Genomic DNA, 56,680 nt, shown 5'->3' on the forward strand with positions numbered 1-56,680 from the left:
CGGCCGGCGCGGCGCTGGAGAAGGGCGAGGCGAGCATCACGCTGGCCACCACCGAGACGGCGGTGAACCAGGCGGCCGTGCGCTACGACAAGGACGGGGACCAGCACTACGACGTCGCCAGCGCGTTGATCAAGTCGATCCGGGGCAGCGACGTGGACGCCACGCTGCACTACCTGGCCCGGATGATCGAGGCGGGGGAGGACCCGCGGTTCATCGCGCGCCGGCTGATGATCTCGGCCAGTGAGGACGTGGGCCTGGCCGATCCGACCGCGCTGCCCACGGCGGTGGCGGCGGCCCAGGCGGTGGCGCTGATCGGCTTCCCGGAGGCGCGGATCATCCTCTCCCAGGCCGCCATCGCGCTGGCCCTCGCGCCCAAGTCCAACGCCGCCTACCTGGCGATCGACGCGGCGCTGGCGGACGTCCGGCAGGGCCTGGCGGGCGCGGTCCCGCCGCACCTGCGGGACGCCCACTACGGCGGCGCGGGCAAGCTGGGGCACGGGCAGGGCTACCAGTACCCGCACGACCTGCCGGAGGGCATCGCGGCGCAGCAGTACGCGCCGGACGCGGTGCACGGCAAGGAGTACTACCGGCCGACCCGGCACGGCGGGGAGGCCCGCTACGCGGACATCGTCGAGTGGACGAGGGGCCGGCTGAAGGGGGAGTGACCGCCCGCGCCGGTGCGGGCGGGCGGGCGGGAACGGACCGTGCCCCGGGCGTCGGTGCCGGGCGGGAGCGCCCGGCGGCGAGCGGGCGACCGGGAGCGGGTACACTGGCCGGAAGTGCCGTGTCCCGGGACGGCGGCAGGGGTGACCCTGACCGACCGGCCGCACCAGCGGGGCACCGGCGTCGGCCCCCTCGGGGGCCCAGGAGCGTCGCGCACCGTTTCGGTGTCGCGTGCAGCCCACCAGCCCAGGCTCGGTGGGCCACTCGTGTGCAAGCACTCATGTGCCCGGCTCCGGAGAGCGGCTGACCGCATCGCGCAGGCGACGTGGTTTTCTCCGGGTCGCGACGAGCGACCTCCGTCAACACCTGGTGAAGCCGTATTCGTAAGCAAGGAAGGTTTGGTTCATGGCGAACCAGAAGCGTCCCAAGGTCAAGATCGCGCGTGCGCTCGGCGTGCCGCTGACCCCGAAGTCCGTCAAGTACTTCGAGGCCCGCCCGTACCCGCCCGGCCAGCACGGCCGTGGCCGCAAGCAGAACTCGGACTACAAGGTCCGTCTGCTCGAGAAGCAGCGTCTTCGCGCCCAGTACGACCTGAGCGAGAAGCAGCTGTCGCGTGCGTTCGACCGCGCGAAGAAGGCCGAGGGCAAGACCGGTGAGGCGCTCGTCGCCGAGCTGGAGACCCGTCTGGACTCGCTGGTGCTGCGTTCGGGCATCGCCCGCACCATCTACCAGGCCCGCCAGATGGTCGTCCACGGCCACATCGAGGTCAACGGCGGCAAGGTCAACAAGCCGTCGTTCCAGATGAAGCCGGGCTACGTCGTGACCGTTCGCGACCGTAGCAAGGAGAAGGTCCCGTTCCAGGTCGCCCGTGAGGGTGGCTACGCGGGCGAGGGCCAGACCCCGAAGTACCTCGAGGTCAACCTGAAGGCCCTGGCCTTCCGCCTGGACCGTGCGCCGCAGCGCAAGGAGATCCCGGTGATCTGCGACGAGCAGCTCGTCGTCGAGTACTACTCGCGCTGACCCGCGAGCGGTACGCCTGCCGTACCCGGTGAGCCCCGTCGCCTTCCCGGCGACGGGGCTCACCCCTTTCCGGCCGCGGGCGCAGCTCCGGCCCGCTCGCGGTCAGAGCTCCCCGCCGGTCATCGCGGCGGCGAGCCGCAGGTGCGGGCGGGCCTCCTCGGCGCGGCCCTGGCGCTCCAGCGTCCGCCCCAGCATCAGGCGGGCGTAGTCCTCCGCCGGGTCGGCGTCCAGGATCCGGCGCAGCTCGGCCTCGGCGCGGGAGAGCTGGGCGGAGTGGTAGTAGCTGCGCGCCAGGAGCATCCGGACCGAGAGGTTGGCCGGCTCCTCGGCGAGGACGCCCTCCAGCATGCGGGCCGCGTCGGCGAAGGCCTTGGACTCGAAGTGGAACTTCGCGAGGCGGTACTCGTCGGCGGCGGTGTGGATGGCCACGGCTGCTCCTTCCGGATCGGCCCGGCACCGGGGGTGGAACGGTGGCGCCGGGTGGTGCTGCCCGCTCCAGCAATGGACAAGATTCAACTATTCCCCACCGGGGTCGGCTGCGGCGCCGGCGGGGCGGCCCGGGGCCCGGGCCGCGGCCCCGGCCCGTCGGGACGGCCGTCGCCGCCCAGCGCACGGTGCACGGCCGCGTCCAGGTCGAGCCGGGCGCCGAGGGCGAAGCAGTCGGAGAACTCCTGCTCGGTCAGCCCGGTCCGGGCCCGCTCCTCGCAGTCCCGGTGCGGCCCGTTGAAGGTTCGCGAGCCGAAGAACGGCTTGCCCACGGCCTGCCAGATCCGGTGCGCCGCGCCCTGCAGCACCCGGGCCTCGCGCAGGTCGCCCGGTGTGCCCGGCCCGGTCGGCTCGGTCTCCAGCAGCGCGAGCAGGTCGATCGCCAGCACGATGCCGAGCAGGTCGTGGAAGAGGTGGTTCAGCCGCACGCTCTCCCGGGCCTGCGCCCGTGCCAGCCGGACCTCGCCGTTCATCCAGTGCGAGTACGCCAGCGCGTAGAGCCCGTACGCGTACGCCCACTGCTCGCCGTGCTCCTCGCAGAGCTCGCGGACCTGGGCCAGCCACAGCTCGCCGCTCTCCTGGTCGCCCTGGAACAGGTAGGCGATGCCCAGCTCGAACATGGCCATCAGGACGTTGCTGTTGAGCTCGCCGATGGTCCGGTAGTGCCAGAGCGCCTCCTCGAACAGCTCGGCGGCCCGGACCGGTTCGTCACCGATCAGCGCCGCGCAGCCCTGCCGGTGGACGGCGTAGGCGAGGGCCCGGTCGTCCCCGGTGGCCAGCGCCTGGCGGCGACACTCCTCCAGCGCCGGGCGGGCCGCCACCAGGTCGCCCTGGAGGGTGGCCGTGTACCCGGTGACCCAGAGCGCCTTGGCCCGTGCCTCGGTCGGCTCGGGGGCGAGCGCCAGCGCGCGGTCCAGCCAGTGCCGGCCCTCCCCGAGGTGGCCGCAGCCGACCCAGTAGAACCAGAGCGTGCCGGCCAGCAGCAGGGCCAGCTGCTCCTCGCCCGGTTCGGCGAGGGAGAACTCCAGCGCCGCCCGGAGGTTGGCGTGCGCCAGGCCGGTGCGCTCGGCGGTCTCCGCCTGCCGGGGCCCGAACCACTCGACCTCGCCCCAGGTGGCCACCCCGAGGTACCAGTCCCGGTGGCGGCGCAGCAGCCGCCGCTCCTCGCCGGCGGCGCGCAGCCAGTGCAGGCCGTACTCGCGCAGCGTGTCGAGCAGCCGGAAGCGGACGCCGAAGGCGCTCTCCTCGCGCAGCACCACGGACTTGCCGACGAGTTCGGACACCAGGTCGAGCAGGTCGTCCGGCTCCAGGCCCTCGCCGGCGCAGACGTACTCGGCGGCCTCCAGGTCGAAGGCGCCCGCGAAGACGGAGAGGCGCGCCCAGAGTAAACGTTCCTGCACCGTGCAGAGCTCGTGACTCCAACCGATCGTCGTTCGAAGCGTCTGGTGGCGCGGCGGGGCCGTTCTGCAGCCGCCGGTGAGCAGCCGGAAGCGGTCGTCCAGACGGGCGGTGATCTGCTCCACCGAGAGCGCGCGCAGCCGCCCGGCCGCCAGCTCCACCGCCAGCGGGATGCCGTCGAGCCGGCGGCAGAGCTGGGCGACCCCCTCGGCGTTCGCCGGGGTGACCTCGAAGCCCGGCACCGCCGCCCGCGCCCGGTCGGCGAACAGCCGCACCGCGTCCGGGAGCTGGCCCGGCCGCACCGGGCCCACCGGCAGCGGCGCCAGCGTGTACAGGTGCTCGCCCGCCGCCCGCAGCTCCGCCCGGCTGGTGGCCAGCACCCGCAGGCCCGGCAGCGCCCGCAGCAGCGCCTCGGCCAGCTCCGCGCAGGCCGGCACCAGGTGCTCGCAGCCGTCCAGCACGATCAGCAGCCGCTGCCCGGCCAACTGCTCGGTGAGCACGTCCAGCGGCGCCCGGGCGGTGCCGTCGGTCAGCCGGAGCGCCTCCAGCACGGCGTGGCCGAGCAGCAGCGGGTCCTGCACCGGGGAGACCTCGACCAGCCGGGTGCCGTCCGGGAAGGCGCCGGCCGCGCGGGCCGCGGCGCGCAGCGCCAGCCGACTCTTGCCGACCCCTCCCGGGCCGGTCACCGTCACCAGCCGGGCGGCGGCGAGCAGCCGGGCCAGCTCGGTCAGCTCCCGGTGCCGCCCGACGAAGCTGGTCACCTCCGCCGGGAGGCCGCCGGGCGCAGGCCCCCGCGCCGACGCCCCTCCCGGATCCGCTGTCGAGTCACCGGCCAAGCGCTGCTCCTCGGGTCAGGGCCCGGACCCCGCTGGTCCGGGCCTGCGGCGGACCGCATCGGCGGCGGTCCGCCCGGTGGAACGAGGTGACCGAGCGGTGGGTTACGCGCGCCGATCGCACATCCGACCGGATCGGCCGGGCGGGGCGGGGAAGGACCGGGCCGGTCCCGGGCGGCGCGGGCGGCATAACCCGGTCCGGAAACCGGTCATGGTCGCGATAGGGTTCCTTCCGGAGAACAGCAAGGCGAGGGAGCGCACAAGGTGTCCGTGGGAGAGCTGGCCGGCTTGCTCGTAGCCGTCTTCTGGGCGGTCCTGGTCACCCTGCTCGCCGTGGTGCTGGTCCGGCTCTCGCGGGTGCTCAAGGAGGCCACCGTCCTGGTTTCGGCCGTGACCGAACAGGCCGTGCCGCTGCTGACCGAGGCGGGCGCCGCGGTGCGCAGCGCGAACCAGCAGCTGGAGCGGGTGGACGAGATCACCGCCAACGTCCAGGACGCGGCCGCCAACGCCAACGCGCTCTCCTCCACCGTCGCGGCCACCCTGGGCGGGCCGCTGGTCAAGGTCGCGGCCTTCAGCTACGGCGTCCGCAAGGCGGTCGCCAAGCAGAACGGCACCCCGACGCTTCCCTCCCAGCCGGGCGAGCGCGAGGAGCTGGCCCGGCTGATCCGGGCCGAGGTGCGCGCGGCGACCGCGCCCAGGAGCGGTCTGCTCGCCCGGGTCCGGCGCGCGGTGAGGGGCTGACGGCATGGTTCGACGCATCTTCTGGATGGCGGTCGGCGCCGGCGCCACCGTCTGGGCCATGAACAAGGCCAACGAGGCCGTCCACCGGCTCACCCCGGACAGCCTCTCCGGCACCGCCGCGCGCGGTGCGCTGCACCTGGGCGACCTCGCCAAGCAGTTCGCCCAGGACGTGAAGGCCGGCATGGCCGAGCGCGAGGACCAGCTGCGCGAGGACCTCGGACTGGACGGCACCGCCGTCGTCGAGCCCCGCCGCCGCCGGGTGCTGCGCGGCGAGCCGCAGTACCGAGCTATCTCGGCGGCGCCCGGTAGCCCGGCCGCCGCCCTGCCTCCGTCCAGCAGTGCCCGCGCATCGTCGAACGGTGCCCGCCCCACCCCAGCCATCGAAAAGACGCCCCGCCGCGCGCTGCCGCAGCAGGGCGGTACACCGAACCGGAAGGACCACTAATGGAGTCGGCAGAGATCCGCCGCCGCTGGCTGCGCTTCTTCGAGGAGCGCGGCCACACCGTCGTTCCGTCGGCGTCCCTGGTCGCCGACGACCCCACCCTGCTGCTCGTCAACGCCGGCATGGTGCCCTTCAAGCCGTACTTCCTGGGCGAGGTCAAGCCGCAGTTCTCGCGCGCCACCAGCGTCCAGAAGTGCGTGCGCACGCTGGACATCGAGGAGGTCGGGAAGACCACCCGGCACGGCTCCTTCTTCCAGATGTGCGGCAACTTCTCCTTCGGCGACTACTTCAAGGAAGGCGCCATCAAGTTCGCCTGGGAGCTGCTCACCACTCCCGTCGCGGACGGCGGCTACGGCCTGGAGCCGGAGAAGCTCTGGATCACCGTCTACAAGGACGACGACGAGGCCGAGCAGATCTGGCGGGACGTCATCGGTGTGCCCGCCGAGCGCATCCAGCGCCTCGGCATGAAGGACAACTTCTGGTCGATGGGCGTCCCCGGCCCGTGCGGCCCGTGCTCGGAGATCAACTACGACCGCGGCCCCGCGTACGGCGAGGAGGGCGGCCCGGCGGTCAACGGCGAGCGCTACCTGGAGATCTGGAACCTGGTCTTCATGCAGTACGAGCGCGGCCACGGCGACGGCAAGGACGGGTTCGAGATCCTCGGCGACCTGCCGAGCAAGAACATCGACACCGGCCTCGGCCTGGAGCGCCTCGCCGCCATCCTGCAGGGCGTCGACAACCTCTTCGAGATCGACACCAGCCGGATGATCCTCGACCGCGCCGCGGAGCTGACCGGTCACGCCTACGGCGCCGACCACAAGTCGGACGTCTCGCTGCGCGTGGTCACCGACCACATCCGCACCGCCCTGATGCTGGTCGGCGACGGCGTCACCCCCGGCAACGAGGGCCGCGGCTACGTGCTGCGCCGCATCCTGCGTCGTGCCATCCGCAACATGCGCCTGCTGGGCGCCACCGGGCCGGTGGCCAAGGAGCTCATCGACATCGCCATCAAGGCGATGGCTCCGCAGTACCCCGAGCTGGAGACCGACCGCAAGCGCATCGAGACGGTCGTCGTCGGCGAGGAGAACACCTTCCTGCAGACGCTGAAGGCCGGCACCAACCTGCTGGACACCGCGGTCACCGAGACCAAGCAGGCCGGCGGCGCGGTGCTCTCGGGCGAGCAGGCGTTCAAGCTGCACGACACCTACGGCTTCCCGATCGACCTCACCCTGGAGATGGCCGAGGAGCAGGGCCTCCAGGTGGACGAGGCCGGCTTCCGCCGCCTGATGCAGGAGCAGCGCGACCGCGCCAAGGCGGACGCCAAGGCCAAGAAGATGGGCCACGCCGACGTCGCCGCGTACCGCGAGGTCGCCGACAAGTCCGGCGCGAGCGTCTTCACCGGCTACTCCCTCACCGAGGGCGAGGCCACCGTGGTCGGCCTGCTGGTGGACGGCGTCCCGGCGCCGGCCGCCTCCGAGGGCGACGAGGTCGAGATCATCCTCGACCGCACCCCGTTCTACGCCGAGGGCGGCGGCCAGCTCGCCGACCACGGCCGGATCCGGCTGGAGTCCGGCGCGGTCGTCGAGATCCGCGACGTGCAGCAGCCCGTTCCGGGCGTCATCGTGCACTCCGGCGGCGTGCTCTTCGGCGAGGTCGTGCTCGGCGCCTCGGCGTACGCCACGATCGACACCGACCGCCGCCGGGCGATCGCTCGCGCCCACTCGGCCACCCACCTGACCCACCAGGCGCTGCGCGACGCGCTCGGCCCGACGGCCGCCCAGGCCGGCTCCGAGAACGCCCCCGGCCGCTTCCGCTTCGACTTCGGCTCGCCCGCCGCGGTGCCGGGCACCGTGCTGGTCGACGTCGAGCAGAAGATCAACGACGTGCTGGGCCGCGAACTCGACGTCACCGCCGAGGTCATGACGATGGACCAGGCCCGCAAGGCCGGCGCCATCGCGATGTTCGGCGAGAAGTACGGCGACGAGGTGCGGGTCGTCACCATCGGCGACTTCTCCAAGGAGCTCTGCGGTGGCACCCACGTCGGCAACACCGCCCAGCTGGGTCTGGTGAAGCTGCTCGGCGAGTCCTCGATCGGCTCCGGCGTTCGCCGGGTCGAGGCGCTGGTCGGCGTCGACGCGTACAAGTTCCTGGCCCGCGAGCACACCGTGGTCTCCCAGCTCACCGAGCTGGTCAAGGGCCGCCCGGAGGAGCTGCCGGAGAAGATCTCGGGCATGCTCGCCAAGCTCAAGGACGCCGAGAAGGAGATCGAGCGCTTCCGCGCCGAGAAGGTGCTGGCCGCTGCGGCCGGCCTGGCCGACTCGGCCGAGGACGTCCACGGCATCGCCGTGGTCGCCGCCCAGGTCGCCGACGGCACCGGCGCGGACGAGCTGCGCAAGCTGGTCCTGGACGTGCGCGGCCGCCTGGGCTCGCGCCCGGCCGTGGTCGCCGCCTTCACCGTGGCCAACGACCGCCCGCTGACCGTGATCGCCACCAATGAGGACGCCCGAGGCCGCGGCATCAAGGCCGGCGAGCTGGTCCGGGTCGCCGCCAAGACCCTCGGCGGCGGCGGTGGCGGCAAGGACGACGTCGCCCAGGGCGGCGGCTCCAACCCCGCCGCGGTCGGCGAGGCCATCGCCGCGGTGCGCGGCCTGGTCGCGGAGCGCGCCTCCTGATGGACGAGCCGCAGGTCGAGGAGCGGCCCTTCCGGCGCGGGCGCCGGATCGCCGTCGACGTCGGTGACGCCCGGATCGGGGTCGCGTCCTGCGACCCCGACGGGGTGCTCGCCACGCCGGTGGAGACCGTCCCCGCCGGGGTGAAGTCCCAGGCCAGGATCGGCGCGATCGTCGACGAGTACGGCGCGATCGAGGTGATCGTCGGTCTGCCGCGCTCGCTCAGCGGCAAGGAGGGCCCGGCGGCGGAGAAGGTCCGCGCCTACGCGGCCCGGCTCGCCAACCGGGTCTACCCGGTGCCGGTGCGGCTGGTGGACGAGCGGATGTCCACCGTCACCGCGACCCACGGCCTGCGGGCCTCCGGGGTCAAGGCGAAGAAGGGCCGCTCCGTGGTCGACCAGGCCGCCGCGGTGGTGATCCTGCAGTCGGCGCTTGAAGCCGAACGGGTGAGCGGACGGCCCCCCGGTGAGAGCGTCGAGGCGACCGGCTGACCGGCCTGTTCTAACGTCCCGGTGAGGGGCCCGTGCGGACGCGTCCGCACGGGCCCCTCGCTTTCCGCTTCCGGGACCGCCGAGGGGGCGCAGTGACCGACCAGGACTTCACACCCGGGCTGACCCCCGGCCACCTCGGTGCGCCGGTGCTGGAACCGGAGGGAAGGCCACCGGGTGCGCCCCGGCCGCGCCACGACCCGCCGGACCCGCACCGGCGGCGCAACGGCCTGGCCTGCGGGCTGACCGCGCTGGCCCTGATCGCCGTCTTCGGCGGGCTCGGTCTGGCCGGGTACAGCTGGCTGGACGACCAGCGCAAACCGCCGGCGGCCGCCGACTACGCGGGGCCCGGCAGCGGGGAGGTGCAGGTCTCGGTGCCCGAGGGCGCCGGTCTCACCCAGATCGCCTCGGCGCTGGTGCGCAACGGCGTGGTGGCCAGCTCGCTGGCGTTCACCCGGGCGGCCAAGGGCAGCGCGGCCGCCGCCGGGCGGATCCAGCCCGGCACCTACACGCTCAAGCAGCGGATGTCGGCCGCCGCGGCGCTGGCGATCCTGGTCGACCCGGCCAACGCCAACGGCCTGACCATCCCCGAGGGGTGGCGCGGCAGCCAGATCTTCGCCGCGATCGACAAGAAGCTGAACCTGCCCGAGGGCACCGCGCAGCGCACCGCGCAGGAGCAGGCCGCCGAGCTGGGTCTGCCGGAGTTCGCCAAGGGCAGCCCGGAGGGATACCTCTTCCCCGCGACGTACAGCGTCACCGACGGCACCACGGCGGTGGACCTGCTGAAGCAGATGGTGGAACGGGCGGGCAAGGAGTTCGCCCGGGACGACGCGGACGTGGTCGCGCAGAACCTCGGCCAGAACCTCTACGGGCTGGTGACCATCGCGAGCATGGTCCAGGGCGAGGCCGACAACACCGAGGACATGGCCAAGGTGGCCCGGGTCATCTACAACCGGCTGGCGAAGAACATGCCACTGCAGCTGGACTCCACCATCAACTACGCGCTCGGGCGCTCGACCCTGAACACCACGGTGACCGACACCAGGCTGGACTCCCCGTACAACACCTACCTGCACGCGGGGCTGCCGCCCACGCCGATCTCCAACCCGGGGCGCCAGGCGATCATGGCGGCGGTGGACCCGGCGCAGGGGGACTGGCTCTACTTCGTCACCGTGAAGCCGGGGGACACCCGCTTCACCGACAGCTTCGAGGTGCAGCAGCGCAACGTGGCGGAGTTCAACGCCAACCGGTCGGCGTCGGCGCAGCCGAGCGCTTCGTCCGGGGCGTCGTCCGGGACGCCGTCGGGGTCGGGCGGGCACTGACGGCCGTCGGCTCGGCCCGGCGGCCGGTCTGCGGTACGGTAACGTCTCCCTCCAGGCGTGGCAGTAGCACGCCGGTTCGAGAAACAACCGGGACGCCGTCCCGGGACGGCCGGTCCGATCCTCCGGCCGTCTCCGTCGGTGTAAGGGGATCAATGACCGATCTGGGTCGGGGCTACGGCCCCCAGGGCTCCGAGCCGTGGCACCCCGGTGATCCCGGGTACGGCGGCCAGCAGCCGGTCCCCGGACAGCAGGACGGCCAGTGGCAGCAGCAGTCCCAGCAGCCGCAGCAGCAGTACGGCGGCGGTCAGCAGGGGTACGCGCAGCAGGGCTACCAGCAGCAGCCGCAGGGTTATCCGCAGCAGGGCTACCAGCAGCAGGGGTACCCGGGCGGTCAGCCCCAGCAGCAACAGCAGTACGGCGAGCAGCAGTTCCCGCAGGGCCAGCCGCAGTACGGCGCCGGCCAGCAGGGCTACCCGCAGCAGAACCAGGGCTTCCCCGGCCAGCAGGGGTACCAGGGCCAGCAGCAGGGCTACGGCCAGCAGGGGTACGCACAGCAGGGCTACCAGCAGCCGGGCCAGCAGGGCTTCCAGCAGCCGGGCCAGGTCCAGCAGGGGCAGCCTCCGGCCCAGCAGGGCTTCCAGCAGCAGGCGCCGCAGGAGGTGCCGCCGGCCGGCGCCCCGCAGCCGGGCGCGCCGCGCCGGGGGCGGGCCGCGGCCGAGCCGGCCACCGGGCCCGGCCCGGACGGGATCGACTGGGAGGCCGAGGCCGCCGCGCTGGAGGCCGGGGCGGACCCGGCCGAGGCGACCCCCGCGGCCGAGGACGACTGGGACGGCCACGAGGACGACTACGCCGAGAACGGCGAGGACGAGCGGGGCGGCTTCCTCGGCGAGGAGGACGAGTCCCGTGAGGGCAAGAAGAAGCGCAAGGAGAAGGGCAAGAAGGCCGGCCGCCGCAACGGCGGTGCCTGCCTGCTGGTCGCGCTGGTCCTGATGGGCGGTGTGGCCGGTGCCGGCTGGTGGGGCTACGGCTTCTACCAGGACCACTTCGGCCCGCCGCCGGACTTCGTGGGCCAGGGCAGCGGCACGGTCAAGGTCGAGATCAAGCAGGGCGCCGCGGGCAGCCAGATGGGCGTGACGCTCAAGCAGGCCGGCGTGGTCAAGAGCGTCGAGGCCTTCAGCAAGGCCTGCGACAAGAACCCGAAGTGCATCTCCATCCAGCCCGGCTTCTACACCATGCCCCGGGAGATGTCGGCCGAGTCCGCCGTGCAGAACCTGGTGGAGGCCAACGGCGGCGACAAGCTCATCCTCCAGGAGGGTCTGACCGCCGCCGCGACCTACGCCAAGATCGACGAAAAGCTGCACCTGGCGAAGGGCACCACCGCGGGCGTCGCCAAGGCCCAGGTCGGCAGCCTCGGCCTGCCGGCGTACGCGGGCGGCAACCTGGAGGGCTTCCTCTGGCCGACCCGCTACTCCATCGCGGAGGGCATGAAGCCCGAGGAGCTGCTCAAGGAGATGGTCAAGAACGCCGTCGACCGCTACGCGAGCCTGGACGGCGAGGCCGCGAAGATCGGGCTGAAGAACGGCTACGAGGTGGTCATCGAGGCCAGCATCCTGCAGGCCGAGGGCAACAACTCGGCGGACTTCGCCAAGATGGCCCGGACCATCCAGAACCGTCTGGCGGACGACACCGAGACGCACCACAAGCTGGGCATGGACACCACGCTGCAGTACTCGCTCGGCCGCAAGCAGCTCGACAAGAAGGACATGGACGACGCGTCCAACAAGTACAACACCTACCTGAACGCGGGCCTGCCGCCCACGCCGATCTCCAACCCCGGCGAGGACGCCCTCAAGGCGGTGCTCAACCCTGCGGACGGCAAGTGGCTGTTCTTCATCGCGATGTCCCCGACCGAGACGCGTTTCGCCGACACCTACAAGGACCACCTGGTCAACGTCGACGAGTACTGCAAGGCGGCCGGCCAGAAGCTCGACAAGGACCGCGGGCACTGCACCAAGGCCTGACCGGCCCGGGAGAACCAACGTGACCAGCAAGCACCGGGCGGCCGTCCTCGGCTCGCCGATCGCCCACTCGCTCTCGCCGGACCTGCACCGGGCCGCCTTCGCGGCGCTCGGGCTGGACGGCTGGCGCTACGACCGCTTCGAGGTGGACGAGGCCGGGCTGCCCGGCTTCGTCGCCGGGCTGGACGAGGCGCAGTGGGCCGGGCTCTCGCTCACCATGCCGCTCAAGCGGGCGGTGATCCCGCTGCTCGACGAGGTGAGCGCCACCGCGCGCTCGGTCGAGGCGGTGAACACGGTGGTGTTCACCGCCGACGGGCGGCGGGTCGGCGACAACACCGACGTCCCCGGGCTGGTGAACGCGCTGCGCGAGCGCGGGATCGCCGAGGTCGGGGGCGCGGCGGTGCTCGGGGCCGGGGCCACCGCGTCCTCGGCCCTGGCGGCACTGGCCCAGGTCTGCACCGGCGAGGTGACCGTCTACGTCCGCAGCCCCGAGCGGGCCCGCGAGATGGCCGAGCTGGGCGAACGGCTGGGCGTGGCCGTCCGGACCGCCGACTGGGAGCGCGGCGCCGAGGCGCTGGCGCAGCCGCTCACCGTCTCCACCACCCCGGTCGGCGCGACCGACGCCTTCGCCGGGCGGCTGCCGGCCGCCCCCGGCGCGCTGTTCGACGTGCTGTACCACCCGTGGCCGACGGCGCTGGCCGCCGCCTGCTCGGAGCGCGGCGCCACCGTACTGGGCGGGCTCGACCTGCTGGTGCACCAGGCCGTGCTGCAGAACGAGCTCTTCACCGGCCGGACGCCGGGCCCGCTGGCGGCGATCCGGGCGGCCGGCGAGGCCGCACTGGCCGCGCGCTGACCCGCTCCCGGGGAGGCCGGCGGGGCGCCCCGGCGCTCCGCGGCGGCTTGTCGTGACTGTCCCGGTTCGCGTCCGGGCGGCCCGGACCGCCCGGCGGCGGTGTCGGCGGTGTCCGCGGGTCGGCAGGTTGCTGTCCGTCAACCGGACTGGGCGGCCGGTCGCGCCCGGAGCATGAAAGGATTCGGGGGACGACATGGCACGCCCGGGCGGGTCGCGGCTCCGGCCGCGCCGGTCCGCTGATGAAGGAGCTCCGTTGGGTACGTTGCGCTGGCTGACGGCGGGGGAGTCGCACGGCCCCGCACTCGTCGCGACGCTGGAGGGCCTGCCGGCCGGTGTCCCGGTCACCACCGCCGCGGTGGCGGACGCCCTGGCGCGCCGTCGGCTCGGCTACGGTCGCGGCGCGCGGATGAAGTTCGAGCAGGACGAGGTCACCTTCCTCGGCGGTGTCCGGCACGGTGAGACCATGGGCAGCCCGGTGGCGATCATGGTCGGCAACACCGAGTGGCCGAAGTGGGAGCAGGTCATGTCGGCCGACCCGGTCGACCCCGAGGTGCTGGCCGGCCTGGCCCGCAACGAGGCGCTGACCCGTCCGCGCCCCGGCCACGCCGACCTGGCCGGCATGCAGAAGTACTCCATCGACGAGGCCCGCCCGATCCTGGAGCGCGCCAGCGCCCGCGAGACGGCCGCCCGGGTGGCGCTCGGCGCCGTCGCCCGCGCGTACCTCAAGGAGACCTGCGGCATCGAGATCGTCAGCCACGTGGTCGAGCTGGCGGCGGCCAAGGCCCCGGCCGGCGTGCTCCCGCTGCCGTCCGACGAGGCCCGGCTGGACGAGGACCCCGTGCGGTGCCTGGACGCCGACGCCTCGAAGGCGATGGTCGCCGAGATCGACCAGGCGCACAAGGACGGCGACACCCTCGGCGGCGTCGTCGAGGTGCTCGCCTACAACGTGCCGGTGGGCCTCGGCTCGCACGTCCACTGGGACCGCCGGCTGGACGCCCGCCTCGCCGCGGCGCTGATGGGCATCCAGGCGATCAAGGGCGTCGAGGTCGGCGACGGCTTCGAGCTGGCCCGGGTCCCCGGCTCCAAGGCCCACGACGAGATCGTCCCGACCCCCGAGGGCGTCAAGCGCACCTCCGGCCGCTCCGGCGGCACCGAGGGCGGCCTGTCCACCGGCGAGCTGCTGCGCGTGCGCGCCGCGATGAAGCCGATCGCGACCGTCCCGCGCGCCCTGCAGACCCTGGACGTGCGCACCGGCGAGCCCGCCAAGGCCCACCACCAGCGCTCCGACGTCTGCGCCGTGCCGGCCGCGGGCATCGTCGCGGAGGCGATGGTGGCCCTGGTGCTGGCCGACGCGGTGAGCGAGAAGTTCGGCGGCGACCACGTCTCCGAGACCCGCCGCAACGTCCAGGGCTACCTGGACAACCTGATCGTCCGATGACCGCACCCCTGGTCGTCCTGGTCGGCCCGCCCGGCAGTGGCAAGTCCACGGTCGGGCGGGCGCTGGCCGACCGCCTGGGCGTCGGCTTCCGGGACACCGACGCGGACGTCGAGCGGACGGCCGGCAAGCCCATCCCCGACATCTTCGTGGACGAGGGCGAGCCGCACTTCCGCGAGCTGGAGATGCGGGCCGTCCGCGCCGCCGCCGCGGGCCACGCCGGGGTGCTCGCGCTCGGTGGCGGCGCGGTGATGGCCGAGGCCACCCGGGAGCTGCTGCGCGAGCTGCCGGTGGTCTTCCTGGAGGTCCCGCTCGCCGACGCCGTCAAGCGGGTCGGCCTGGACGCGCCGCGCCCGCTGCTGGCCGTCAACCCCCGGGCCCGCTGGCGCGAGCTGATGGAGGCCCGCCGCCCCCTCTACCTGGAGGTGGCCACCGCCGTCGTCGACACCGCCGGCCGCACCCCCGAGCAGGTGGCGGACGCCGTACTGGAAGCACTGGAGCTGAAGACCCCCCATGACTGACATCGTCAGGATTCACGTCGGCGGCAGCGCCGGCCACGACCCGTACGACGTGCTGATCGGGCACCAGCTGCTCGGCGAGCTGGCGCCGATGATCGGCACCCGGGCCAAGCGGGTCGCCCTGATCCACCCGGAGGCGCTGGCCGCCACCGCCGACGCCGTCCGCGAGGACCTGCTCGGCGAGGGCTACGAGGCGATCGCCCTCCAGGTGCCCAACGCCGAGGACGCGAAGAGCGCCGAGGTCGCCGCGTACTGCTGGTCGGTGCTCGGCCAGACCGGCTTCACCCGCAGCGACGTGATCGTCGGCATCGGCGGCGGCGCCACCACCGACCTGGCCGGCTTCGTCGCCGCGACCTGGCTGCGCGGGGTCCGCTGGATCTCGATGCCCACGACGCTGCTCGGCATGGTCGACGCGGCCGTCGGCGGCAAGACCGGCATCAACATCGCCGAGGGCAAGAACATGGTCGGCGCCTTCCACCCGCCGGTGGGCGTGCTGGCCGACCTCGGCACCCTGGAGACCGTGCCCAGGCACGACTACGTCTCCGGCCTCGCCGAGGTGATCAAGTGCGGTTTCATCGCCGACCCGGTCATCCTCGACCTGATCGAGGCCGACCCGGAGGGCGCCAGGACCCCGGCCGGCCCGCACACCGTGGAGCTGATCCGGCGGGCCGTCCAGGTCAAGGCCGACGTGGTCTCCGGGGACCTCAAGGAAGCCGGACAGCGCGAGATCCTCAACTACGGCCACACCCTCGGCCACGCCATCGAGCGCAACGAGCGGTACAAGTGGCGGCACGGTGCCGCGATCTCGATCGGCATGGTCTTCGCCGCCGAGCTGGGCCGGCTGGCCGGCCGGCTGGACGACGAGACGGCCGACCGGCACCGCAGCGTGCTGGCCTCGGTCGGCCTGCCGCTGACCTACCGCGCGGACGCCTGGCCGAAGCTGATGGACGCCATGAAGATCGACAAGAAGTCGCGCGGCGACCTGATCCGCTTCATCGTGCTGGACGGCCTCGGCAAGACCTCCGTGCTGGAGGGCCCGGACCCGTCGCTGCTGGTCGCCGCCTACGCGGAGGTCTCCGCGTGACCCGGGTGATGGTGCTCAACGGCCCCAACCTCGGCCGGCTCGGCAGCCGCGAGCCGGACGTCTACGGCGCGACCTCGTACGCCGGGCTGGTCGAGCGTTGCACGGCGCTGGGCAAGGAGTTCGGCTTCGAGGTCGAGGTGCACGAGACCAACTCCGAGCAGCAGATGGTGGAGTGGCTGCACGAGGCGGCCGACGGCCGGGTGCCCGTGGTGATCAACCCGGGCGCCTTCACCCACTACTCGTACGCGATGCGGGACGCCGCCGCCCAGCGGACCGCCCCGCTGATCGAGGTGCACATCTCCAACCCGTACGCCCGGGAGACCTTCCGGCACACCTCGGTGATCGCCGCGGTGGCCTCCGGCACGATCGCCGGATTCGGGCTCGGTTCGTACGAACTGGCCCTGCGCGCCCTCGCCGAGCAGCTCACCACCCGCTGACGCCTGCTCGGACGGCCCGGCGGCGGACTGTGCCCGCCGCCGGGCCGCCGTGTAGTGTCCCCGCTGAAAGAAGTCGGGAGGTGACCGTGGTGCAGTACACCGGGGGTGGACAGGTCCCCCCTCGTCCCGTCGCTCCGCCGGCCCCGCCGTATCCGGGCGGCGCGACCGCCGCGCCCCCGCCGGCGCCGGCGGCCCCGTCGGCGGCCGGGGTGCCGCAGACCGGACCGGTCGTGCTCCAGGCCCCCCAGTCCGGGCAGCCCCAGGGCGTCCAGGCCCAGACCGCCCAGCCCCAGGCCGCCCAGCCCCAGGTCGTCCAGGCCCGGTCCGGGCAGCCCCCGTACGGCGGCCACCCGGCCGGGCCCCGGCCCGCGCCCGTGCCCGCACCGGCTTCCGCTACCGGGCCCTCGCACGCCGCCGCGGCACCCGCCCCGGCACCCGTGCCGGCCGGCGGCACCGGGCACTTCCTGCTGCCCTCCGGCGCGCCCGTGCAGCTCCCCGCCCACCCGCCGCAGCCGCACGCGCCGACCGGACCGCTGGCCGTGCTGCTGATCGGCCCGGCCGGGGCGGGCAAGACCACGGTCGCCCGGTACTGGGCCGAGCGGCGCCAGACGCCCACCGCCCACATCAGCCTGGACGACGTCCGGGAATGGGTGCAGTCGGGCTTCGCCAACCCGCAGTCCGGCTGGAACAGCGCCTCCGAGGCCCAGTACCGGCTGGCCCGCCGCACCTGCGGCTTCGCCTGCCGCAACTACCTCGCCAACGGCATCTCCTGCATCATCGACGACGCCGTCTTCCCCGACCGCCCGGCCATCGGCCTCGGCGGCTGGAAGCGCCACATCGGGCCCGGCATGATCCCGGTCGTGCTGCTGCCCAGCCTGGACTCGGTGCTCAGCCGCAACGCCCGGCGCAGCGGCACCCGCCGGCTCGGCGACGAGGAGGTGGCCCGGATCCACGGGCGGATGGCCGGCTGGTACAACTCCGGGCTGCCGATCATCGACAACTCCCACCTGGACGTCGCCGCCACGGCGGCCGAGCTGGACCGGGCGATCCTGGCCCGGCTGATGGGCATCCCGGTCCGCTGAGGCCGCCCGCGCGGGGCCGTCCCGGGGCCGGGGCCGTCCCGGGGCCGGGGCGGTGTCGGTGCCGGCTGCGATGATGGACGCGTTCCGATCGACCACCCGGGGGAGCTGACGCCCGTGCCGGAAGGCCACATCATCCACCGCCTCGCCGCCGAGAGCAGCACGGCCTTCGGCGGCCGCCCGGTCCGCGCCTCCAGCCCCCAGGGCCGGTTCGCCGACGGCGCCGCGCTGGTCGACGGCCAGGTGCTGACCGGGGCCGAGGCCACCGGCAAGCACCTCTTCCTCGGATTCGAGAACGGTGCCTGGGTGCACATCCACCTCGGCCTCTACGGCGGCCTCACCTTCGGCGAGGGCGCCGCGCCCGAGCCGGTCGGCCTGGTCCGGCTGCGGCTGGCGAACGACGACGCCTACGCCGACCTGCGCGGCCCCAACACCTGCGCGCTGATCACCGGCGCCGAGAAGGCCGCCGTCGCCGCCCGGCTCGGGCCGGACCCGCTGCGCACCGACGCCGACCCGGACGCCGCCTGGCGGCGGATATCGGGCAGCCGGACGACGGTCGCGGCGCTGCTGATGGACCAGAAGGTGCTGGCCGGCGTCGGCAACGTCTACCGGGCCGAGGTGCTGTTCCGCCACGGCATCAACCCGCACCGCGCCGGCCGCGACCTCACCCGCGCCGAGTGGGACGCGATCTGGGCCGACCTGGTCGCCCTGATGCACGAGGGCGTCGGCGCGGGCAGGATCGACACCGTCCGCCCCGAGCACACCCCCGAGGCGATGGGCCGCCCCCCGCGGGTGGACGACCACGGCGGCGAGGTCTACGTCTACCGCCGCGCCGCCATGCCCTGCCTGGTCTGCGGCACCGACGTCCGCACCGAGGAACACGCATCCCGCAACCTCTTCTGGTGCCCCCGCTGCCAGCAGGCGTAGGGGGCGCGGCGCGGCCCGTTCGGCACTAGGAATCGGGCTCCGGGCGGGGGTGGAAGGTGACGCGGGTGCGGTGCCCGCCGGTGCGGAGGGTGAGGCCCTGCTCGCCGAGGCCGGCCGGCTCGCCGCCCCCGGCGAGCTGGAGTGCGACGGCGGCGCCGAGCAGGAGCGGGTCGAGGCGCGGCGCGGGGGTGCCCCAGGCGGCTTCCGCCCGGGCCTCCAGCAGCAGGCCGGTGCGCAGCCGGAGCAGGTGCCGGGCCTCGCCGAGCGCGGCCGTGGCGACGGTGAGGCCCGGCAGGCCGGCGAGGGTCGCGGCGAGCCAATGCTCGGCGGGCTGTTCGGCGCGGACGGTGGTCCGGGCGAGGACCTCGGCGCTCCGCCGCAGTGCCGGCCGTGGTTCCTCGGCGCTGACCGAGAGGAAGCCGCGGGCCGGGCCGCGGTCCGGGCCGACGGGGTACCGGCGCAGCCGCACCTCGGTACCGGTGACGTGGCCGGTCACCCGGTAGGCCGTGGGTGCCGGCGCGGCCGAGGGGACCGGAACGGGGTGGGGCGTCAGGCCGGGCTCCTCATCGGGCTCGTCGATCTCCGGAAGGTAGGAGCGGAGGACGTCGCGCAGCACCGCGGCGGACCGGCCGCGGTGGCCCAGCGAGAGGTCGGTGACGGCGCGCAGCGCCGCCGGGTCGTGGTCGGCGATCGCGGCTTCGACCTGGGCGAGCAGGTCGCCGGCAGGGTCGAGCGCGGGCGCCGCCCGGCCGAAGGCGTGGGTGGGGGAGTGCGGGTCGAGTTCGGTGGCTCCGGTGGCGGCCAGCAGGATGGGGCGCCCCAGGGCGGCGCCGTAGAAGGAGACCGAACCGTGGTCACCGATCAGGCAGTCCGCGGCGACCAGCGCGGCCTGCCAGCCCTGGTGGGGCGGTATCAGACGCAGGCCGGCCCGGGCGGCGGCGTCGAACAGGGCCCGGGGGTCGTGCCGGGCCCAGATGTTGGGGTGCAGGACGACGGCCACGGTGTACTCGTCCGCCGGGAGCCGGCCGACGAGCCGCAGCGGCAGGTCGAGGTCCCGGCCGGCCAGGGAGTGTGCGCTCCAGGTGGAGCTGACGACGACGAGGCGCCGGCCGTCGACCGCGCCGAGGGCGGCGCGGTAGGCGTCCCGGGAGCCGAGGCTCACCACCATCCGGTCGTAGGAGAGGTCGCCGATCTCGCGGGCACGGGGTAGCGCCTCGGGGCAGGAGCGCTCCAGACGGCGGAACTGCTCCCGGTGGGAGAGCCCGACCACGGCAGGGAACACCCTTCCCCGGTGGGTGAGTTCGTTGCGGGACAGGCCTGCGGTGCTGACGGTGTCCCCGGTGGACTCCGGCACCAGCCGGTTGTACCCGGCACCGTGGGGCAGGACGACGAGTGGGGCGTGCAGCCGGTGCATGGAGGAGTGGACGGCACAGGCGACCGCCAGGTCGAATCGGTACCGGGTGGCTTCCTGCCAGGTCAGGAGGGTGACGCCGGGAATCCCGCGGAGGTGGTCGTCGAGGCCGGCGGCGAAGGCCGAGCCGGGATTGACGGTGAGGTAGCACCTGATGCCGCGCTGACCGCGCAGCAGGCTCAGCACCTCCAGCACGCGGGTGGCGGAGGTGAGGGTGCGGGAGACCGCCAGGACGCGTGCCCTGACCGGCCAGGTGTCCCAGCGGTCGTCGGCGGGCCACGGACGGGGACGGCGCCCGGGGCGGATCAGCACACGAAGATCGTACTTATCCGGGCCCCGAGCGGCACGGTGTTCGAGGAACTCTCAGCCGGCTGCGGTGGCGGTGGGGGTGTCGGGGGCGGCGGCGCAGGTGTTGAGGAGGGGGCGCATGGCGTCGTCCACGAGCCGGTAGCGCACGACTCGTCCGTCCTTGTCGCCGGTGACCACGCCGGCCGTCCTCAGCAGGCGCAGTGCCTGGGAGACGGCGGGGTCGCGCATGCCGGTCGCGACCGCGAGGTCGGTGACGGCGAGCGGGCCGGCGCGGTGGAGGGCGAGCAGCAGGGCGAGCCGCCCGGGGTCGGCGAGCAGCGAGAACCGCTCGGCCCAGGACCGGACGTGCCCGGTGTCGCCGATCGCGGCGATGGCCTCGCAGACCCGGTGTCCGTCGATGGTGCGGTGGCCCGCGCGGTCGGCCGGTACGAGATGCATACGGACATTCTTGCAGCCCCGGCCCTGTGATCCTTGACACCTGCGCAGGTGCGCAGCCTTGCAAGGGTGTGCACGGGCCCCCTACGGTGTTGCCCGTCGTGGTGTTCGGGAAGACCGGTGACGGACCCTCAGGGGTCCGGAGTCCGGAGCGGCCCTCGCCACTGTGATCGGGGGGAATCGTCCGTACCCATGACGCCACTGGGCGCCTCGCGCGCTTGGGAAGGCGGGCACGGACGCCCCGTCAGCCAGGAGACCGGCCACGGCATCTCACGAACGTCATTCCACGAGGTGCTGGAGCGTGATCCCAGGATGACCCTGCCCGAAACCGCCGCTGCTCCGGCGGCGCCGCCCGTCCTGCCGACCTTCCGGTGGCGCCGCGAGGACACCGTCCGCACGGCCGGGCTGATGGGGGTGATCCTGGCCATGCACGTGGTGGCGTTCGGAACGCTCATCTTCCTGGTCGCCCCCGAGAAGTACGAGGTCGGAACCCAGGTTTTCGGGGTGGGCCTGGGCATCACCGCCTACACCCTCGGCATGCGGCACGCCTTCGACGCCGACCACATCGCGGTCATCGACAACACCACCCGCAAGCTGATGGCGGACGGCAAGCGGCCGGTCTCGGTCGGCTTCTGGTTCGCCCTCGGACACTCCTCGATGGTGGTCCTGATGGCCGCCCTGGTGGCGGGCGGCGCGCAGCTGGCCGACACGCTGATGGACGACGAGTCCACCACCCACCAGTGGCTGGGCATGGTCGGCACCTCCGCTTCCGGCTTCTTCCTCTACCTGATCGGCGCGCTCAACCTGGCCGCGCTGTTCGGCATCCTCCGGGTGTTCCGCTCGATGCGGGCCGGGCGCTTCGACGAGGCGGAGCTGGAGGAGCACCTCAACGCGCGCGGCTTCCTGGCCCGCGTCCTGAACCGGGCGACCCGCTCGATCACCCGGCCGGGCCAGATGTTCCCGGTGGGCATGGTGCTCGGCCTCGGCTTCGACACCGCGACCGAGGTGACCCTGATGGTGATGGCCGGCTCGGGTGCGGCCTCCGGGCTGCCCTGGTACGCGATCGCCTGCCTGCCGCTGCTCTTCGCGGCGGGGATGAGCCTGTTCGACACGCTGGACGGGACGTTCATGAACTTCGCGTACCAGTGGGCGTTCTCCAACCCGGTGCGCAAGGTGTACTACAACCTGACCATCACGGGCCTGTCGATCGCGGTCGCCTTCATCATCGGCACCATCGAGCTGGTCGGGGTGCTGCACGAGAAGCTGGACCTGACCGATCCGGTGAGCGGCTGGATCGCGGACATCTCGCTGGACAACGTCGGCTACGCGATCGTCGGGCTGTTCGTGCTGGTCTGGGCGGCGGCGATCGGGTACTGGCGGATCGCCGGGGTCGAGCGGAAGTGGAGCCCGCAGCCGGTGAAGCCGGCCGCCGGCGAGGACGAGGACGCGCCCACCGCCCCGGAGGCGGCGCGGTAGACGGCGGGCGCCCGGGCACGGCGGAGCCTCCCCGGGACCCGGGGAGGCTCCGCCGCGCTCAGCGGGTCACCCCTCCTCGCGGAAGTCGACGTGCCGGCGCACGACCGGGTCGTACTTGCGCAGCACCAGGCGGTCCGGGTCGTTGCGGCGGCTCTTGCGGGCCACGTAGGTGTAGCCGGTCCCGGCCGTGGACCTGAGCTTGATGATCGGGCGCAGTTCGCTGCGGGCCATGGTGGTCCTCCTCGGGTCGGCCGGCTCGGCGGGTCGCCGCTCCGGGGTGGCCGTTCCGGTGGCAGCCGGCGGCCGCACACCGAAATGGAAGTCGTTTTCACGCGTTCCCGTCACAACGCGCGCTCCGCCCCGGCCATTCCCCGCGGAGCGCAGGGGACGGGCCCCGGCGGGCGAGTGCGCGCGCCGGGCCCCGGGTGGGGGCGCTCGGCGGGCGGATCGGGGTGCGCCTCCGTAGGCTCGACCCATGTCTGATGCGTACGCGGGCCGGCGGGAGCGGCTGAGGGAGCACTGCAGTGCGACCGGGGCCGACGCGGCGCTGATCACCCGCGCGGCGAACGTGCGGTACCTGACCGGGTGCCCGCCGTGCGGCGCGACGCTGCTGCTCACCCGGGAGCGGGCGCTGCTGGCGCTGCCGGACGACCTGCCGCCGGACGACACCGGTGAGCACCTGATCGTGGAGGACGTGACCCGGGTGCCGGTGGCGGCCGGGGCGGACACCGCCCTGGCGGCCGCCGCCGCGGCGGTGAAGCTGCGGGTGGCGGACCTCGCGGTGGAGGAGCACGACCTCACCGTCAGCCGGCACCGCGCGGTGGCCGGCCTGGCCGAGGGGGTCCGGCTGGCCGACCTCGCCCAGGCGGTCGAGCGGCTGCGGGTGGTGAAGGACGAGCACGAGATCGCCGACCTGCGGATCGCGGCCGAGATCGCCGACCAGGCGCTCGGGGAGCTGCTGGAGTCGATCCTGGTCGGCCGCACCGAGCGGCACCTGGCGATGGAGCTGGAGCGCCGGATGATCGACCACGGCGCGGACCGGGCGGCCTTCCCGGTGTCGGTCGGCACCGGCAGCCACTCCGGGCAGCAGGCCCACCAGCCCACGGACCGGCGGGTGGAGGAGGGGGACTTCCTGACCGTGGTGCTGGGTGCGCAGTACCGCGGGTACGGCGTCTCCACCGCCCGGACCTTCGTGATCGGGGCCGCCCCCGCGCCCTGGCAGGTGGAGCTGCACCGGCTGGTGTTCCGCGCCCAGCGGGCCGGGCGGGAGGCGCTCGGGCCGGGCGTCGAGCAGTACGTACCCGACCAGGCCGCACGGGAGATCCTGCAGGCCGCCGGGCACACCGAGAGCTCGCCGCACCCCGTCGGCCACGGCATCGGGCTGGAGATCCGGGAGGCGCCGCGCCTCGGTCCCTCGGACATGGGTAAACTGGACAGCCGCGTACCGGTCACCGTCGGCCCTGGGGTCCATCTCCCGGGCAGGGGCGGTGTCCGGATCGAGGACACGCTCGTCGTCCGCCCCCTCGAAGAGGGTGGGCCCGAGCTGCTCACCATCACCACCAAGGAGCTCCTCGCCCTGTGACCCGCGGCCGCCCGGGAGGCTGCCGCAGGCGGCAGGACGCACCCCTTGGTTCCTTGACAGCTATATCCAGGAGTAAGTGCGCCCGTGGCTTCCACGAACGATCTCAAGAACGGCATGGTCCTCAAGCTGGAGGGCGGCAAGCTCTGGTCCGTGGTCGAGTTCCAGCACGTGAAGCCCGGCAAGGGCCCGGCCTTCGTGCGTACCAAGCTCAAGGAGGTCCTGACCGGCAAGGTCGTCGACAAGACCTTCAACGCGGGCACCAAGGTCGAGACCGCCAACGTCGACAAGCGCGGCATGCAGTTCTCGTACAAGGACGGCGAGAACTTCGTGTTCATGGACATGGACACCTACGACCAGCTGACCATCGAGCCGGCCGTCGTCGGCGACGCGGCCAAGTACCTCCTGGAGGGCTTCGAGGCCCTGGTCGCCACCAACGAGGGCTCGGTCCTGTACATCGAGCTCCCGGCCGCCGTCGAGCTGGTCATCGCCGAGACCGAGCCGGGCGTCCAGGGCGACCGCTCGACCGGTGGCACCAAGCCGGCCACCCTGGAGACCGGTGCGGAGATCCAGGTGCCGCTCTTCATCACCACCGGTGAGAAGGTCAAGGTCGACACCCGCGACGGCAGCTACCTCGGCCGGGTGAAGTAAGTCAGTGTCGGCCGCACGCAGCAAGGCCCGCACCCGGGCCTTCCAGATCCTCTTCGAGGCCGACCACCGCAACGTCGACCCGCTGACGGTGCTCGCCGACTGGGTGGCCCGCGCGCGGGACCCCAAGCCGGACGAGGGCACGCCGCAGGTGGGCGAGTACACGATGGAGCTCGTCGAGGGCTACGTCGAGCACGCCCGCCGGATCGACGACCTGATCTCGCAGTACGCGGTGGGCTGGACGCTCGACCGGATGCCGATCGTGGACCGCAACGTCCTGCGGCTCGGTGCGTACGAGCTGATCTGGGAGGACGGCGTCCCGGACGCGGTCGTCCTGGACGAGGCCGTCGAGATCGCCAAGGAGTTCTCCACGGACGATTCGCCGGCCTTCGTGAACGGCCTGCTCGCCCGCTTCCTGGAGCTGAAGCCGAGCATCCGCCGGTAACCGCTCCACCGGCCACGGCCGCCGGGTCCCGTCAGGGGTCCGGCGGCCGTCGCGCGTTCACCCGGGTGGATTATGGTGGTCCCTACTCGCCAGTAACCCGGCGCGCCGGCGGCTCCGCCCGCCGGCGACCCCGCAGCGAAGGGCAGGCCACCCCCCATGACCACGGCGATCCGCAGCGAGTTCGACCAGGGCATCGCCCTGACCCGCCACCCCGACGAGCCCGGCCGCTACGACGGCGAGCTCGGCGCCGGCTGGCAGATCGGCGGCGGCGTCAACGGCGGGCTGCTGCTCGCGATGGCCGGCCACGCGCTCTCGCTGGAGCACGGCCTGACCGGCGGCCACGCCGACCCGGTCTCGATCAGCGGCTACTACCTCTCGGCCTCCACGCCCGGCCCGGCCACCGTCCGCACGGAGGTGCTCAGGGCCGGCCGCTCGCTCACCACCGGCACCGCCTCGCTCTGCCAGGACGGCGTCGAGCGGCTGCGGGTCGTGGCGAGCCACGGCGACCTCGCCGCCGCCGACGGGGAGGTCCGCACCACCGCGCAGCCCCCGCAGCTGCCCCCGCCGGACCAGTGCATCGGCGTCGAGCACGCCCCCAGGGAGCTGATCGCGCAGGCCGCCCTGCTGGAGCGGTTCGACCTGCGGCTCGACCCGGCCACCGTCGGCTGGGCGCTCGGACAGCCCTCCGGCAACGGCCGGATCCAGGGCTGGTTCCGGCTCGCCGACGGCCGCGAGCCCGACCCGCTGCTGCTCCTGCTCGTCGCCGACGCCCTGCCGCCGGTCACCTTCGACCTCGGCATGCCCGGCTGGGCGCCCACCATCGAGCTGACCGTCCACCTGCGGGCCCGGCCGGTGCCCGGCTGGCTGCGGGTCACCCACGCCACCCGCAACGTGGCGGGCGGCTACTTCGAGGAGGACGCCGAGGTCTGGGACGAGGCCGGCCGGCTCGTCGCGCAGTCCCGCCAGCTGGCCCGGGTGCCGCGCCCGGCGTGACGGCGCCCGCCGGCGACGCGACCGCGCGACCGCACGCCTCACGGTCGGTTACATTCCTGTGACACGCCGTACGTGTGCGCCGCGCGGGGCTGGGGAGGAGAACGGTCGGCGGCACCCCCGCCGCTGACCGCGACCCGCCCCAGGAGCCCCCCGATGACCCGCAACGGCCGCGCCCGCCGCACCCCCGACTGCACCGCCGCCGGCTCCCGCCCCCGCCTGCGCACGCGGCACGAGCGGCGCCGGCCCGACGGCGAGCACGCCTTCGTCATCGGCGTGCTGACCAGCGAGGCCGACTTCGAGCGGGCCCGGGCCTGGCACCTGTCGGACGCCCCCGACCACGAGACGTACCTGCGGGAGACCGCCGAGCTGCTCACCGAGGCACGGCGCCGCTTCGACACCGTCCGGGCCCGGATGTTCCACCCGCAGGACTTCGAGGAGTTCTGCCTGCTGCACGGCCTCGACCCGGCCGAGCCCGCCGCCCGGGACCGCTACCTGGTGAACCCGCCGCTGCAGACCCAGCTCCTCGCCTACCAGGGCGAGGAGCTGGCCGGCGACTTCGCGCCCCGGCTGGTCCGGGCCCGGGACAACGGCCTGACGCTGCGCCACGCCGACCTGCTGCTGGACGGGGGGCTCACCGGGGAGGGCGGTCGGGAGGCCCGCGCGGCCTACCAGCGCGGGGCCGAGGTGTTCCGCCGGATGCTGGTGGGGGCCGGTGCGGGGGTGTACGAGCTGCGGCTCGCGGTCGACGCGCCGGGCGGGCGGCTGACGGCGGCGGCCCGGGTGCTGCAGTGGGAGGACGGTGTCGTCCGGATCAACGACGAGGACCTCGAGCTGGTCTGTGCGGTCCTCTGTGCCGGGCTCGCCCGGGAGCTGCCGGGCCTGGCCGTGCTGCACGGGGCCCGGGGGGCGGCCGAGGCCCGCGGCGGGGGCGCCGACGGCGACTTCCGGCCGGCGGCGTGGGCCTGGGCCAGCGCCGGGCGGGACTGGGCACCGGTCGAGGGGCCGGTGCGGCTGGACGGCGTGACGGCGGAGCCGGGCTACCCGCTGGGAACGGTCGGCTGAGCCCGCGGCCTGCGGCCTCCCGGGGCGCCGCCGTCCGTCCGGGCCCGCCCCGCCGGGTCTCCGGCCCGATCGGGCACGGGCTCGCCCGTGGCCCGGGGAAGCGTCACGGCGCGGCCCCCGGTCGGGATGCCGCGCCGTGACGTTTCTGCTCGAACCTGTCGTTGTCGCAGGTGGAAGGCGCCGGGGCGAGCGGTCAGCTCGCCTCCTCCTCGCGCACCGCGCGGCGCGCGTCGGGGTTCAGCACACCCCAGGAGATCAGCTGCTCGGTGAGGATCGACGGAGACTGGTCGTAGATCACGGCCAGCGTGCGCAGGTCGTCCTGGCGGATCGAGAGCACCTTGCCGTTGTAGTCACCGCGCTGGCTCTGGATGGTGGCCGCGTAGCGCTGCAGCGGACCGGCCTTCTCCGAGGGGACCTGGGTCAGTCTCTCCAGGTCCAGCACCAGGCGCGGCGGCGGCTCGGCCGCACCACCGGGCGTACCGCCGGGCAGCAGCTCCTGCACCGGGACGCCGTAGAACTCCGCCAGCTCGGCCAGCCGCTGCACGGTGACCGCACGGTCGCCGCGCTCGTACGAGCCGACGACGACTGCCTTCCAGCGCCCCTGGGACTTCTCCTCGACACCGTGCAGGGAGAGCCCCTGCTGAGTGCGGATCGCTCGGAGCTTGCCTCCGAGTTGCTTCGCGTAGTCGCTGGACATTGATCTCCCCGGACGAGATTGCTTCGCGTTCAGTGGTGGGTCACGGGCGATTGCCGACGCCGTTACCGGTGGGTTCGACGTCCGTCTCGTAACTCACTGTGAGGTTACGTAGAGTGAGGTAGTTGCGTCAAGCCGAATGGGGCACTCGTGCGAATGGTCCGCATCGGTGACGCGTCGGGGGCGTGAACCCGGCGAAGCGGAACGGTGGTGGTCCGTTTGCGTGAACCCGCGCTGGTAGGATGACCGGAAGCCCGCGCCCCGTCGGCGGGGGCCGTCAATTCAGACATCCTTTAAGGCCCGTCCAGTGAGGCGGGGAAGGAGGTCCGCTTCGGCATGACCGCACACCACGAAACCACGCCGCGGCCGCCGCACCAGGTGCTGGACGGCGCGGACATCGCCCGGGTCGTCACCCGGATCGCGCACGAGATCGTCGAGCGCGCCAAGGGCGCGGAGGACGTCGTGCTGCTCGGCATCCACACCAGGGGCGTCCACCTCGCCCGCCGGCTGCAGGCCCGGCTGGGTCAGATCACCGGCCGCGAGGTCCCGCTCGGCACCCTGGACATCACCATGTACCGGGACGACCTGCGGCTGAAGCCCGCCCGCGCCCTGGAGCACACCGAGATCCCGGCCGACGGCGTCGACGGCCGCCTGGTGATCCTCGTCGACGACGTGCTGTTCTCCGGCCGCACCATCCGGGCCGCGCTGGACGCGCTCAGCGACATCGGCCGCCCGCGCGCCGTCCAGCTGGCCGTCCTGGTCGACCGCGGCCACCGCGAGCTGCCGATCCGCGCCGACTACGTGGGCAAGAACCTCCCCACATCCCTGCGCGAGGCCGTGCAGGTGCGCCTCTCCGACACCGACGGCGTGGACGCCGTCCTGGTCGGCGACCGCGACTACACCGCGCGCTCGTCGCAGGCCCTGGCCACGAAGCCTTCCGAACCGCACCTCCCGGAGTAACCCGCGTGAAGCGCCACCTCGTCTCCGCCGCCGACCTCACCCGCGACGACGCGCTGCTGATCCTGGACACCGCCGAGGAGCTGGCCCAGCTCTCCGGACGGGCCGTCAAGAAGCTGCCCACGCTCCGTGGTCGAACGGTCGTCAACCTCTTCTTCGAGGACTCCACCCGCACCAAGACCTCCTTCGAGGTCGCCGAGAAGCGGCTCTCCGCCGACGTCATCAACTTCTCCGCCAAGGGCTCCTCGGTCTCCAAGGGCGAGAGCCTCAAGGACACCGCCCTCACCCTGCAGGCGATGGGTGCCGACGCGGTCGTCATCCGGCACCACGCCTCGGGCGCACCCGCCCGGCTGGCCCAGTCCGACTGGCTGCACGGCAGCGTCATCAACGCCGGTGACGGCACCCACGAGCACCCCACCCAGGCCCTGCTCGACGCCTTCACCATGCGTCGCCACCTCAACCCCGGCACGGGGCACGACCTGGCCGGCCGCCGGGTGACCATCGTCGGCGACGTCCTGCACAGCCGGGTCGCCCGCTCCAACGTGCACCTGCTCACCACCCTCGGCGCCCAGGTCACCTTCGTCGCCCCGCCGACGCTGCTGCCGATCGGCATCGAGAACTGGCCCTGCGAGGTCAGCTACGACCTGGAGAGCGTGCTCCCCAAGACCGACGCGCTGATGATGCTCCGGGTGCAGCGCGAGCGGATGAACGCCGCCTTCTTCCCGACCGAGCGCGAGTACAGCCGCCGCTACGGCCTGGACGGCACCCGGATGGCGCAGCTGCCCGAGCACGCCATCGTGATGCACCCCGGCCCGATGGTCCGCGGCATGGAGATCACCGCCGAGGTCGCCGACTCGCCGCGCTGCACCGTGGTCGAGCAGGTCGCCAACGGCGTCTCGATCCGGATGGCCGTCCTCTACCTCCTGCTCGGCGGAGCCACCCTCGCCGACGCCCGCACCGAATCCGTGGAGACCGCCCAGTGACCACCTACCTGATCCGCAACGCCCAGATCCTCGGCGGCGACCCGCAGGACCTCCACATCGCCGACGGCGTCATCAAGGAGATCGGCACCGGCCTGCAGGCCGAGGCCGACATCGACATCGACGCCACCGGCCTGGTGGTGCTGCCCGGCCTGGTCGACCTCCACACCCACCTGCGCGAGCCCGGCCGCGAGGACGCCGAGACCGTGCTGACCGGCACCCAGGCCGCCGCCAAGGGCGGCTTCACCGCCGTCCACGCGATGGCCAACACCTTCCCGGTGGCCGACACCGCCGGTGTGGTCGAGCAGGTCTGGCGGCTCGGCCAGGAGTCCGGCTACTGCGACGTGCAGCCGGTCGGCGCCGTCACCGTCGGCCTGGAGGGCAAGAAGCTCGCCGAGCTGGGCGCCATGCACGATTCCGCGGCCGGCGTCCGGGTCTTCTCCGACGACGGCAAGTGCGTCGACGACGCCGTCATCATGCGCCGCGCGCTGGAGTACGTGAAGGCCTTCGACGGCGTCGTCGCCCAGCACGCCCAGGAGCCGCGGCTCACCGAGGCCGCCCAGATGAACGAGGGCCAGGTCTCCGGCGAGCTCGGCCTCGGCGGCTGGCCGGCCGTGGCGGAGGAGGCGATCATCGCCCGTGACGTGCTGCTCGCCGCGCACGTCGGCTCCCGCCTGCACGTCTGCCACGTCTCCACGGCCGGCTCGGTCGAGATCATCCGCTGGGCCAAGGCCAAGGGCTGGGACGTCACCGCCGAGGTGACCCCGCACCACCTGCTGCTCACCGACGAGCTGGTCCGCAGCTACGACCCGGTGTACAAGGTGAACCCGCCGCTGCGCACCGCCGAGGACGTCCAGGCCCTGCGCAAGGCGCTGGCCGACGGCACGATCGACGCCGTCGCCACCGACCACGCGCCGCACCCGGCCGAGGACAAGGACTGCGAGTGGGCCGTGGCCGCGATGGGCATGGTCGGCCTGGAGACCGCGCTCTCGGTGGTCCAGCAGACCATGGTCGAGACCGGCCTGCTGAACTGGGAGGGCGTCGCCGACCGGATGTCGCACCGCCCGGCGCGGATCGGCCGTCTCACCGGCCACGGACGGCCGATCTCGGTGGGTGAGCCGGCGAACCTGGTGCTCTTCGATCCCGCGTACCGTGGTGCCGTGAACCCCGAGAGCTTCGCCACCCGCAGCCGCAACACCCCCTACAAGGGCCTCGACCTGCCCGGACGGGTGCACGCCACCTTCCTCCGCGGCATCGCCACCGTGCTCGCCGGCGAGCTGGTCGAGCAGGGCGGGCTGGCGTGACCGGGCTCACCCGGCTCGCCCAGGAACAGGCCAAGGTCACCAACTGGCCCGGGTACATCGGCTGGGCCGTCGGCCTGCTGATCGTGATCGGCCTCGTCTACTGGCTGATGCGGCAGGGCTGGAACTGGCGGCGCACGCTGCAGTCCGGCATTCCGCCGCTTCCCGCCGTGCCGGAGCGCGCCGGCCGGACCATCCTGGAGACCAGCGGCCGGTACCACGGCAGCACCACGGCCGGGAACTGGCTGGACCGGGTCGTCGCGCACGGCCTGGGCACCCGCAGCCGCGCCGACCTGACCCTCGGCGAGGACGGCCTGCTGGTGCGGCGCCCCGGTGACGTCGACTTCTGGATCCCGGCGGAGCACCTGACCGGTGCCCGGACGGACTCCGGGATCGCCGGCAAGGTCGTCCCGTCCGGACTGCTCGTCGTGACCTGGACGCACGAGGGCACCGCGCTGGACTCCGGTTTCCGGGCCGACCACCCCGATGAGCACGCCGCCTGGGTCGAGGCGGTCGCTCAGCTCGCAACACGTACGAAGACGAAGACGGAAGAGGCCACTCGATGACCGCACCTGCCCCCACCCCGCAGCGCTTGAGGCGGGAGCGCGTGCCCGCCGTGCTCGTCCTGGAGGACGGCCGGACCTTCCGCGGCCAGGCCTACGGCGCGACGGGCGAGACGTTCGGCGAGGCGGTCTTCAACACCGGCATGTCCGGCTACCAGGAGACCCTCACCGACCCGTCGTACCACCGTCAGGTGGTCGTGATGACCGCCCCGCAGATCGGGAACACCGGCTGGAACGACGAGGACGACGAGTCCAAGCAGATCTGGGTCGCCGGCTACGTCGTCCGCGACCCCGCCCGCGTGCCGTCCAACTGGCGCTCGCGCCGGTCGCTGGACGAGGAGCTGGCCAGCCAGGGCATCGTCGGCATCAGCGGCATCGACACCCGCGCGCTCACCCGGCACCTGCGCGAGCGCGGCGCCATGCGCTGCGGCATCTTCTCGGGCAAGGCGGTGGCGGACGACGCCGCGCTGCTGGCCCGGGTGCAGCAGTCGCCGGAGATGAAGGGCGCCGACCTCTGCGCCGAGGTCGCCACCACCGAGCCCTACGTCGTGCCCGCGATCGGTGAGAAGAGGTTCACCGTCGCCGCCCTCGACCTCGGCATCAAGGCGATGACCCCGCAGCGGATGGCCGAGCGCGGCATCGAGGTGCACGTCCTGCCGGCCAACGCCACGATCGAGGACGTCTACGCGGTCGCCCCCGACGGGGTCTTCTTCTCGAACGGCCCGGGCGACCCGGCCACCGCCGACCACCAGGTCGAGGTGGCGAAGGGCGTCCTGGAGCGCAGGACCCCGTTCTTCGGCATCTGCTTCGGCAACCAGATCCTCGGCCGGGCGCTGGGCTTCGGCACCTACAAGCTCAAGTACGGCCACCGCGGCATCAACCAGCCGGTGCAGGACCGCACCACCGGCAAGGTCGAGGTCACCGCGCACAACCACGGCTTCGCCGTGAACGCACCGCTGGACAAGGTCAGCGACACCCCGTTCGGGCGCGTCGAGGTCTCCCACGTCTGCCTCAACGACGACGTGGTCGAGGGCCTGCAGGCGCTCGACGTCCCCGCCTTCAGCGTGCAGTACCACCCCGAAGCGGCCGCCGGCCCGCACGACGCCGCGTACCTGTTCGACCGCTTCGTGAAGCTCATGGAGGGCCAGCGTGCCTAAGCGCAGTGACATCAAGTCCGTCCTGGTGATCGGCTCCGGCCCGATCGTCATCGGCCAGGCCGCCGAGTTCGACTACTCGGGCACGCAGGCCTGCCGGGTGCTCAAGGCCGAGGGCCTGCGGGTCGTCCTGGTCAACTCGAACCCGGCCACGATCATGACCGACCCGGAGATCGCCGACGCCACCTACGTCGAGCCGATCACCCCGGAGTTCGTCGAGAAGATCATCGCCAAGGAGCGTCCGGACGCCCTGCTGCCGACCCTCGGCGGGCAGACCGCGCTCAACACCGCGATCTCCCTGCACGCAGCCGGGACGCTGGACAAGTACGGCGTCGAGCTGATCGGCGCCGACGTCGTGGCGATCAACAAGGGCGAGGACCGCGACCTCTTCAAGGGTGTCGTCGAGGCCGTCAACCGGAAGATCGGGCACGGCGAGTCCGCCCGCTCGGTCATCTGCCACACCATGGACGAGGTGCTGGCCGGCGTCGACACCCTCGGCGGCTACCCGGTCGTGGTCCGCCCCTCCTTCACCATGGGCGGCGCCGGCTCCGGCTTCGCCCACAACGAGGAGGACCTGCGCCGGATCGCCGGCCAGGGCCTGACCCTCTCGCCGACCACCGAGGTGCTCCTGGAGGAGTCCATCCTCGGCTGGAAGGAGTACGAGCTGGAGCTGATGCGCGACAAGAACGACAACGTCGTGGTCGTCTGCTCCATCGAGAACTTCGACCCGATGGGCGTGCACACCGGTGACTCGATCACCGTCGCCCCGGCGATGACGCTCACCGACCGCGAGTACCAGATCCTGCGCGACATCGGCATCGCCGTCATCCGCGAGGTCGGCGTCGACACCGGCGGCTGCAACATCCAGTTCGCCGTCAACCCGGTCGACGGCCGGGTCATCGTCATCGAGATGAACCCGCGCGTCTCCCGCTCCTCGGCGCTCGCGTCCAAGGCCACCGGCTTCCCGATCGCCAAGATCGCCGCGAAGCTCGCCGTCGGCTACACCCTGGACGAGATCCCCAACGACATCACCGAGGAGACCCCGGCCTCCTTCGAGCCCACCCTCGACTACGTCGTGGTGAAGGTGCCGCGGTTCGCGTTCGAGAAGTTCCCGAGCGCCGACGCGACGCTGACCACCACCATGAAGTCGGTCGGCGAGGCCATGGCACTCGGCCGCAACTTCCCCGAGGCGCTCAACAAGGCTCTTCGCTCGCTGGAGAAGAAGGGCTCCCAGTTCACCTGGACCGGCCCGGTCGGCGACAAGGCCGCGCTGCTGGAGAAGGCCGTCGTCCCGACGGACGGCCGGATCAACACCGTCATGGAGGCCATCCGGGCCGGCGCCACCCCGGAGGAGGTGTTCGAGGCCACCAAGATCGACCCGTGGTTCGTCGACCAGCTCTTCCTGCTGGACGAGATCGCCGGCGAGCTGGCCGAGGCCTCCGAGCTCACCCCCGAGCTGCTGCGCCACGCCAAGCGGCACGGCTTCTCCGACCAGCAGATCGGCGAGATCCGCGGTCTGCGGCCCGACGTCGTCCGCGAGGTCCGGCACGCGCTCGGCATCCGCCCGGTCTTCAAGACCGTCGACACCTGCGCCGCCGAGTTCGCCGCCAAGACCCCGTACTTCTACTCGTCCTACGACGAGGAGAGCGAGGTCGCCCCGCGGACCAAGCCCGCCGTGATCATCCTCGGCTCCGGCCCGAACCGCATCGGCCAGGGCATCGAGTTCGACTACTCCTGCGTGCACGCCTCCTTCGCGCTGGCCGACGCCGGGTACGAGACCGTGATGGTCAACTGCAACCCGGAGACCGTCTCCACCGACTACGACACCTCCGACCGGCTCTACTTCGAGCCGCTCACCCTGGAGGACGTGCTGGAGATCGTCCACGCCGAGCAGCAGGCCGGACCGCTGGCCGGCGTCATCGTCCAGCTCGGCGGCCAGACCCCGCTCGGCCTGGCCCAGGCGCTCAAGGACAACGGCGTGCCGATCGTCGGCACCCAGCCCGAGGCGATCGACCTCGCCGAGGAGCGCGGCGCCTTCGGCCGCGTGCTGCGCGAGGCCGGCCTGCCCGCCCCCAAGCACGGCACCGCCTTCTCCTTCGACGAGGCCAAGTCGATCGCCGACGAGATCGGCTACCCCGTCCTGGCCCGCCCGTCGTACGTCCTCGGCGGCCGCGGCATGGAGATCGTCTACGACGAGGCCTCGCTCGCCTCCTACCTGGAGCGGCACGCCGGTCTGATCTCCGAGCACCCGGTGCTGATCGACCGCTTCCTCGACGACGCGGTGGAGATCGACGTCGACGCGCTCTACGACGGCACCGAGCTCTACCTCGGCGGCGTCATGGAGCACATCGAGGAGGCCGGCATCCACTCCGGCGACTCCGCCTGCGCGCTGCCCCCGATCACCCTCGGCGGCTACGACATCAAGCGGCTGCGCGCCTCCACCGAGGCGATCGCCCGCGGCGTCGGCGTGCGCGGCCTGATCAACATCCAGTTCGCCCTCTCCGGCGACATCCTCTACGTGCTGGAGGCCAACCCGCGCGCCTCCCGCACCGTGCCGTTCACCTCCAAGGCCACCGCGGTGCCGCTGGCCAAGGCGGCGGCCCGGGTCTCGCTCGGCGCCACCATCGCCGAGCTGCGCGCCGAGGGCCTGCTCCCGGCCGAGGGCGACGGCGGCACGCTGCCCGCGGACTGCCCGATCTCCGTCAAGGAGGCCGTGATGCCGTGGAGCCGCTTCCGCGACGTCCACGGCCGCGGTGTGGACACCGTGCTCGGCCCGGAGATGCGCTCCACCGGCGAGGTCATGGGCATCGACAAGGTCTTCGGCACGGCGTACGCCAAGTCGCAGTCCGGTGCCTACGGCGCGCTGCCGACCAAGGGCAAGGTCTTCGTGTCGGTCGCCAACCGGGACAAGCGCAACCTGGTGTTCCCGGCCCGCGCGCTGGTCGGCCTCGGCTTCGAGCTGCTCGCCACCGCCGGCACCGCCGAGGTGCTGCAGCGCGGCGGCATCCCCGCCACCGTGGTGCGCAAGCACAGCGAGGGCGAGGGCCCGAACGGCGAGCGGACCATCGTCCAGCTGATCCACGACGGCGAGGTCGACCTGATCATCAACACGCCGTACGGCACCGGCGGACGCCTCGACGGCTACGAGATCCGCACCGCCGCCGTCGCGCGCGCCGTGCCCTGCCTGACCACCGTCCAGGCCATGGGCGCCGCGGTCCAGGGCATCGACGCGCTGCTGCGCGACGAGGTCGGGGTGATGTCGCTCCAGGAGCACGCCGAGCTGATCAACGCCGGCCGCAAGTAGGACCGCCGCAGTGGGGGGCACCGAACCGCCGGGTGCCCCCCACTTCCATGCCCACCCTCCCCGGCCCCTCGGCCGGGGGTACCCAGGCCCGCCGCCACCCTTCTGCCGATGGGCTGCGCCCGCCCCGATGGAGCAAGCCTTGTACAAGCTGCTGTTCGACCTCGTCTTCAAGAAGATGGACCCCGAGAAGGCCCACCACCTGGCCTTCTTCTGGATCCGGCTCGCCTCCTCGGTGCCCGGCCTGCGCACCCTGGTCCGGCTGGTGCTCGCCCCGCGCGACCGCGCGCTGCGCACCAGCGCGCTCGGCCTCGACCTGCCCGGCCCGTTCGGCCTGGCGGCCGGCTTCGACAAGAACGGCGTCGGCATCGACGGCCTGGCGATGATCGGCTTCGACTACATCGAGATCGGCACCATCACCGGCGAGCCCCAGCCGGGCAACCCCGCCCCGCGCCTGTTCCGGCTGATCGAGGACCGCGCCCTGGTCAACCGGATGGGCTTCAACAACCAGGGCTCGGCCCGGGTCGCCGCCCGCCTCGCCCGGCGCCCCCACACCAGCTCCACCCCGGTGGTCGGCATCAACATCGGCAAGACCAAGGTCGTCGAGGAGGCCGACGCGATCGGCGACTACGTGAAGTCCACCGAGCGGCTGGCCAGGTACGCCGACTACCTGGTGGTCAACGTCAGCTCCCCGAACACCCCCGGCCTGCGCAACCTCCAGGCCGTCTCCCACCTGGGCCCGCTGCTCAGCGCCGTCCGCGAGGCCGCCGACCGCTCCACCGCGCACCACGTGCCGCTCCTGGTCAAGATCGCCCCCGACCTGGCCGACGAGGACGTCGACGCGGTCGCCGACCTCGCCCTGGAGCTGGGCCTGGACGGCATCATCGCCACCAACACCACGATCGGCCGCGAGGGCCTGCGCACCCCCGCCGCCCGGATCGAGGAGATCGGCATGGGCGGCCTCTCCGGCGCCCCGCTCAAGGCCCGCGCCCTGGAGGTGCTGCAGCGCCTGCGCGCCCGTACCGAGGGCCGGCTGGTGCTGGTCTCGGTCGGCGGCATCGAGACCGCCGAGGACGCGTGGCAGCGGATCATCCACGGCGCCGACCTGGTCCAGGGCTACAGCGCCTTCATCTACCAGGGCCCGTTCTGGTGCCGCCGCATCCACAAGGGCCTCTCCGCGAAGGTCCGGGCGGGCGGCTTCCGCAACCTGGCGGCCGCCGTCGGCAGCGCCAAGGCCTCCTCCTGAACCCCCGCCAGGCGAATCCCCGCTCCACCCCCGGAAAGGACGTCATGACCCTCGCCCCCTTCGGCGCCCGGCTGCGCCAGGCCCTCGACACCCGCGGCCAGCTCTGCGTCGGCATCGACCCGCACGCCTCCCTGCTCGCCGCCTGGGGCCTGGAGGACTCCGTGGCGGGCCTGGAGACCTTCAGCCGCACCGTGGTCGAGGCGCTGGCCGACCGGGTGGCCGTGCTCAAGCCGCAGGCCGCCTTCTTCGAGCGCTTCGGCTCCAAGGGCGTCGCGGTGCTGGAGAAGTCCGTCGAGGAGGCCCGTGCGGCCGGCGCGCTGGTCCTGATGGACGCCAAGCGCGGCGACATCGGCTCCACCATGGCCGCCTACGCCGAGGCCTTCCTGGCCCAGGGCAGCCCGCTGTTCTCCGACGCCGTCACCGTCAGCCCCTACCTCGGCTTCGGCTCGCTGCGCCCGGCGCTCGACCTGGCCGCGGCCAACGGCGCGGGCGTCTTCGCGCTGGCGCTCACCTCCAACCCCGAGGGCGCCGAGGTGCAGCGCGCCGTCGGCGCGGACGGCGAGCCGGTGGCGGCCTCGGTGCTGCGCCAGCTGGCGGCCGAGAACGCCGGCGCCGAGCCGCTCGGCTCCTTCGGCGCGGTGGTCGGCGCGACGCTGGCGGACGCCGGCGTGGACCTGGCGATCAACGGCCCGCTGCTCGCCCCCGGGATCGGCGCCCAGGGCGCCACGATGGCCGACCTGCCCCGGGTCTTCGGCTCCTCGGTGCGCAACGTGGTCCCGAGCGTCAGCCGGGACGTGCTCAAGCACGGCCCCTCGGCGCCGGCCCTGCGGGCGGCGGCCGACCGGTTCGTCCAGGAGTACGCGGACGCGGTGAAGTGAGCCGGTGACCCTCCGCAGTGGCGTGAGGGGGCGGTGCAGGTCGGGGCACCCGACGTGAGCGCCGTCACACCACCCCCGCGAAAGGGCCCGAAACGGGGTCGTTTTGCCCGGTAAAGTCCTGGTCGGCCTTGGCTGACCAGGACTTTTCGTGTTCTTTTCCTGACGTGGCGCCGCAATCCGGGTAGTGTCCGGCGATAGGTCATCGAAGAACGGCGATTCCCGCTGCTCTCGCAGGTCAGAGCCGTCGGCATCCCCTGCGGCCGGTGGCCGAGGAACCAAACCAGTCATAGCTCAATCCCTTCCTTCCACACCCTGAGGTGAACGGCGTGGCTCTTCCGCCCCTTACCCCTGAACAGCGCACCGCCGCGCTCGCCAAGGCCGCCGAGGCTCGCCGGGAGCGCGCCGAGGTCAAGAACCGGCTCAAGCACTCCGGCGCCTCCCTGCACGAGGTGATCAAGGCCGGCAAGGCCGACAACGACGTCATCGGCAAGATGAAGGTCTCGGCCCTGCTGGAGTCCCTGCCCGGCGTCGGCAAGGTCCGGGCCAAGCAGATCATGGAACGCCTCGGCATCAGCGAGAGCCGCCGCGTCCGTGGTCTCGGCACGAACCAGATCGCCTCCCTGGAGCGGGAGTTCGGCGGCGGTGCCGCCTGACCGTGCCCCCGTGGTCCCGGGATCGTCCGCGATCCGGGATAATCGGTGCATGAGTGAGCGTCCGCGGCTGACCGTGCTCTCCGGCCCCTCGGGGGTCGGCAAGAGCACGGTCGTCGCTCATATGAGGAAGAAGCACCCCGAGGTCTGGCTCTCGGTGTCGGCGACGACCCGCCACCCGAGGCCCGGCGAGCAGAACGGGGTCCAGTACCACTTCGTCGACAACGACGAGTTCGACAAGCTGATCGCCAACGGCGAACTGCTGGAGTGGGCCGTCTTCGCCGGCAACCGCTATGGCACCCCCCGCTCGGCCGTGCTGGAGAAGCTGGAGCGCGGCGAGCCCGTCCTGCTGGAGATCGACCTGCAGGGCGCCCGCCAGGTGCGCGAGTCGATGCCCGACGCCCAGCTGGTCTTCCTGGCCCCGCCGAGCTGGGACGAGCTGGTCCGCCGGCTGACCGGCCGCGGCACCGAGCCGCAGGACGTGATCGCGAAGCGCCTGGAGGCCGCCAAGGTCGAGCTGGCCGCCGAGCCCGAGTTCGACACGACCCTGGTCAACACCTCCGTCGAGCAGGTGGCGGCCGAACTGCTAGCCTTGCTCGGTGTAGGCTGACCTGTCTGTGTTTTCCACCCTTTCGGAAGGTTTTCGCGTGTCCTCTTCCATGACCGCGCCCGAGGGCATCATCAACCCGCCGATCGACGAGCTGCTCGAGGCCACCGACTCCAAGTACAGCCTCGTGATCTACGCCGCCAAGCGCGCGCGGCAGATCAACGCCTACTACTCGCAGCTCGGTGAGGGCCTGCTGGAGTACGTCGGCCCGCTGGTCGACACCCACGTGCACGAGAAGCCGCTGTCGATCGCGCTGCGCGAGATCAACGCGGGCATGCTGACCGCCGAGGCGGTCGAGGCGGCCTGAGCCGGTGCCTTCTGCGAAGGGCCCGTCGGACTCGTTCCGACGGGCCCTTCGGCGTTCCCGGCCCCGTCCGCGCGCCGGCTCCGGCCGGTGTGCGGGGCACCACAGTGCAGGTGCTCGCCGGAGGGCCGTAGGGTGAGCACGTCCCGAGCGAGGAGAGATGGGGAGCATGAGCGCGAGCACGGACGCGAGCACTGACCGGGCGGACGCCCCGCGCGTCGTCCTCGGCGTCAGCGGGGGCATCGCCGCGTACAAGGCGTGCGAGGTGCTGCGGCGCTTCACCGAGTCCGGCCACCAGGTCACCGTGGTGCCCACCGAGGCCGCACTGCACTTCGTCGGCGAGGCCACCTGGGCCGCGCTCTCCGGCCGCCCGGCCGCCACCGAGACCTGGGACCGCGTGCACGAGGTGCCGCACGTGCGGATCGGGCAGAACGCCGACCTGGTCGTGGTCGCCCCCGCCACCGCCGACCTGATGGCCAAGGCCGCCCACGGCCTCGCCGACGACCTGCTCACCAACACCCTGCTCACCGCGCGCTGCCCGGTCGTCCTCGCGCCGGCGATGCACACCGAGATGTGGGAGCACCCGGCCACCCGGGAGAACGTCGCCACCCTGCGCCGCCGGGGCGTGATCGTGCTGGAGCCCGCCGTCGGCCGGCTGACCGGCAAGGACACCGGCAAGGGGCGGCTGCCCGAGCCGTCCGCGATCTTCGACGCCTGCCGGGCGGTGCTGCGCCGCGGCGGGCCGGTGGCCACCGACCTGGCCGGCCGGCACGTCGTCGTCTCGGCGGGCGGCACCCGGGAGCCGCTGGACCCGGTGCGCTTCCTCGGCAACCGCTCCTCCGGCAAGCAGGGCTACGCGCTCGCCACGACCGCCGCCGCCCGCGGCGCCCGCGTGACGTTGGTCTCGGCCAACGCCGAGCTGCCCGACCCGGCCGGGGTCGACGTGGTGCACGTGTCGACCGCGCTGGAGCTGCGCGAGGCGGCGCTGAAGGCCGCCGCGGACGCGGACGCCGTGGTCATGGCCGCGGCGGTCGCCGACTTCCGGCCCGCGGAGTACGCCACCGGCAAGATCAAGAAGGTGGAGGGGGTCGAACCGGCGCCCGTCGCGCTGGTGCGCAACCCCGACGTCCTGGCGGAGATCTCCGCCCACCGCCCCCGTTCGGCCCAGCTCGTCGTCGGTTTCGCGGCGGAGACCGACGACGTGCTCGCCAACGGCCGCGCCAAGCTCGCCCGCAAGGGCTGCGACCTGCTGGTCGTCAACGAGGTCGGCAACGGCAAGGCGTTCGGCCAGGACGTCAACGAGGCCGTCGTGCTGGGCGCGGACGGCAGCGAGACGCCCGTTCCGGTGGGGCCCAAGGAAGCCCTCGCCGACGTCGTCTGGGACCTGGTCGCCGAACGGCTGAATCCGGTCGCGGACTGATCTCGTAGGGTGGATGTTCGGTCTCCAATTCCGGAATCGCGTGCCGATTGTCGGTAGCTGACCGTTACACTCCAGGAATCAAGTCTTTCCGGATGTCCCCGGTTCGCCGGGGGCCTTCAGTCAGCAGCCGCTGCAACCCCAGGGAGCGCTGTGTCTCGCCGCCTGTTCACCTCGGAGTCCGTGACCGAGGGACACCCCGACAAGATCGCTGACCAGATCAGCGACACCATCCTTGACGCGCTTCTGCGCGAGGACCCGACCTCCCGGGTCGCCGTGGAGACGCTCATCACCACCGGCCAGGTGCACGTGGCCGGCGAGGTGACCACCAAGGCGTACGCGCCGATCGCCCAGCTCGTCCGGGACAAGATCCTGGAGATCGGCTACGACAGCTCCAAGAAGGGCTTCGACGGCGCCTCCTGCGGCGTCTCGGTGTCCATCGGTGCGCAGTCGCCCGACATCGCCCAGGGCGTCGACACCGCGTACGAGGCGCGCGTCGAGGGCGACGAGGACGACCTGGACAAGCAGGGCGCCGGCGACCAGGGCCTGATGTTCGGCTACGCCTCGGACGAGACCCCCGAGCTGATGCCGCTGCCGATCACCCTGGCGCACCGGCTCTCGCACCGCCTCTCCGAGGTCCGCAAGAACGGGACCATCCCGTACCTGCGCCCCGACGGCAAGACCCAGGTCACCATCGAGTACGACGGCGACAAGGCCGTCCGCCTCGACACCGTGGTCGTCTCCTCGCAGCACGCCAGTGACATCGACCTGGACTCGCTGCTCACCCCGGACATCCGCGAGTTCGTCGTCGAGCCGGAGCTGAAGGCGCTCGCCGACCAGGGCATCAAGCTGGTGACCGAGGGCTACCGGCTGCTGGTCAACCCGACCGGCCGCTTCGAGATCGGCGGCCCGATGGGCGACGCCGGCCTCACCGGCCGCAAGATCATCATCGACACCTACGGCGGCATGGCCCGCCACGGCGGCGGCGCCTTCTCCGGCAAGGACCCGTCCAAGGTGGACCGCTCGGCCGCGTACGCGATGCGCTGGGTGGCGAAGAACATCGTCGCCGCCGGCCTCGCCCGCCGTGCCGAGGTCCAGGTCGCGTACGCGATCGGCAAGGCCGAGCCGGTCGGCCTCTTCGTGGAGACCTTCGGCACCGAGACCGTGCCGGTCCTCACGATCCAGAAGGCCGTCTCCGAGGTGTTCGACCTCCGCCCGGCCGCGATCATCCGCGACCTCGACCTGCTGCGCCCGATCTACGCCCAGACCGCCGCGTACGGCCACTTCGGCCGTGAGCTGCCGGACTTCACCTGGGAGCGGACCGACCGCGTCGAGCACCTGAAGAAGGCCGTGCAGGACTGATCACCCGGTCCGCCCGTCCGCAGGCGGCGGCCACCGCACCCGGTGGCCGCCGCCTGCGGCGTCTGCGCACGGTGTCGGTCCGACCTGGTAGTACTTGGTAACGATGAGCAGCACAGGGGAGAACGGGGCGGCCGAGCCGGAGCAGCTCGCGTTCATCCGGGAGACGGTCAAGCGCGCCAAGCCGCGGACGTGGCGCGGCGCCAAGCGGGCCGAGCACCTGCCGGTCGCCCGGGTCGTGGTCGACAAGGGCGTGCTGACCATCGACAAGTTCTTCGACTACGAGGTGCCCGCCGCGATGGCGGACGAGGCGCAGCCCGGCGCCCGGGTCCGGGTCCGGTTCGGCGCCCGGGTGGTGAAGGGCCAGCGCGAGGGCGGTGAGCTGCACGACGGCTTCATCGTCGCGCGGCTGGAGAAGAGCGACTTCCCCGGTCCGCTGGCGCCGCTCGCCCAGGTGCTCTCGCCCGAGCCGGTGCTCACCCCGCCGCTGCTGCGGCTCTGCCGCACCGTGGCCGACCGGTACGCCGGCACCCTGGCGGACGTGCTGCAACTGGCCGTCCCGCCCCGGCACGCCAAGGCCGAGGCCGAGCCCTCTCCGCCGCCCCGGCCCCGGCCGCCGGAGCCGGCGCCCGGCGGCTGGTCGCGCTACCCGGCCGGCCCGGACTTCCTCGCCTCGCTGGCCGGCGGCGGCTCGCCGCGCGCGGTCTGGACGGCGCTGCCCGGGCCCGGCTGGCCGTACGAGATCGCCCGTGCCGTCGCGGCCACCCTGGCGGGCGGGCGCGGCGCGCTGGTCGTCCTGCCGGACGGCCGGTCGGTGGCCCGGGTCGACCGGGCGCTGACCGAACTGCTGGGGGAGGGCATGCACGCCACCCTGGCGGCCGACCTCGGCCCGCGGGAGCGCTACCGGCGCTGGCTGGCGGTCAGCCGCGGCTCGGTCCACGCGGCCGTCGGTACCCGGGCGGCGATGTTCGCGCCGGTGCGCGACCTCGGCCTGGTGGTCGTCTGGTCCGACGGTGACGGCAGCCACAGCGATCCGCGCGCCCCGCACCCGCACGTGCGCGAGGTGGCGCTGCTGCGCGCAGCCGAGGAGGGCGCGGCCGTACTGCTCGGCGGGCACGCGGTGACGGTCGAGGGCGCCCAGCTGATCCGCACCGGGTGGGCCCGGCCGCTGGCCGCCGACCGGGAGACCGTGCGGCAGGTGGCGCCGCGGGTCCGCACCGTCACCGACCAGGACCAGCACCGGGACGCCGCGGCGCAGGCCGCCCGGCTGCCCTCGGTGGCCTGGGAGGCCGCCCGGGAGGCTCTGGCCAGCGGGGGTCCGGTGCTGATCCAGGTGCCGCGGCGCGGCTACGTCCCCAGGCTGGCGTGCGGGCGCTGCCGGACGCCGGCCCGCTGCCGGCGGTGCGAGGGTCCGCTGGAGGCGGCCGCCGCGGACGCGCCGCTGCAGTGCGGGTGGTGCGGCGCGGCGGAGCCGGACTGGCACTGCCCGGAGTGCGGCTCGTTCCGGCTGCGGGCCCAGGTGGTCGGCGCCCGGCGGACCGCGGAGGAGCTGGGCAAGGCGTTCCCGCGCGTGCCGGTCCGCACCTCGGGGCGGGACGCGGTGCTGGCCACCGTGCCCGACGAGCCGGCGCTGGTGATCTCCACTCCGGGCGCGGAGCCGGTGGTCGACGGCGGCGGCGGGTACGCGGCCGCGCTGCTGCTGGACGGCTGGGCGCTGCTGAGCCGCCCGGACCTGCGGGCGGGTGAGGAGACGCTGCGGCTCTGGCTGGCCGCCGCCGCGCTGGTGAAGCCGGCCACCGAGGGCGGCACCGTGGTGGTGGTCGCCGAGCCCACCGCGCGCCCGGTCCAGGCGCTGGTGCGGTGGGACCCGCTCGGCCACGCCGGGCTGGAGCTGGACGAACGGGCGCAGCTGCACTTCCCGCCGGTGTCGCGGATGGCGTCGGTCACCGGCAGTCCGGCGGCGGTGGCGGACCTGCTCGGGCTGATCCGGCTGCCCCCGGACGCGGACGTGCTGGGGCCGGTGCCGGTGCCGGCGCTGCGCGGTGAGGAGCAGGAGCGGGCGCTGCTGCGGGTGCCGCCCGGTCAGGGCGCCGCGCTGGCGGCGGCGCTCAAGGCGGCGCAGATCGCGCGGATCGCACTGCGGACGCCCGAGCCCGTGCGGGTGCGGATCGACCCCACGGACATCGGCTGAGCCGGCTCGACACGGGGCGGGCCCGATCGCCTTTGCGGTGGCCCGCTCGACGGGGGGTGGGTCGGCCTCGGGCTCCGGGTGAGCCGGCCCGGGGCCTCGGCAGGTCGGCTTCGGGTGGGTCGACGTCGGGTGGGTCGGCTTCGGCTGGGTCGACCTGGGGCTCCGGGTGGGCCGGCCTCGGGGGCCTCGGTGGGCTGGGCCGGAGCGGGGTGACGGACGGCGGGTGAGGAGCGGTCGGCTGCCCCGCTCCTCACCCGGCACCCGCCGCGGGTGGGAGCCGCCCTCACCCGCGCAGCGGGAGGCCGGTGCGGTCGAGGGGAGCCCGCTCGTGGGCGGCGCGGTCCAGCGCCGCACGGTCCAGGCCGCCCTGGCGGGCCGCCGGGACGGTCGCGGCCAGACCCGTCGGGGCCAGCCCGGTCGGGGCGGGCGCCGCGGCGGGCAGCTCCTCCGAGCGGTCCGGCCGGCCCGGCCCCGGGACCCCCGGGACGGCTGCGCCGGCCGGGGCCGGAACCCCGCCCGCCGCCAGCAGCTCGCTGGCCGGCCGGCGCATCCCGTACCGGCGGTGCACCGCCTGCTTGGTGACGCCGAGCGCCGAGCCCACCGAGTCCCAGGAGAATCCCAGCGCCCGGTCGAACTCGACCGCCGCCGCCACCAGCGTCTCGACGCTCTCGCGCAGCTCCTGCGCCAGGCGCACGGTCGGCGCCGGCGCCCGTCCGTACACCACGAACCCGGCCGAGGTGCTCGGTCGGCGCGGCCGGTAGACGTTGCCCAGTTGGGCGGTGAGCGTCCGCAGCGCGTCGACCTGCCGCCTCACCCGCTCGATGTCCCGCACCAGCAGGTGCAGGCTCGCCCGCGCCCGGGCGTCGTGGTTGATCTGCTCGGCCATGGCCTACGTGCCACCTTCCGTACGGTCAGCTCGGCCGGAGCGCGGTGTCCCGCGCGCCCCGGCCCCGGTCAATCCCACTTGACCAACGCCGGACCGGGGGCCGGGGTCACGCAGCCGGGCCAGTCGGGATATGCCAGATCCCCGGGCACGGCCGGAGCGGGCCGCCCGCGATTGCATAGACTTGCCGGTGGCCGGCCCGACGACCGGCGCAGGCACCCGGCAGACCGAACCCCCGACGACCCCCGACGGACAGGAGCCCGACCCCCGTGGCGATCCAGCCGATCCGCATCTTCGGAGACCCGGTCCTGCGGGCCACCGCCCGACCGGTGACCACCTTCGACAAGGAGCTGCGCAACCTCGTCCGGGACCTCACCGACACCATGCTCGACGCCCCCGGCGCAGGCCTGGCCGCGCCCCAACTCGGCGTCTCCCTGAGGGTGTTCACCTACCACGTGGACGGCGTCACCGGGCACCTGATCAACCCCGACCTGTCGCTCACCGAGGAGGAGCAGGAGGGCCCCGAGGGCTGCCTCTCGCTGCCCGGGCTGCGCTACGACACCAAGCGGGCCTACGGGGTGGTCGCCAAGGGCTTCAACATGTACGGCGACCCGGTCACCGTCGAGGGCACTCGACTGCTGGCCCGCTGCATCCAGCACGAGACCGACCACCTCGACGGCATCATCTTCATCGACCGCCTCGACCGCGAGCAGCGCAAGGCAGCACTGAAGGCGATCCGGGAGACCGACTGGGGCGGCGGGCCCGCGCCCGTGGTCAAGGTGTCGCCGCACAGCACCTTCGGCTCCGCCCGCTGATTCCACGCCAGTTCGCTGGCTGTTCTCCGAAGTCCCGTAAACTGAAAGGCACTTGATGCGCCTCGTGTTCGCCGGCACCCCCGAGGTCGCCGTTCCCGCCCTGGACGCCCTGCTCGCCTCCGACCGGCACGAGGTCGTCGCGGTGGTCCCCCGCCCCGACGCCCCCGCCGGCCGCGGCCGCAAGCTGGTCGCCAGCCCCGTCGCCCAGCGCGCCGAGGAGGCCGGGATCGAGGTCCTCAAGCCGGCGAAGCCCAGCGACCCGGACTTCGTCGCCCGCCTCACCGAACTCGCCCCCGACTGCTGCCCCGTGGTCGCCTACGGCGCGCTGCTGCGGCCCGGCACCCTGGAGATCCCCAAGCACGGCTGGGTGAACCTGCACTTCTCGCTGCTCCCCGCCTGGCGCGGGGCCGCCCCGGTGCAGCACGCGGTGCTGGCCGGCGACGAGGTCACCGGAGCGTCCACCTTCCTGATCGAGCAGGGCCTGGACTCCGGCCCGGTCTACGGTGTCATCACCGAGGAGGTCCGCCCCACCGACACCAGCGGCGAGCTCCTGGACCGCCTCGCGCACTCCGGTGCGCGCCTGCTCGCCGCCACCATGGACGGCATCGCCGACGGCTCCCTGCACGCCGTGCCGCAGCCCGCCGAGGGCGTCACCCTCGCGCCGAAGATCGCCGTCGAGGACGCCCGGATCGACTGGACCCACCCCGCCCTGCGGGTCGACCGCGTGGTGCGCGGCTGCGCCCCGGCCCCCGGCGCCTGGACGGTGTTCCGCGGTGAGCGGCTGAAGATCACCGGCCCGGTGAAGCTGCTGCCGGACGCGTCCGAGCTCGCCCCCGGGGAGCTGGCCGTCGGCAAGAACAGCGTCCGCGTCGGCACCGGCAGCCACGAGGTCGAGCTGGGCGAGGTGCGGCCGCAGGGCAAGAAGGCGATGCGCGCCGCGGACTGGGCGCGCGGGGCGCGGATCGAGTCCGGCGAGCGGTTCGGCGAGGGCTGACCCGCCCCGGGCCGGCGGCCCGGTCGGCCACCCGGCCGGCTCCAGCATCCCCGCACCGTCGCCCGGGGGCCCGGGCCCCGGCCGGGGGCCGGGTTTCGCGTTACTGTTCCCTTGATAACCACCGCAGCACTTTGAGGCACACAGCTATGAGCACGTCCGGTACCACCCCAGGCAGCACCACCGGCGCCAAGCGCGCGCCCCGGCCGCACCGCCGGCCGAAGAAGGACCCGGCCCGGATCGTCGCGTTCCGGGCGCTGCGCGCCGTCGACGAGCGCGACGCCTACGCCAACCTCATCCTCCCCTCGCTGCTGCGCGAGGCCGAGCAGAAGGGCATGGACCGGCGCGACGCGGCCCTCGCCACCGAGCTGGTCTACGGCACCCTGCGCCTCCAGGGCACCTACGACGCGGTCATCGCGGCCTGCATCGACCGCCCGCTCGGGAAGGTCGACCCGCCGGTGCTCGACGTGCTCTCGCTCGGCGCCCACCAGCTGCTCACCACCCGCATCCCCAGCCACGCCGCCGTCTCGGCCACCGTCGAGCTGGCCCGGGTGGTGCTCGGCGACGGCAAGGCCAAGTTCGTCAACGCCGTGCTGCGCCGGATCAGCGCCCACGACCTGGACGAGTGGATCGAACGGGTCGCCCCGCCGTACGACCAGGACGCCGAGGACCACCTCGCCGTCGTCCACTCCCACCCCCGCTGGGTCGTCTCCGCGCTCTGGGACTCGCTCGGCCGCTGGCAGCCCGACGCCTCCGGTCGCACCGCGATGGAGGAGCTGCTGCGCGCCGACAACGAGCGGCCCGAGGTCACCCTCGTCGCCCGCCCCGGCCGGGCCACCGTCGGCGAGCTGGCCGACGCCCTGCCCGAGGCCGAGACCGGCCGCTGGTCCCCCTACGCGCTCCGGCTCGCCGAGGGCGGCGACCCGGCCGGGGTGGAGGCGGTCCGGGAGAACCGGGCCGGCGTCCAGGACGAGGGCAGCCAGCTGGTCGCCCTGGCCCTCGCCGCGGCGCCGCTGGACGGGCCGGACCGGCTCTGGCTGGACGGCTGCGCCGGACCGGGCGGCAAGGCCGCACTGCTCGGGGCCCTGGCCGCCGAGCGCGGCGCCGCCCTCGTCGCCAGCGAGAAGCAGCCCCACCGGGCCCGGCTCGTCGCCCGCGCACTGCAGGGCAACCCCGGCCCCTACACCGTGATCGCCGCCGACGGCACCCGCCCGGCATGGCGCTCCGGCGGCTTCGACCGGGTGCTGGTGGACGTCCCCTGCTCCGGCCTCGGCGCGCTGCGCCGCCGCCCGGAGGCGCGGTGGCGGCGCCGGCCGGCGGACATCGCGGCGTTCGGCCCGCTCCAGCGGGACCTGCTGCGCGCGGCCGTCGAGGCCACCCGCGTCGGCGGCGTCGTGGGCTACGCGACCTGCTCGCCGCACCTGGCCGAGACGCGCGCCGTCGTGGACGACGTCCTGCGCGCCGAGGGCGGCCGGCTCGAGTGGATCGACGCCCGCCCGCTGCTGCCGGGCGTCCCCTCCCTGGGTGAAGGCCCTGACGTGCAGCTCTGGCCGCACCTGCACGGCACGGACGCGATGTACCTGGCGCTGCTGCGCCGGACGGCGTAGCAGCGGTTCGCCGGGGCGGGGCGAGCGCCGGGGCCCGGCGCCGTCCTGGGTCGGGGGTCAGGCGGTGCCGGCGGCGGCTGCGCGCCGCCGGCGCTTTCCGAGGGCGGCCTGGGAGAGGTCCTCGGCCTGGGACCGGAGGTTGCGGTAGCCGTAGCCGCGCTCGGTCAGCCAGGCGGCGGCGGCCGTCTCGGCGCGTTCGGTCGCCTCCAGGATGTCCTTCTCGGCCTCGCCCGAGTCGAGGTAGCGGAAGGTGAAGGCGGCGCGCGCGGTGAGGTCGTAGCTGAGGTGGCCCTCGGGGGTGAACGCGGCGCTCAGGATGTCGTGCTCGCCGGCGCGGGCGAGGAGCTCGGTGCGCTGCTCGTCGGTGAGGCCGTCGAAGACGCCGCGGACCAGGATGCGGAAGGTACGGGTGGACATCCTTCGACCCTAGCCAGGGGTTCGGTGCGGTTCCACCGACTTTCGGGGCCGCCGGCGCGGGCCACCACGGGCCCCCGCCGCCGGAGGTTCGGCGGAGGCCCGGTCGTGTCCGGCCGTGCTCAGGCGTCGGTGGGGACGGCCTCGGTGGCCGGGATCGGGGCGGGGGCCGGGGCCGCGGGCGCGTCCGTCAGGGACGGCCAGCGGATCTGCGTCGCGCACAGCGAGACGATCGCCGCCGAGGCCGCCACCGCGCCCATGCCCCAGGTCAGGCCGCTGCCGTTGGCGATGAACCCGATCACCGCCGGACCGGCCAGCAGACCCGTGGTCCCCATCGCCGCGACCAGCGAGAGCGCGTCGGCCCCCTGCCGGGCCGCCGCCACGTAGACGCACGGGGTCACGGCCGCGACGCCCACGCCGACGCAGGCGAATCCGAGCAGCGTCGGCACCAGGCCGCCGGCCAGCAGAGCCAGGGCCAGCCCGGACCCGGCCAGCAGGCTGCCGGTCCGGACGATGCGGCCGTCGCCGAAGCGGGTGCGCCAGCCGTCGGCGAAGAGCCGGGCCAGCACCATCATGACCGAGACGACCGCGATGCCCAGTGGCGCGAGCGAAGGCGCCGCGTGGACGGCGTCCCTGAGGTAGAGCGCCGACCAGTCGTTCATCGCGCCCTCGGTCACGGTGCCGAAGACCATGGCGAGGCCCATCCAGACGGTCACCCGGGACGGCAGGGTGAGGCCCCGCCGCTTCGGCCCGGCCGGGGCGTTCGCACGGGCGTCCGCGGGGGCGTCCGCCGGGACGTCCGCGGCCGCCGGCTGCCGGTCGTCCGTCAGCAGCCCCGGCCGGGCGAGGCCGAGGACCAGCAGGAGCAGCGCGGCCGCCACCCCGAAGTGGACCTGCAGGGACGTGGTGAACGCGTTGACGAGCGAGGCGAGCAGCGCGGCCAGCAGCGAGCCGCCGCTGAACGTGGCGTGCAGCCTGGACATCGCGGTCCGTCCGTGGGCGAGCTCGAGCGCGGCGCCCTGTGCGTTCATCGCGACGTTCAGGCACCCGACCGCGACGCCGTCGCAGAAGACCACGAGCAGGGTGACGGGGTAGGAGGGCGCCACCGGGAGCGCCAGCAGCACCGCGGCCAGGGCGAGCGCGGAGAGCACCGACAGCAGCCGCGAGCCCAGCCGCTTCATCAGTACCGTGACCAGCGGGAAGGAGACCGCCGCCCCGATCCCGCAGACCATCAGCAGCAGGCCGATCTCGGCCTCGCCCAGACCGAGCCGGGTCCGTAGGGCGGGAAGGCGCGAGACCCAGGTCGCGTACTGGAAACCCAGGAAGAGGAAGAGTGCCGCGATGGCCAGGTGGGCCCGGCGGTACTCGTCGCGAACGCGGAACATCGGCATCAGCCCACCTCGACTCTGGGTGCCGACCCGGCCAGCAGGTCGTAGGCGTGCGGGGCGGCGTCCGGGACCGTCGGGGTGGCGGCCAGGGACATCGACATGTAGACGGCGCGGTCGCCGTAGCTCGCCGGCAGCTCCACCGAGGGATCGGCGCGGTAGCCCAGCGGCGCCCAGAGGACGTCGCTGCCCCGGACCGCGACCAGGGAGACGGTGGCGAAGCCGCGCGCCCGCGCCGTCCCGGCGAGGTGGTCGAGCATCACGGACGCCAGACCGCGGCCGCGCAGCTCCTCGGCGATGACCAGGTCGTGCGCGTGCATGTTGTCCGGCGCGGCCGCGGGGTCGTCGGGGCCGGCGGCCTCGGCGCGGCTCAGGTCCGGGCACCGGTACAGCGGGTAGGGCAGCGCCAGCAGGTAGCCGCCGAACCGCCCCCGGTACTCCAGCGCGAAGCAGGTGTCGGGCGAGGCCCGGCCGCGGGACTCCAGCGCGGCCCGGCCCTCGGAGAGACCGCTCGCGGCGTAGGCGCGCTCCTCCAGCGCCACCACGCCGTCCCAGTCGCCGGGGGCCAGCGGGCGGATGCGGATGCCGTCGGGTGTCTCGGCCATCTAGGAGGAACCTCCGGGGGAAGCGGCGCCGGCACGGACGCAGGTGTACGGGAGCGGCTGGAAGCCGTTGAAGCCCTGAGTCATGTACGCGGTGGCGTACGCGCCGCAGGAGAAGATCCAGACCGGGTCGCCCGAGGCGGCGGCGGCCGGTACCCGGACCAGTCCGTCCTCGTGGGCGTAGGCGTCGTCGCTGTCGCAGGTGGGGCCGGCGACCACGGCCGGGACGGTCGCGCCGGGCGTGCCGGACGGGCGCGCGGCGGCGTGGGTGGGGAACTCCAGCCGGTACTGCAGTTCGTCCATCTCGTACAAGCCGTTGAACTTCCCGCAGCTCAGGTAGAGCCAGTGCCGGTCCTCCCCGGACGGTTCCCGGCGCGCCGTCAGCCGGGCCACGTGGGCGCGGATGGCCCCGTGGTCGGCGACGAGGTGGCGCCCCGGCTCCAGCAGGAAGTCCAGCGGGGACGACGACACCTCACGGAGCCGCTGCACGCCCTCCCGGATCACCGCGAACATCTTGTCCACCGGCGGGTCGAGCGGCCGGCCCCGCTTGTCGAGGACCCCGAGGGCGGGCAGACCGCCGCCGAGGTTGACGTGGTCCAGCAGGATGCCGCGCCGGTTCAGCGTCCCGACCACGGCGGCCAGCAGTTCCAGCGCGCTCTGCCAGGCCTCGGAGGTCATCTGCTGCGAGCCGACGTGGACCGAGAGCCCGGCCGGGGTCAGCCCCGCGGTCCGCGCCGCCTCCAGGATCAGGACGGCGTCCTCGGGCGAGCAGCCGAACTTCCGGCTGAGCCCCCAGAGGGCGCCCTCGCCGCTGGTGGCGAGGCGGCAGAACACCCGGGAGCCCGGGGCGTGGACGGCGATCGCCGCCACGTCCGCCAGGCTGTCGGTGGCGAAGTCCCGCACGCCGAGCCGGTACGCCTCGGCGATGTTGCGGTCGGACTTGACGGTGTTGCCGTAGTGGATCCGCCCGATCGGGACGCCGGCCCGCAGGGCCTGCTCGATCTCGTGCGGGCTGGCCGCGTCGCAGCCGGCGCCGAGCTGCGCCAGGCAGGCGAGCACCTCGTCCACCGGGCAGGCCTTCAGGGCGAACCGCACGCCGACCCCGGGCAGTTCGCGCAGCAGCGCCGCGTACTGCGCCTCGATGCCGTCCAGGTCGTAGATGATGCGGTCGTCGGTGGCGGCCGCCAGGGCGGCGCGCAGGGTGCTGTCGTGCGGGAACGTCGGCTGCCGGGGCGTCGTGACCGACGGCTGCGGGGGCGTCCCGTGGGATGCCCGGCGGGGTGCCGGGTCGGGCGATCGGTCGGGCGCCTGGCCGGGAGCTTGGCCGGGAGCTTGGCCGGGAGCTTGGTCGGATGCCGGGTCGGGCCCCTGCCGGGGCGCCCGCTCGGCCGTCTGCCGGCAGCTGCGGAGCGCCGTCCCCGCGCGGCCGGTGGGCGTACGGCCCGTTCTCGTCCCGCTCATCGGGCCGTCCGGTCGAGTCCGGTGGCCCGGGCCGCCGCGACCAGGGGGGCCCAGGCCTCGATCAGCCGCGCGAAGTCCTCGGTGTCCGCCTGCGCCTCGTCCAGCAGGCGCTGCCGCCGTGACGCCAGGTGGTCGGCGAACTCGGCGTACCTGCCGCCCAGTCGGCGGTAGCACCGGTCGAGGACGGCCAGCCGGCGGACGTTCTCGGCGCGGTCGGCGCCGGTGCTGCGCCGCACCGCGGCCGCGACGGCGTCCGCGCGGACTCGGTGCTCCTCGTCGAGGAGGGCCTGCGCCGCGTCCTCCATGAAAGAGTAGACGGGGTGGAGGTAGAGCATCGACAGCAGGAACTTGGCGAACCGCAGCTGGTAGGCGGTGAATCCGGGCCCGGTCCGGCGCTCGGGCGTGTAGTAGTTCACGATGTTGCGGTTGTGCACCACACCGGGCAGCGTCGCGTCGCGGACCACGTGGAGCAGGAAGTAGTCGCTGCCGATGGTGTCGGTCGCCGGCGGCAGCGGGACGCGCTCGTACACCTGGTGGTCGAGGGCGATGTTGCACATGTCCACCCGCCAGATGTCCGGCAGGTCCAGGACCGACCGGTCCGCGCGGAAGGGCTCGGTGCCGGCGCCGACGAAGGAGTCGTCGACCAGCTCCCGCCGTTCGTCCTCCGTGGTGCCCGTCGGGGCCCAGAGGCCCACCACCTCGTAGTAGGCGGCCTCGTCCAGTTCGCGGATCTCGCCGATGTCGACGGAGAGTTCACCGACGAAGGAGCTGCCGACCATGGCGACCGGCTTGTGGGCGTGCACCTGGGCCAGGGCGGTCTCGGTGACCGCGCCGGCGGCGTCGGCGGCGCGCCGGCCGATCGAGAGCAGCTCGTGGTGGATCGGGAACACCGGTCGGCCGTCGAGGAGTTGGTAGGCGCTGTCGGAGTCGCGGCGGTGCACGGAGGTGCAGCCGAGGGCGGCGGCGAACAGGAACGCCCGGTTGGTGCAGGCCCCGTAGGAGACGGCGTCCGGGAGCATGAGGTCCAGCAGCGTGTCCGGCTCGGCGGCGGCTGCACGGTGGATCACCGCGCGCAGGAAGGCGCGCTGGCGGGCCTCGTCGAAGTGGTGCACGACCACGCCCGGTACGTCGGGAAGCGCGGCAACGGCCTTGGCGTGCACGGCGAACGTCGGCTCGTCGGAGGAGTCGAGGATCAGCAGGTGCACCTCGGCGCCGAAGTGCTCGGCGGCGTGGGCGGCCTCCTCGCCGATCGCCGCGACGGTGTCGGCACAGGGCCGGTTGGTGGGCAGGGTCAGGCAGATCCGCGGTCCTGCGGTGGGGCTGGTGGTCACTGGTCGGCGTCCTGCGGTGCGGTGGCGGGCTCGGTAAGGGGCGCGGGGGAGTTCCCGGTCGGGGTGCGGGTGCCGGCTGCGCTGCCGGCGGGGGTCGGCGCCGCGGTGCCCTTCGGGTCCGGGCCGTGCCAGGAGCGGAGGCCGAGCAGCTTCTCGCCGAGCTCGTCCAGCTCCGCGCGGCCGTACCGCAGCGACTCGTGGCGGCGCGCGTCGCCCACCAGCGTGCGGTTCCAGGTCGGTGTGGAGAGGTCGCGCCAGGACGCGATCCGCGAACGCCGGAGCTCCTCGTGCTCCTCCAGCGCGGGCATCATCGAGAGGTACTGCACGGCCCGGACGCCGTCCGCCGAGGTGTTGCGGGCGACGCCGTGGGCCAGCAGCCCGTTCCAGATCAACAGGTCACCGGCCTGCAATTCGGGCCGGATGACCGGGAATTCGGACCGGTCGATGGCCGGTCGGATCGGGTCGCGGTCGGCCGGCTGGGTGGCCTGCCACTGGTTGAAGCGCCGGAACAGCTCGGGGTTGCACTGGAAGCCGCCCTGGTCCGGGCGGGTGTCGTCGAGCGCGATGATGCCCTGGACGCGCTGCGGCAGCATGCCCTGGGTGGTGTCGACGTCCCAGTGCAGCTCGATGTCGAAGCCCGTGTCGGTCGGCTCGATCAGCGCGCGGTCGCGGGTGCGGACGTTCGGCGGGTTGAGGTTGAGCCGGTCCAGCGTCACCCACAGCTCCTCGCAGTCCCAGACGTCGACGAACGCGTCGTAGACGCGCTGCGACTGCCGGCTGTCCCAGAGCAGTTGGTGCTGGTAGGCCTCGACGAAGCCGTAGACGTGCAGGTGGAGGTCGAGCTCGTCCCGGAACTCCCGCTCCTCGTACCAGCTTTCCGGATCGTTCGGGTCGAGTCCCTGGAACTCCCAGGCGAAGTCGAGCAGTTTGCGGGCCGCCTCGGCCGGGATCGCCTCCTTCACCACGACGTAGCCGTAGGTCTGCCAGAACGCGTAGTCCTCTGCGGAGAGGACGCGCAGCGGGCGCGTCTTCTCGATGTCCTTCAGCGGGGTGCGGGCGAGGTAGGACTCGCCGTCGTTGCTGAAGTACGGGCGGTCCGACGCGGCGCGGTAGAGGTATCCGTCAGGGGCGGGCATGTGATCACTCCAAGGGCGTGCTGGACCCGACCGGGTGGGTGTGCGGGCGTACGGGCGTGCGGTCGGGTCGGCGTCCGGGCGGAGGCGCGGCGGCGGGCACGGCGGTGCCGCGGTACGCGCCGGGGCCGGCGTGAAGGGTGGGCGGGTGAAGGGGTGGTGCGTGAGGGTGGTGCATGAAGGGGTGGGTCCGCCGCGGCGGACGGCTCGGGGCGTGGGCCGGTGCCGTCGGTCGAGGGCGCGGCGGGTGCGGGCGGCGCGGCCGTCCGTGCGGACGAGGCCGGGCCGGGGTTCCTTCCTCCTTCTGCACTGCTCCGGTCTGCGCCGATCGGCGTGCTCGTCACAGGGCGTTGACGCCTTGGTGGACATGCGGTGGGACCGGCCAACTCGCATGTCCGGCATGGCGTCCCGCCGGGACTCTCCGCCGTGTCGAACGTTCTTGCCCCTACGGTGGACTAGACCAACTTCCGGTGTCAACCCTTGTCCGGCGGTGGCCGGATGACGGCGGCTCCGTCACCCGGACCGGCGGTGACCTGCAGCGGTCCGGCAGCGTGAAATCGGCCGGGCGGGTGCCGGGTGAGTGCTGGGCGGACTGCCCGAAGGGGCAGTGTGCCGTGCCCGTTCGGGCTTCGCGAGGGGCTGCGGGAACGGTCCCGGCGGCGTTCGGGAGGGCGAACGCGCGGGCGCCCCGGGTCGGCCGTGGATTCGGCCGGCCCGGGGCGCCCGGTGTGCGGTCTTTCGGTGCCCCCGGTGGATCCGCTGGATCGGGTGGATCCACCGGGGGCGGTGGCTCAGTAGCCCTGGACGGTCACCCAGTCGCCGGACTGGGACTTGGGCACGTTCACGGTGGTGTGCCAGAGCCGGGTGTTGGACGAGCAGTCGGTCGAGGAGTAGGACTGCAGGTTGACGTCGTACTTCCACCACCAGCCGGCAGCCGCCTTGCTGGTCTCGTTGAAGTAGTAGAGCCGGAAGCAGCCCTCGTTCCACTCGTTGTCGTTGTTGTATCCGGAGATCTTGAACGACTGGGCGATGTTCGAGTTGTTGTGCCAGGCGATCTGCTGCCCGTTGGTGCCGGCCGAGGCCGGGGTCGCGGTCGCGACCAGGGTTGCGGTGGCCATGGCGGCGACGGCCAGGGCGCCGACGCGAGCCGAGACGGACTTGCGCATGCTGAAGACTCCCCCGTGGAGATCGATGTGCACGCCACAAGATCGCGGCGGCCGCGGACGATGCTAGCCCTCGACGGGGATGCCCGGCCGGGATTTTCGGAACCATCCGATCGAATGCATGGCTGCCCCGCAGGTCAGGCCGGTGCCGGGCGTCCGGACGCGTCCTGGTGGGGACGGTGGCCGGCCCCCGCAGGGGCCGTTCGTCTGCCACCGGCGCGTCTCCTGCCCCGGCCCGCCGACCCGACCGGCGTCGGCCGGGTGTGTCAGGCTGGTGGGGACGGGCTGGAGCGCGACCGAGGTCGGGAGGCTCGCGATGGCCGAGATCAGGGTGAACGGGGTGTCGCTGTACTACGAGGCCCGGGGCTCCGGGCCGGGCGTGGTGCTGGTCCACGGGTCCTGGAGCGACGCCGACAGCTGGGCCCGGGTGGTGCCCGGGCTGGCCGAGCAGGCCGGCGTCGTCGCCTACGACCGGCGCGGGCACAGCCGCAGCGAGGACCTGCTCACCCAGGGATCGGTGCA

General features: G+C 73.6%; 53 protein-coding genes and 1 riboswitch (2 of these 54 only partly in view). Of the genes, 39 read left to right on the forward strand and 14 right to left on the reverse strand.

Going from position 1 to position 56,680, the window contains the following annotated elements:
• Window positions 1–665, forward strand: partial view of a replication-associated recombination protein A gene (locus MCM47_RS12625; RefSeq protein WP_238861605.1) — the end only. 685 nt of this gene lie to the left of the window's left edge; the window shows 665 of its 1,350 coding nt (coding positions 686–1,350); the start codon falls outside the window, past its left edge; it ends in the stop codon at window positions 663–665.
• Between the two features lie 403 nt (window positions 666–1,068).
• Complete coding sequence (gene rpsD, locus MCM47_RS12630) at window positions 1,069–1,683, forward strand: 30S ribosomal protein S4 (RefSeq protein ID WP_238861607.1); 615 nt, start codon at window positions 1,069–1,071, stop codon at window positions 1,681–1,683.
• A gap of 102 nt (window positions 1,684–1,785) precedes the next feature.
• On the opposite strand, the gene MCM47_RS12635 is transcribed toward rpsD, so the two are convergent.
• Window positions 1,786–2,106: a tetratricopeptide repeat protein gene (locus MCM47_RS12635; RefSeq protein ID WP_374209128.1), complete on the reverse strand. Its 321-nt coding sequence runs from the start codon at window positions 2,104–2,106 to the stop codon at window positions 1,786–1,788.
• A gap of 89 nt (window positions 2,107–2,195) precedes the next feature.
• On the reverse strand, window positions 2,196–4,328 hold the full coding sequence (locus MCM47_RS12640; RefSeq protein ID WP_238861616.1) for a regulator: 2,133 nt from the start codon (window positions 4,326–4,328) through the stop codon (window positions 2,196–2,198).
• A gap of 336 nt (window positions 4,329–4,664) precedes the next feature.
• Between MCM47_RS12640 and MCM47_RS12645 the strand changes: the two genes are divergently transcribed.
• From MCM47_RS12645 to MCM47_RS12705, 13 genes are all read left to right on the forward strand, one after another.
• Complete coding sequence (locus MCM47_RS12645; RefSeq protein WP_238861618.1) at window positions 4,665–5,141, forward strand: DUF948 domain-containing protein; 477 nt, start codon at window positions 4,665–4,667, stop codon at window positions 5,139–5,141.
• A 4-nt stretch (window positions 5,142–5,145) separates the two neighbouring features.
• Window positions 5,146–5,586, forward strand: coding sequence for a DUF6167 family protein (locus MCM47_RS12650; protein ID WP_238861621.1), 441 nt, complete (start codon window positions 5,146–5,148; stop codon window positions 5,584–5,586).
• Entirely contained in the window at window positions 5,586–8,255 is a 2,670-nt protein-coding gene (alaS, locus tag MCM47_RS12655; RefSeq protein ID WP_238861623.1) for an alanine--tRNA ligase, read from the forward strand. Before MCM47_RS12650 ends, alaS begins: the two co-directional genes overlap by 1 nt.
• A complete protein-coding gene (gene ruvX / locus MCM47_RS12660) occupies window positions 8,255–8,743 on the forward strand; it encodes a Holliday junction resolvase RuvX (RefSeq protein ID WP_238861625.1) in 489 nt (162 codons plus the stop codon). Before alaS ends, ruvX begins: the two co-directional genes overlap by 1 nt.
• Before the next feature lie 92 nt (window positions 8,744–8,835).
• The gene (gene mltG / locus MCM47_RS12665; RefSeq protein ID WP_238861627.1) at window positions 8,836–10,062 is read left to right on the forward strand and encodes an endolytic transglycosylase MltG; all 1,227 of its coding nucleotides are present in this window, start codon (window positions 8,836–8,838) and stop codon (window positions 10,060–10,062) included.
• A gap of 152 nt (window positions 10,063–10,214) precedes the next feature.
• Window positions 10,215–12,083: an endolytic transglycosylase MltG gene (gene mltG, locus MCM47_RS12670; RefSeq protein WP_238861629.1), complete on the forward strand. Its 1,869-nt coding sequence runs from the start codon at window positions 10,215–10,217 to the stop codon at window positions 12,081–12,083.
• 19 nt (window positions 12,084–12,102) lie between these two features.
• On the forward strand, window positions 12,103–12,933 hold the full coding sequence (locus MCM47_RS12675) for a shikimate dehydrogenase (RefSeq protein ID WP_238861632.1): 831 nt from the start codon (window positions 12,103–12,105) through the stop codon (window positions 12,931–12,933).
• A gap of 253 nt (window positions 12,934–13,186) precedes the next feature.
• Entirely contained in the window at window positions 13,187–14,371 is a 1,185-nt protein-coding gene (gene aroC, locus MCM47_RS12680; protein ID WP_238861634.1) for a chorismate synthase, read from the forward strand.
• Window positions 14,368–14,889 carry a shikimate kinase gene (locus MCM47_RS12685; protein ID WP_238861636.1) on the forward strand — a complete coding sequence of 174 codons (522 nt, stop codon included), beginning with the start codon at window positions 14,368–14,370 and terminating at the stop codon, window positions 14,887–14,889. Before aroC ends, MCM47_RS12685 begins: the two co-directional genes overlap by 4 nt.
• The gene (gene aroB, locus MCM47_RS12690; RefSeq protein ID WP_238861638.1) at window positions 14,882–15,970 is read left to right on the forward strand and encodes a 3-dehydroquinate synthase; all 1,089 of its coding nucleotides are present in this window, start codon (window positions 14,882–14,884) and stop codon (window positions 15,968–15,970) included. Before MCM47_RS12685 ends, aroB begins: the two co-directional genes overlap by 8 nt.
• 8 nt (window positions 15,971–15,978) lie before the next feature.
• Complete coding sequence (gene aroQ / locus MCM47_RS12695) at window positions 15,979–16,407, forward strand: type II 3-dehydroquinate dehydratase (RefSeq protein ID WP_224284021.1); 429 nt, start codon at window positions 15,979–15,981, stop codon at window positions 16,405–16,407.
• 89 nt (window positions 16,408–16,496) lie between these two features.
• The gene (locus MCM47_RS12700; protein WP_238862127.1) at window positions 16,497–17,489 is read left to right on the forward strand and encodes an AAA family ATPase; all 993 of its coding nucleotides are present in this window, start codon (window positions 16,497–16,499) and stop codon (window positions 17,487–17,489) included.
• Window positions 17,490–17,603: 114 nt separating this feature from the next.
• On the forward strand, window positions 17,604–18,413 hold the full coding sequence (locus MCM47_RS12705; RefSeq protein ID WP_238861640.1) for a DNA-formamidopyrimidine glycosylase family protein: 810 nt from the start codon (window positions 17,604–17,606) through the stop codon (window positions 18,411–18,413).
• Between the two features lie 25 nt (window positions 18,414–18,438).
• On the opposite strand, the gene MCM47_RS12710 is transcribed toward MCM47_RS12705, so the two are convergent.
• A complete protein-coding gene (locus tag MCM47_RS12710) occupies window positions 18,439–20,136 on the reverse strand; it encodes a hypothetical protein (RefSeq protein ID WP_238861642.1) in 1,698 nt (565 codons plus the stop codon).
• Window positions 20,137–20,187: 51 nt separating this feature from the next.
• A complete protein-coding gene (locus tag MCM47_RS12715) occupies window positions 20,188–20,571 on the reverse strand; it encodes a metalloregulator ArsR/SmtB family transcription factor (RefSeq protein WP_238861644.1) in 384 nt (127 codons plus the stop codon).
• Between the two features lie 82 nt (window positions 20,572–20,653).
• Window positions 20,654–20,848: riboswitch (cobalamin riboswitch) on the forward strand.
• A 32-nt stretch (window positions 20,849–20,880) separates the two neighbouring features.
• Here MCM47_RS12715 and MCM47_RS12720 point away from each other — a divergent pair.
• On the forward strand, window positions 20,881–22,044 hold the full coding sequence (locus MCM47_RS12720; protein ID WP_238861646.1) for a HoxN/HupN/NixA family nickel/cobalt transporter: 1,164 nt from the start codon (window positions 20,881–20,883) through the stop codon (window positions 22,042–22,044).
• Window positions 22,045–22,110: 66 nt separating this feature from the next.
• Here MCM47_RS12720 and rpmG read toward each other — a convergent pair whose 3' ends face one another.
• A complete protein-coding gene (gene rpmG / locus MCM47_RS12725; RefSeq protein ID WP_238861648.1) occupies window positions 22,111–22,275 on the reverse strand; it encodes a 50S ribosomal protein L33 in 165 nt (54 codons plus the stop codon).
• A 244-nt stretch (window positions 22,276–22,519) separates the two neighbouring features.
• On the opposite strand from rpmG, the gene MCM47_RS12730 reads away from it, so the two are divergent.
• From MCM47_RS12730 to MCM47_RS12750, 5 genes are all read left to right on the forward strand, one after another.
• Entirely contained in the window at window positions 22,520–23,626 is a 1,107-nt protein-coding gene (locus tag MCM47_RS12730; RefSeq protein WP_238861650.1) for a Xaa-Pro peptidase family protein, read from the forward strand.
• Between the two features lie 84 nt (window positions 23,627–23,710).
• A complete protein-coding gene (gene efp, locus MCM47_RS12735) occupies window positions 23,711–24,274 on the forward strand; it encodes an elongation factor P (protein WP_238861652.1) in 564 nt (187 codons plus the stop codon).
• A gap of 4 nt (window positions 24,275–24,278) precedes the next feature.
• Entirely contained in the window at window positions 24,279–24,716 is a 438-nt protein-coding gene (nusB, locus tag MCM47_RS12740; RefSeq protein ID WP_238861654.1) for a transcription antitermination factor NusB, read from the forward strand.
• Between the two features lie 156 nt (window positions 24,717–24,872).
• Entirely contained in the window at window positions 24,873–25,709 is an 837-nt protein-coding gene (locus MCM47_RS12745) for a thioesterase family protein (protein ID WP_238861655.1), read from the forward strand.
• Between the two features lie 153 nt (window positions 25,710–25,862).
• Window positions 25,863–26,771 (forward strand): hypothetical protein, encoded by a 909-nt coding sequence (locus MCM47_RS12750; RefSeq protein WP_238861657.1) that lies wholly within the window; start codon window positions 25,863–25,865, stop codon window positions 26,769–26,771.
• 193 nt (window positions 26,772–26,964) lie between these two features.
• On the opposite strand, the gene MCM47_RS12755 is transcribed toward MCM47_RS12750, so the two are convergent.
• A complete protein-coding gene (locus tag MCM47_RS12755) occupies window positions 26,965–27,468 on the reverse strand; it encodes a transcriptional regulator (protein ID WP_031072501.1) in 504 nt (167 codons plus the stop codon).
• Window positions 27,469–27,801: 333 nt separating this feature from the next.
• Between MCM47_RS12755 and pyrR the strand changes: the two genes are divergently transcribed.
• The 14 genes from pyrR (at window position 27,802) to MCM47_RS12825 (ending at window position 44,373) form a co-directional block, all read left to right on the forward strand.
• A complete protein-coding gene (pyrR, locus tag MCM47_RS12760; protein WP_238861660.1) occupies window positions 27,802–28,425 on the forward strand; it encodes a bifunctional pyr operon transcriptional regulator/uracil phosphoribosyltransferase PyrR in 624 nt (207 codons plus the stop codon).
• A gap of 5 nt (window positions 28,426–28,430) precedes the next feature.
• Window positions 28,431–29,405, forward strand: a complete 975-nt coding sequence (locus MCM47_RS12765; RefSeq protein WP_238861662.1) for an aspartate carbamoyltransferase catalytic subunit — start codon at window positions 28,431–28,433, stop codon at window positions 29,403–29,405.
• Window positions 29,402–30,706 (forward strand): dihydroorotase, encoded by a 1,305-nt coding sequence (locus MCM47_RS12770; protein WP_238861664.1) that lies wholly within the window; start codon window positions 29,402–29,404, stop codon window positions 30,704–30,706. Before MCM47_RS12765 ends, MCM47_RS12770 begins: the two co-directional genes overlap by 4 nt.
• Complete coding sequence (locus MCM47_RS12775) at window positions 30,703–31,269, forward strand: hypothetical protein (RefSeq protein ID WP_238861666.1); 567 nt, start codon at window positions 30,703–30,705, stop codon at window positions 31,267–31,269. The genes MCM47_RS12770 and MCM47_RS12775 overlap by 4 nt, the downstream gene beginning before the upstream one ends.
• Window positions 31,266–32,423, forward strand: coding sequence for a glutamine-hydrolyzing carbamoyl-phosphate synthase small subunit (gene carA / locus MCM47_RS12780; protein ID WP_238861673.1), 1,158 nt, complete (start codon window positions 31,266–31,268; stop codon window positions 32,421–32,423). Before MCM47_RS12775 ends, carA begins: the two co-directional genes overlap by 4 nt.
• Window positions 32,416–35,724: a carbamoyl-phosphate synthase large subunit gene (gene carB, locus MCM47_RS12785; RefSeq protein WP_238861674.1), complete on the forward strand. Its 3,309-nt coding sequence runs from the start codon at window positions 32,416–32,418 to the stop codon at window positions 35,722–35,724. The genes carA and carB overlap by 8 nt, the downstream gene beginning before the upstream one ends.
• A gap of 139 nt (window positions 35,725–35,863) precedes the next feature.
• Window positions 35,864–36,967, forward strand: coding sequence for a quinone-dependent dihydroorotate dehydrogenase (locus tag MCM47_RS12790; RefSeq protein ID WP_238861676.1), 1,104 nt, complete (start codon window positions 35,864–35,866; stop codon window positions 36,965–36,967).
• A 44-nt stretch (window positions 36,968–37,011) separates the two neighbouring features.
• Entirely contained in the window at window positions 37,012–37,845 is an 834-nt protein-coding gene (gene pyrF / locus MCM47_RS12795; protein WP_238861678.1) for an orotidine-5'-phosphate decarboxylase, read from the forward strand.
• A 326-nt stretch (window positions 37,846–38,171) separates the two neighbouring features.
• The gene (mihF, locus tag MCM47_RS12800) at window positions 38,172–38,498 is read left to right on the forward strand and encodes an integration host factor, actinobacterial type (RefSeq protein ID WP_030056187.1); all 327 of its coding nucleotides are present in this window, start codon (window positions 38,172–38,174) and stop codon (window positions 38,496–38,498) included.
• A gap of 49 nt (window positions 38,499–38,547) precedes the next feature.
• Window positions 38,548–39,105: a guanylate kinase gene (gene gmk, locus MCM47_RS12805; RefSeq protein WP_238861680.1), complete on the forward strand. Its 558-nt coding sequence runs from the start codon at window positions 38,548–38,550 to the stop codon at window positions 39,103–39,105.
• Between the two features lie 37 nt (window positions 39,106–39,142).
• Window positions 39,143–39,409: a DNA-directed RNA polymerase subunit omega gene (rpoZ, locus tag MCM47_RS12810; RefSeq protein WP_030056185.1), complete on the forward strand. Its 267-nt coding sequence runs from the start codon at window positions 39,143–39,145 to the stop codon at window positions 39,407–39,409.
• Between the two features lie 166 nt (window positions 39,410–39,575).
• The gene (gene coaBC / locus MCM47_RS12815) at window positions 39,576–40,826 is read left to right on the forward strand and encodes a bifunctional phosphopantothenoylcysteine decarboxylase/phosphopantothenate--cysteine ligase CoaBC (RefSeq protein WP_238861681.1); all 1,251 of its coding nucleotides are present in this window, start codon (window positions 39,576–39,578) and stop codon (window positions 40,824–40,826) included.
• Window positions 40,827–40,976: 150 nt separating this feature from the next.
• Window positions 40,977–42,185: a methionine adenosyltransferase gene (metK, locus tag MCM47_RS12820; protein ID WP_238861682.1), complete on the forward strand. Its 1,209-nt coding sequence runs from the start codon at window positions 40,977–40,979 to the stop codon at window positions 42,183–42,185.
• A gap of 103 nt (window positions 42,186–42,288) precedes the next feature.
• Window positions 42,289–44,373 (forward strand): primosomal protein N', encoded by a 2,085-nt coding sequence (locus MCM47_RS12825; protein WP_238861683.1) that lies wholly within the window; start codon window positions 42,289–42,291, stop codon window positions 44,371–44,373.
• Window positions 44,374–44,656: 283 nt separating this feature from the next.
• Here the strand turns inward: MCM47_RS12825 and MCM47_RS12830 are convergent, their stop codons facing one another.
• Complete coding sequence (locus MCM47_RS12830) at window positions 44,657–45,259, reverse strand: hypothetical protein (RefSeq protein WP_238861684.1); 603 nt, start codon at window positions 45,257–45,259, stop codon at window positions 44,657–44,659.
• A gap of 266 nt (window positions 45,260–45,525) precedes the next feature.
• Here MCM47_RS12830 and def point away from each other — a divergent pair, with 266 nt between their 5' ends.
• The 3 genes from def to MCM47_RS12845 all read left to right on the forward strand — a co-directional run bounded on the left by def (window position 45,526) and on the right by MCM47_RS12845 (window position 48,669).
• Window positions 45,526–46,071 (forward strand): peptide deformylase, encoded by a 546-nt coding sequence (gene def, locus MCM47_RS12835; protein WP_238861685.1) that lies wholly within the window; start codon window positions 45,526–45,528, stop codon window positions 46,069–46,071.
• Window positions 46,072–46,126: 55 nt separating this feature from the next.
• On the forward strand, window positions 46,127–47,065 hold the full coding sequence (fmt, locus tag MCM47_RS12840; RefSeq protein WP_238861686.1) for a methionyl-tRNA formyltransferase: 939 nt from the start codon (window positions 46,127–46,129) through the stop codon (window positions 47,063–47,065).
• 146 nt (window positions 47,066–47,211) lie between these two features.
• Window positions 47,212–48,669, forward strand: a complete 1,458-nt coding sequence (locus tag MCM47_RS12845) for an RsmB/NOP family class I SAM-dependent RNA methyltransferase (RefSeq protein ID WP_238861687.1) — start codon at window positions 47,212–47,214, stop codon at window positions 48,667–48,669.
• Between the two features lie 57 nt (window positions 48,670–48,726).
• Here the strand turns inward: MCM47_RS12845 and MCM47_RS12850 are convergent, their stop codons facing one another.
• The 7 genes from MCM47_RS12850 to MCM47_RS12880 form a co-directional block, all read right to left on the reverse strand.
• Entirely contained in the window at window positions 48,727–49,086 is a 360-nt protein-coding gene (locus MCM47_RS12850; protein ID WP_238861688.1) for a DUF6204 family protein, read from the reverse strand.
• 119 nt (window positions 49,087–49,205) lie between these two features.
• Window positions 49,206–50,468 (reverse strand): MFS transporter, encoded by a 1,263-nt coding sequence (locus MCM47_RS12855; protein WP_238862128.1) that lies wholly within the window; start codon window positions 50,466–50,468, stop codon window positions 49,206–49,208.
• A gap of 5 nt (window positions 50,469–50,473) precedes the next feature.
• Complete coding sequence (locus MCM47_RS12860; protein ID WP_238861689.1) at window positions 50,474–51,073, reverse strand: GNAT family N-acetyltransferase; 600 nt, start codon at window positions 51,071–51,073, stop codon at window positions 50,474–50,476.
• Window positions 51,074–52,531, reverse strand: a complete 1,458-nt coding sequence (locus MCM47_RS12865) for a type III PLP-dependent enzyme (protein ID WP_238861690.1) — start codon at window positions 52,529–52,531, stop codon at window positions 51,074–51,076. It lies immediately after the preceding gene.
• Window positions 52,528–53,862, reverse strand: a complete 1,335-nt coding sequence (locus tag MCM47_RS12870) for a DUF6271 family protein (RefSeq protein WP_238861691.1) — start codon at window positions 53,860–53,862, stop codon at window positions 52,528–52,530. Before MCM47_RS12870 ends, MCM47_RS12865 begins: the two co-directional genes overlap by 4 nt.
• A complete protein-coding gene (locus MCM47_RS12875; protein ID WP_238861692.1) occupies window positions 53,859–54,998 on the reverse strand; it encodes a phytanoyl-CoA dioxygenase family protein in 1,140 nt (379 codons plus the stop codon). Before MCM47_RS12875 ends, MCM47_RS12870 begins: the two co-directional genes overlap by 4 nt.
• Before the next feature lie 788 nt (window positions 54,999–55,786).
• Entirely contained in the window at window positions 55,787–56,161 is a 375-nt protein-coding gene (locus MCM47_RS12880; RefSeq protein ID WP_238861693.1) for a hypothetical protein, read from the reverse strand.
• A 313-nt stretch (window positions 56,162–56,474) separates the two neighbouring features.
• On the opposite strand from MCM47_RS12880, the gene MCM47_RS12885 reads away from it, so the two are divergent.
• Window positions 56,475–56,680 carry the beginning of an alpha/beta fold hydrolase gene (locus MCM47_RS12885; RefSeq protein WP_238861694.1) on the forward strand. Its footprint extends 604 nt past the window's final position, so only the first 206 of its 810 coding nucleotides appear in the window; its start codon is at window positions 56,475–56,477; the stop codon falls past the right edge of the window.

The organism is Kitasatospora sp. A2-31 (assembly GCF_022288725.1).
Taxonomy (GTDB): domain Bacteria; phylum Actinomycetota; class Actinomycetes; order Streptomycetales; family Streptomycetaceae; genus Kitasatospora.

What these genes read in the sequence shown, in the direction of transcription:
- rpsD (WP_238861607.1), top strand. Translation starts at nt 1,069, where the DNA reads ATGGCGAACCAGAAGCGTCCCAAGGTCAAGATCGCGCGTGCGCTCGGC.
- MCM47_RS12650 (WP_238861621.1), top strand. Translation starts at nt 5,146, where the DNA reads ATGGTTCGACGCATCTTCTGGATGGCGGTCGGCGCCGGCGCCACCGTC.
- alaS (WP_238861623.1), top strand. Translation starts at nt 5,586, where the DNA reads ATGGAGTCGGCAGAGATCCGCCGCCGCTGGCTGCGCTTCTTCGAGGAG.
- ruvX (WP_238861625.1), top strand. Translation starts at nt 8,255, where the DNA reads ATGGACGAGCCGCAGGTCGAGGAGCGGCCCTTCCGGCGCGGGCGCCGG.
- mltG (WP_238861629.1), top strand. Translation starts at nt 10,215, where the DNA reads ATGACCGATCTGGGTCGGGGCTACGGCCCCCAGGGCTCCGAGCCGTGG.
- MCM47_RS12685 (WP_238861636.1), top strand. Translation starts at nt 14,368, where the DNA reads ATGACCGCACCCCTGGTCGTCCTGGTCGGCCCGCCCGGCAGTGGCAAG.
- aroB (WP_238861638.1), top strand. Translation starts at nt 14,882, where the DNA reads ATGACTGACATCGTCAGGATTCACGTCGGCGGCAGCGCCGGCCACGAC.
- aroQ (WP_224284021.1), top strand. Translation starts at nt 15,979, where the DNA reads ATGGTGCTCAACGGCCCCAACCTCGGCCGGCTCGGCAGCCGCGAGCCG.
- MCM47_RS12715 (WP_238861644.1), bottom strand. Translation starts at nt 20,571, where the DNA reads ATGCATCTCGTACCGGCCGACCGCGCGGGCCACCGCACCATCGACGGA.
- MCM47_RS12720 (WP_238861646.1), top strand. Translation starts at nt 20,881, where the DNA reads ATGACCCTGCCCGAAACCGCCGCTGCTCCGGCGGCGCCGCCCGTCCTG.
- rpmG (WP_238861648.1), bottom strand. Translation starts at nt 22,275, where the DNA reads ATGGCCCGCAGCGAACTGCGCCCGATCATCAAGCTCAGGTCCACGGCC.
- MCM47_RS12730 (WP_238861650.1), top strand. Translation starts at nt 22,520, where the DNA reads ATGTCTGATGCGTACGCGGGCCGGCGGGAGCGGCTGAGGGAGCACTGC.
- MCM47_RS12745 (WP_238861655.1), top strand. Translation starts at nt 24,873, where the DNA reads ATGACCACGGCGATCCGCAGCGAGTTCGACCAGGGCATCGCCCTGACC.
- MCM47_RS12750 (WP_238861657.1), top strand. Translation starts at nt 25,863, where the DNA reads ATGACCCGCAACGGCCGCGCCCGCCGCACCCCCGACTGCACCGCCGCC.
- MCM47_RS12755 (WP_031072501.1), bottom strand. Translation starts at nt 27,468, where the DNA reads ATGTCCAGCGACTACGCGAAGCAACTCGGAGGCAAGCTCCGAGCGATC.
- pyrR (WP_238861660.1), top strand. Translation starts at nt 27,802, where the DNA reads ATGACCGCACACCACGAAACCACGCCGCGGCCGCCGCACCAGGTGCTG.
- carA (WP_238861673.1), top strand. Translation starts at nt 31,266, where the DNA reads ATGACCGCACCTGCCCCCACCCCGCAGCGCTTGAGGCGGGAGCGCGTG.
- pyrF (WP_238861678.1), top strand. Translation starts at nt 37,012, where the DNA reads ATGACCCTCGCCCCCTTCGGCGCCCGGCTGCGCCAGGCCCTCGACACC.
- gmk (WP_238861680.1), top strand. Translation starts at nt 38,548, where the DNA reads ATGAGTGAGCGTCCGCGGCTGACCGTGCTCTCCGGCCCCTCGGGGGTC.
- coaBC (WP_238861681.1), top strand. Translation starts at nt 39,576, where the DNA reads ATGAGCGCGAGCACGGACGCGAGCACTGACCGGGCGGACGCCCCGCGC.
- MCM47_RS12825 (WP_238861683.1), top strand. Translation starts at nt 42,289, where the DNA reads ATGAGCAGCACAGGGGAGAACGGGGCGGCCGAGCCGGAGCAGCTCGCG.
- MCM47_RS12830 (WP_238861684.1), bottom strand. Translation starts at nt 45,259, where the DNA reads ATGGCCGAGCAGATCAACCACGACGCCCGGGCGCGGGCGAGCCTGCAC.
- fmt (WP_238861686.1), top strand. Translation starts at nt 46,127, where the DNA reads ATGCGCCTCGTGTTCGCCGGCACCCCCGAGGTCGCCGTTCCCGCCCTG.
- MCM47_RS12845 (WP_238861687.1), top strand. Translation starts at nt 47,212, where the DNA reads ATGAGCACGTCCGGTACCACCCCAGGCAGCACCACCGGCGCCAAGCGC.
- MCM47_RS12850 (WP_238861688.1), bottom strand. Translation starts at nt 49,086, where the DNA reads ATGTCCACCCGTACCTTCCGCATCCTGGTCCGCGGCGTCTTCGACGGC.
- MCM47_RS12855 (WP_238862128.1), bottom strand. Translation starts at nt 50,468, where the DNA reads ATGTTCCGCGTTCGCGACGAGTACCGCCGGGCCCACCTGGCCATCGCG.
- MCM47_RS12860 (WP_238861689.1), bottom strand. Translation starts at nt 51,073, where the DNA reads ATGGCCGAGACACCCGACGGCATCCGCATCCGCCCGCTGGCCCCCGGC.
- MCM47_RS12865 (WP_238861690.1), bottom strand. Translation starts at nt 52,531, where the DNA reads ATGAGCGGGACGAGAACGGGCCGTACGCCCACCGGCCGCGCGGGGACG.
- MCM47_RS12875 (WP_238861692.1), bottom strand. Translation starts at nt 54,998, where the DNA reads ATGCCCGCCCCTGACGGATACCTCTACCGCGCCGCGTCGGACCGCCCG.
- MCM47_RS12880 (WP_238861693.1), bottom strand. Translation starts at nt 56,161, where the DNA reads ATGCGCAAGTCCGTCTCGGCTCGCGTCGGCGCCCTGGCCGTCGCCGCC.